Below are 57671 nucleotides of genomic sequence, written 5' to 3' on the forward strand. Positions count from 1 at the left end.
CGAATTGACCGTGATCAGCCTGCCGTCGCAAACGCGTATCCACTGGCCGCGCAGCACGTCTCACCGGAACCCCTTATGACGGCGCGCGACCTGCCCGACCTCGCCCCCCTCGTGGCGGAACTGCTCGCGCGGGCCCCGCGGATGAGCTTCATGCAACTGTGCCGCCTGCTGGAACTGCGCGCACCCGCGACTCTGGGATTCGGCGACGGAAACTCGCCCGCCCACGAGGCGGTAAGGTTTCGGCCATGGCCGCGCATGGGCTTCCCTTCGGCCGAGGTGGTCGCCATCGAACGTGATGAAGATCTGCCGGAGGCACCGCCTTCGGTGCGCACGACCTTCATGGGCCTGTATGGCGTCGACGCGTGTGTGCCGTCGCACATGGTCGACGACCTCGCGCTGCGCGAAGAAGGGCACGAGGCCGTTGCCGCCTTTCTCGATCAGTTCAACCATCGCTCCGTCACCCTGCTCTATCGGGCGTGGAAAAAATACCGGTACCCCGAGAGCTTTCGCGCCGCTGGCGACGACGAGCATTCGCGCAGCCTGCTGTGTCTGGCTGGATTCGCAGACGGCGACAAGCCCAAACGCGCCGGTCTGCCGGGCGTTCGCATGCTCGCGATACTGGGGCTGCTGATCCAGCGCACCCGGACGGCCGAAGGCCTGGCCGGTGCGCTCGCCGTCGCCGCGCCCGGCATCGACGTTCAGGTCGAGGCGTTCTTCCCAAAGACGATCGACGCCGGAACGCCGCGGCCGCTGACATCGACCGCAAGCACGGCCACGCGCGGGCTGGGGGCAGACTATGTGCTTGGCCGCCGCCTGACGTACCGTCATGGCGCGGTGGAGGCACGCTTGCGCCCATGTGGTACAGCACAGATCGACTCACTGTTGCCTGGGACCGCCCGGCATGCCGAGTTGATGGCGATGGTGGCGCTCTACATGGGCACTAAGGCCGATGTCTATGTGCGCCTGATCGTGCCCTCGACGATGGCCCCGAAGCTGCGCATCGGCGTCACAGACACCTCGCACGCACCGCGGCTTGGCTGGACGAGCGTTCTGCCAAGCCGCGCACGCCGCGATATTCGCATCACGCTGGGCGTCCATCGCGCCATTCCGACACCCCAGCCCAATCCCTGTCTTACCGCTATCCCTGCATGAGCCACCGACCAATGCCGATTCTCGCCCGCAAGGCGATTGCCCTGATGCTGTCCTCGCTTCTCCTGTCCGCGTGCGGCGCGTGGCAATCCGTCTCGAATGGAACAGCCGATGCGTTCCGTGCTGTTTTCTACAAGCGGGTAGAGGTCGTCCACGTCGACGTCCGCGCCCGCGATGCGCTCAATCCGGACGACGCAGGACGCGCGACATCGGTAGTAGTGCGCGTGTATCAGTTGAAAGACCGCGAGCGCTTTGACGCGGCGTCCTACGACGACCTGCTCAGGCAGGACCGCAAGGTACTCGCCGGTGCGTTACAAGCGAGCGTTGGCGCCGTCGTGAATCCGGGCGCTTCCATCAGTCTCGCGCAAGCCATTGAAGACGAGACGACGCATGTGGCAGTCGTCGCGTTTTTTCGCAAGCCCGGCGAAACCGGCACATGGAAGCACGTTGTTGCCGCAAACGACCTGGATGCCGACGAGCCGTTGAAGATTCAACTGGTGGACGATCGACTCGATCTACGAGACAGTGGCGCGAAATAATGTCGCGGGCGCATCAGTGATTGACCGAATGCAGGTGGACGGATGGCCGTGTTTGCCGCGCTAGTCGTCAACACGGCGGCGCAAAGCGCCGCCGTTGCCCCGACTCACACCCACGTCGACTCGATATCGACATGCGCCACGCCCGAGCGCGTGCGCGTAACGCCCGGCGGGTCGGTGGGTCGATCATTCGGCGACACCTCGGTCGCTTGCGCCGCCGGCGCACCGCACGACGACACCACGCGTTCCAGTAAGGCCGCGCTCCAGTGCTGGTACAGCAGCAGCAACCGATACGACGTTCGGACTGGCGTCGTGCCCCCACATTGCCACGCCTCCCCCTTCCATCGATATCCCCACGGACTCTCGGCTGGATTCAGGCTCAGATAGCGGTGGCCGTCAACGCATGACGCGTGGCACGGCACGTCGAACGCCTCACAAGTGGCGGCGATGTCGTTCGCCGTCAACGATTCGCCGCACGCCAGTAGGCGCTCACGTAAAGCCTCGCTCGACGCGATGGCCGCCAGCAGCGGGGTGTCACAATGCGTGGAGAGCTGCGTCACACGATCGACGCGATCGAGGACTGTCGCCCGATCGCCGGCCGATACCGTCGCGAGCCGCTCGCAAAGCGATTCCCATCGGCGTGTCAAGTCCTGCGCATCGCGAGTGAAGACCGCATTGCGCGCCCAGGTGCCGAGCAGACTCGTCACCGCGCGACAGGAATCGAGCATGAGCCCGGCCACGCGCAAGATGCCGCGATAACCATTGGTTTCACTCGACTGACTCGACCCGCTCGCGAACCACGACGGCATCCAGAGTCCCAGCCGCGCAGGCGGCACGGCCGTGTTGGCGAATGTGAAGAGCGTGGCGACGTCGCGCGATCGCGTGAGCGTGGCAAGCGCGCCGCGCCACGACGACGGCGCCTCAGGGGGCGGCGCAGGCGGTACCACGCACGCTTCCAGCAGCCGGCATCCCGCGTCCATGCGCTTGAGCACTTCGTCGACGGCATGGTGACGAATCAGCGTCGGCGAACCGAGCGACTGCGTCATGACGCCCTTCGCGCCCTCGAACGCCAGCAACGTCCAGTCGGCCCACGGCACCCCAAACGGGGTGTTGGCGATCGAGGCACCGCGACCGGCGTCCGGCGTACCGTCGTCGCCTGTCGCGCCCTTCTCCTGGTAGAAGCACGCGGCAATGATCGCGAGCAGCGACAGATTGCCCGCGAGCGACAGGGCATCGCGCGCCGCACGAAAGTGCCAACCCCGGTCGCCGGTCGCGGCCACCGTGTTGATCCAACGCGCAATGTCGCGGCACGTCGGGTCGACATCGATAGCGGTGGCGGAAGCGTTGGCGTTGGCATTGACGGCGCGGTTCGCTGCAGCGGTGCCCGTACCCATGGCAGTACCGGAGGCGGTGCCGCAATGCAGGCCCTCGTCGTGAGTGGGCACCAACATCGCTTCAACCTGTGCGGCGTTGCGCGCCAGACGCGCGTCGCGCGCGTGCGCCAGATCGAACTCCTTGCGATAGAAGTGCTGGCACGGCCCGGTCGTCACCCACAATCCCGCCCACGCCTTGGCAAAGGCCTGCGCAAGCGCAGGATCGACGCGACGTGACAGCGCGACCTCATCGCCGCACGCATCGCCCGCCGCGTTGGCCGTCTGCGTCAGACGGGCGCCAATATCGGTTTGCGCGGCGCGGCGCGGCATCGTCGCCTCCGGCGATTCCAAGCGCTCAACGGCCGGCGCCTTGCTCCAGGCCCCTCCCCAACCGCTTGCGCCTGCACACTGCTGGTACCACATCGCTCCCCCCACCTGGTCGCCGCCGGGCACGCCGGCAAACCGTCAACTATAGGGAGATGGCATGACGCATGCCGTGCCCCATGGAGCGAGCACGCGCGCCCATCCCGAATCCAGCCGTTGAACCCTGTCAGTGCCGCGGTGCAACCCTCCCCCAGCGAGTGCCCACTTACGCAGCTTGCACAGGGCAGAGTACAACTCCCCTCTCGCCAAGTGCCAATGCGCCGGGGTAGACTTTCGGACACCTGACGTCAGCGGTCGCTCGCGCATTCCGGCGAGCCCCCCTTCGCTATGATTGCCGCGAAGCCGGTGGGCCGATACCATGCCGGCCAGCTAACGATCCACGACATTTCAACGCACGAACGCGAGCGCGCCCGCCGCGCGCCCCCCTGCCCCTATGGTCGATACCCCATCTCAGACGTCTACCGCGCCCCTCCATGCGCTTCCCCTTGTCCCGCTCGCGCCCCACGAGATCCCCCTGGGCGACGCCCTGCCCTGGGCCATCGTTGATCGCAATGGGGAACCCCTGCTTGCCGCGGGCGATATCGTCCCCACGCAGGCGGGCCGCGACTGGCTGTTCGCGTCGTTCGCCCCGCACCGGATCGCCAATCTCGGTGGAGACGACCTCGCCCCGTCGGAGGTTACCGCGCCCACGGCGGCGGCCCCCGACAATGCGAGCGCCGCCGCCGGCGCGACGCAACCGCAGTACGCGCTCACCGACCTGAATCTGCGCCCCGGCGACTGGCTGCAGATCCAATTGCCGCCGGGCGCCGGGTCGCAGCGGGTGCGCACGCGTGTGATCGGATACGCGCCGAATCAGATGCTGTTCATCACCGCCCCGACGGGCCGCGTCGCGCCGCCGACCCTGAACGTCGGCGAGCGGCTCGAACTCTGGACATTCTCGGGCGAAGACATTTACCACTTCGTCTGTACGGTGGAGCGTGTGAAGCGGCTGCCGTTCGATTACGCCGTGCTCTCGGCGCCGGCACAGATCCGCCGCAAGGTGCTGCGCCGTTCGCAGCGCGTACCCGCCAGGCTGGTCGTATCGGTCGGTGCGGGTGAGGCACGCCACCTTGCCCTGCTGCAAGACGTCAGCGCCGAAGGTGTCTCGCTGCTGGCCGACGCTCCGCTCGGCGCGCCCGGCGACAGCATGCAGCTCGCGTTCCGCGTGCGTGTCGGCGACATCGACATGCCCATCGAAGCCAGTGGCACGATCCGCAGCGTGCAACAAGGCGACGACGGCAGTCATTTGCACGGCGTCGAATTGCCCGTGCTCGACCCGTCGCATTACGTCGCGCTCAAGTGCTACGTCTACGAGCGCCTGCTGGCGCTCGGGGGGGCCTGATGGCGAAGCCGAAGTCTCCCGAGGCCGAGCGTCCGCGCACGCTCGCCAGCCAGACGCTCTTCCGCGGCCTCGATATCGTGGAAGCCGTCGCCGCCGGCATCGACACCGTGCCGGCCCTCTCGGCACACACCGGCATCACAACGTCGACCACACACCGGATCGCGTCGGCGCTCGTACACGCGGGGTATCTGCGTTTTGAGCCGCGTCGCGGCTACCGGCTGGGCAACAAGCTCATCGAACTGGGGTTTCTTGCCTACCGACAAATCGACTTGCCACGCGTCGCACGCCCCACGCTCGAATCGCTCGCGAGCGAGACGCAGGACACTGTGCACCTGGCCGTCGCCGACGGCTGGGAAGTGATGTACCTCGACAAACTTCCGGGACAACGCGCCGTGGAGATCAGCTCGCGCATTGGCGGACGCAAGCCGATCTGCGTGACCGGCGTGGGCAAGGCGCTGTTGCTCGATCAGGACGAAGCGGCTTGGAAGGCGCAGCTTGCTCACTATCGGTCGCAGGCGCCGTCAACGTCGATCGACACGACGGCGTGGCTCGCCCGCATGCACGACTACGCCCGTCTCGGTTACGCCTTCGATCTGGAAGACGACACGCCGCAAATTCGCTGTGTGGCCGCGCCGGTGTATGACGCAAGCCAGCATATCGTGGCCGCCATCAGTGTCTCGAGTACGACCAAGTACATGAGCCGCGAGCGCATGCAGGAACTCGTGCCGCGCGTGAAGCACGCCGCCGCGCAAATCAGTCGCCAGCTCGGCTGGTCCGGTCACGAGGGCTAAGGCTCGTCGATTGAGTTTCTCGTCGATAAAACAACGGCCCTTGCGTGCAAGGGCCGTTGGCGTTACGGCGTGGGAGACGCGGCTCCCCGGGAGATGCCTGGGGTGATGCGCATCTCGGCGCTACGCCGCGCGTCGCTTGAGCAGATCGAGCGCCACGTCGACGATCATGTCCTCCTGACCGCCCACCATGCGACGCTGACCCAGCTCGACCAGGATGTCGACGGTCTTGAGGTCGTAGCGCGCGGCAGCGGCTTCCGCGTGACGCAGGAAGCTCGAATACACGCCGGCGTAGCCAAGCGCCAGCGTCTCGCGATCCACGCGCACCGCGCGATCCTGCAACGGGCGAACGATGTCGTCGGCGGCATCCATCAACGTGTACAGATCGCAGCCGTGGTGCCAACCCAAACGCGATGCCGCGGCGATAAACACTTCCAGCGGCGCGTTGCCCGCGCCCGCGCCCATGCCCGCCAGACTCGCGTCGATGCGATCGCAGCCCTCCTCCACCGCAACGATGGAGTTCGCCACGCCAAGGCTCAGGTTGTGGTGCGCGTGCATGCCGGTGAGCGTCTCGGGCTTGAGCACGTCCTTGAAGGCGCGGAAGCGCTCGCGCACATCATTCATGCCCAACGCCCCGCCCGAATCCACCACATAGATACACGTCGCGCCGTACGACTCCATCAACTTGGCCTGTTCGGCGAGATGCTGCGGCGTGGTCATGTGGCTCATCATCAGAAAGCCGACCGTGTCCATGCCCAGCTCGCGCGCGTAGGCAATGTGTTGGCGCGAGACGTCGGCCTCGGTGCAGTGCGTTGCGATACGCACCACACGCGCCCCTGCGTCGTAGGCTTCGCGCAGATCGTGCACGGTGCCCACGCCCGGCAACAGCAAGGTGGCGACCTTGGCGTGCGTGACCGTCTCGGCCACGGCGGCAATCCATTCGAGATCAGTATGGGCGCCGAAACCGTAATTGAAGCTTGAGCCGGCCAGTCCATCGCCGTGCGCGACTTCGATGGAGTCGACATGCGCGGCGTCGAGCGCGGCGGCAATCGCTTTCACATCGGCAATGCGGTACTGGTGTCGAATGGCGTGGCTGCCGTCGCGCAGCGTCACGTCGGAGATGTAGAGCTTTTTCTGCGTCATGATGAGGTGTGTCTCCTGAGAGCGCGTGCGACCGTCAGGCCGCGAGCGCCAGGCGAGTGGCGGCGATACGGTCGGCGCAGGCCAGCGCGGCGCTGGTCATGATGTCGAGGTTGCCTGCATACGCCGGCAGATAGTGCGCGGCCCCTTCCACTTCGAGGAAGACCGAGGTCTTCAGGCCGGTGAGCTTGCCCAAGCCCGGCACGTTGAGCGGACGCGATGCGTCGAACAACTCGAACTGCACCTGTTGCTTGAGACGATAGCCCGGCACGTAGGCATGCACCTTGTCGACCATCGCCTGAATGCTCGCGGCAATGGCGGCCTGATCCCCCGGCTCGGACAGCACGAACACCGTGTCACGCATGATGAGCGGCGGCTCCGCCGGGTTGAGCACGATGATTGCCTTGCCGCGCGAAGCCCCGCCCAGCACTTCAATCGCTTTCGACGTCGTTTCCGTAAACTCGTCGATGTTGGCGCGCGTGCCCGGCCCCGCCGACTTGCTCGAAATCGACGCGACGATCTCCGCGTAATGCACCTTCGCCACCTGCGAGATGGCCGCGACCATGGGGATCGTCGCCTGACCGCCGCACGTCACCATGTTGATGTTTCGCGCGTCCAGATGCGCGTCGAGGTTGATCGACGGAATCACGTACGGGCCAATGGCGGCCGGCGTCAGATCGATCACTTGCACGCCACGCGCTTGCAGCAGCGCGTTGTGATGCGCATGCGCCTTGGCCGAGGTCGCGTCGAATGCAATGCGAATGTCCTCGAAACCGGGCATTGCCAGCAGGCCGTCGATACCTTCAGCGGTGACCGGCACGCCGAGGCGCTGCGCACGCGCCAGGCCATCCGAGGCCGGATCGATACCGACCATCGCGCCCATTTCCAGATGCTCGCTGTTGCGCATCACCTTGATCATCAGGTCGGTGCCGATGTTGCCCGAGCCGATGATCGCCACTTTCTGTTTGCGTCGTTCCGTCACTGTCGTCTCCTGAACGTATCCGTCCACTGATATGAGCCGCATCGTAATTGCGCGACACTCAAAATGTCAATATGTAAATATTGATCTCATATATTGAGATCAACGAAGCCCGAGCTTATCCACACTTTTTGTTCACAAGCCCGTTGATAACTTGCGGAAAAGCATGGCAAGTGGCTGATTCGACAGGGAAGAATGGGGGCGCGCGAAAGTTGAGCCATGCGTTGGAAAACGCGGCCTGGCGCGGGGTTCGCGGAAGTTCGTTATCCACAGAATTTGTTTGCAAGCCGGTGGACAACTCGCGGATAGCTTTCTCAAGTCCTTGATCGGACAGAGGAAAAGGCTGGCGCGCATTTGCTGCGCGCCGTCGAGCGTCTTGCGATACCCCAATTTCGCATGGCCCACGCGGGCGCACACGGCGAGATGTTATCCACAGAAAATGTTCACAACCCGGTGAATAACACGTCGATATCCACGATAGGTCATTGACGCGAAACGACTTCTTCGCCGAGCGGCAGGTTCGATCAGCCCGTGCTTCGGGCTTGGGCCGTTACGCGAAAAATCGGTCATTCGAACTTTTGCAACGGCGACGAGGTCTAGAAAGATTGGAATGCCGGTCACGAAGCGCGTCAGGGCGACGTCCAAGTTCGCGGCGTGCCGTTTGTCGGCACCCTTCCGACGACCGTGATCGACACGTTTCTCGCAACACGACAAGCTCAACCATGAATACGAACCCCCGACGCACCGGGCGGCTCGCGCCATCGATTCGACTCGCACCGCTTGCCTCGCCCTCAAGAATTTCTCCCTCGTCTGGCCGCCGCACGCTTGTCGCGCTGGGTGCGGCGTTGACGTTGTTGTCACCGCTGGCAGCCCATGCCGACGACGCCCCGAGTGGCATCTCGACGTGGACCGGCGCCATCGTCGATGAAGTGCGCGACGTTGCCACGCAAGGTGCGAGCGATCTCTACGTACCGCTGCATACCCATCACCTGCGCTTCGCCTACACGAGCGAAAAGATCGCCCAGTACAACGAAAACCCGTGGGGACTCGGCTACGGCCGTGTGTTGTCCGACGGCGATAAGGGGTCGCGAATGCTTTACGCCATGGCGTTCAAGGACTCGCATAACGACTGGTCGCCGATGGCCGGCTACGGCCGCATCTGGAACGTCGCCAACGCCGGGCCCGTGCGCTTCGGGCTCGGCTATACGGTCTTTCTGATGTCGCGCTCGGACACGCTCCGCGGCGTGCCCTTCCCCGGCGCGCTGCCCCTCGCCGAAATCGGCGTGGGGCGCGCCTCGGTCTCGACCACCTATGTGCCCGGCGGCAAGGGCAACGGCAACGTGCTGTTCTTCTTCGGTCGTTATACGTTCGGCAAGTCGGGTTGATCGCCAGGCGTTGACCGGCCATTCACGTACACCGTCCCCTCGGCGACGGCAGCCGATTCGGGCGCGGTGCGCAGGCACCATGCCCCGAATCCGGCGATGTAACAGTACGCCACCGCCGGCACGAGGAACGACAACCCGATGCCGATGCCATCCGCCAGTGCCCCCTGCAGATAAGGCAACACCGCGCCGCCAACGATCGCCATGCAGATCAGCCCGCCGCCCTCGCTCACGCGCGCGCCGAGCCCGCCCACCGAGAGTGAGAAAATCGTCGGGAACATGATGGCGTTGCCGAGACCGCAGGCCAGCAACGACCACATCGCGAACGACGCCGGCAGCGCGAGCGACGCGAGAATCAACACCACGTTATAGAGCGCACACAGGCTCAGCAGCCGCCCGGGCGACACCTTGCGCAACAGCCACGCGCCCACGAATCGCCCCGCCATCGCCCCACCCCAATACAGCGCCAGATACCGGCTTGCCTGCCCATGGTCGACGATGCCCGTGCCCGCTTGTGTCAGATAGGCAATCAGGAAGCTGCCGATACTGACTTCCGCGCCAACATAAAGAAACAGCGCCACGATGCCGTAACGCAAGGGACGGTGTGCCAACAGACTGCGCACGTTGCCGAGCACGCTCGGTGGCGACACGCGGCGCGCACGGTGTTCGGGCAGCGTCAGCCGCCAGAGCACCCCGCCGCCGATGGCCAGCACCGCCGCCAGCAGGCCATAGGGGCCGCGCACACTGTCTACGGCGTGGCCGGTTGCGGACTGCGCCTGCGGCGCGAGGATCCAGAGCGCGGCGAGCGGCGGCCCGACGGTGGTGCCCAGCGAATTGAACGCTTGCACCAGCGTGAGGCGGCTCGCCGCCGCCCCGCGCGTGCCCAACGTCTCGACGTAGGCGTTCACCGCGACTTGCAGCAACGTGATACCACTCGCCAACACAAAAAGCGCGGCGAGAAAGCAGGGATAGGACATGAGTGCGGCGGCAGGGAAAAACAGCGCGCAGCCGACGCCGGCCAACCACAACGAACTGGCCAGCGCCCGACGGTAACCGACGCGTGCGGTGTATTGCCCCGCCGGGTACGACACGACGAAATACGCAGCGAAGAAACTCGATTGGATCAGGGCCGCGTCGCGAAAGGTCAGGTCGAACGCGGCCTTGAAGTGAGGCACCAGAATGTCGTTCAGCGACGTAATGAGCCCCATGGCGAAGAAGAGCGTCGCGAGCATGGCAAGCGTGCGATTCGCGGAAGGCATGGGGGCGGTGGGGAATTCGTTGGGCGAGGGAATATCAGGCAGGCCAGGGGCATTCGTGCGATCGACAACCATGCATGTCTCCAGTGGACAACGAGCGGTGTTCTCGTTGAGAGCGGGGGCCGGGGATTAGCAGTCTAGAACGCGTTTTCGATGTCGGGATACGGGCGAAATCTCATAATTGCGCGACACCGGGATGGCATGTGATGCGGCTTCTCATCTCCGAGTCCCCCACGTTTCGCGACTTTCGACGCTTGTCAGCCGACAACTTTTGATCGACTATCCGCGGCATAACGATGGCCGCCACATTCGGAGAAACATCATGCGGGGTTTGGTTTCCTTGAGCGTCGCGACGGGGTGGCTCGTCGCGGGTATATTCGGCTTCGCCGGCCAGGGGTACGCACAGTCCGGCGGCGCGTCGCGTGCGCCGGCCGCCGCGTGTGACTGTGCCCAGGTCGTTGCCGACTGTTCGGCCTCCGTGTCGGTGATTCCGATACGCGCGGTCAACGGCGCCTTCTCCGCCGACGTCATGCTGCAAACGGACGCCCCGTCGTGCGCCAAGGTCGATTACCGGCTAGACGACACACCGTACGTCACGGTGCTGCCCGGCGGCGCCGCAGGCGGCCAGCGCCTCTACGCCACGCGTGCGCTGACGCGCAACAGCGTGTCGCACCTGTCGTGTCATGTGTGCGCGGCGGCATCGGCACCGGTGCCGAACGACGGCCTGTCTCCCGGTATGGCGCGTGTCGACGGCGCCCCCGGCACGTACAGCGCGGCGCCCGCTGGCAGCGCTGGCACAGCTACCGCCGCCTCGACGGCTACTACCGCTACGACTGACACCACGACATCCGCGACCGTCTACACGCCGCCGATGACGTCGGGCACAGCGGCTCAACCGGGCGCAGCCGCCCCGTTGCTCGTGGTGAATCCGTCCGGGCACTGGCGCGGTCTGTGCACGAATGCGCCGCCGTGGTGGAAGCTTTGGGGCTCGCCGATGACGCGTCTGATGGCGCTCGCGCTCAATGGCGCGCAGGTCACCGGTAGCGTCGACGACGTTGAGCCGAACGTTCACACCACGGTGCAGGGCACACTGTCGGGCGACCGCCTGCAACTCGCCGGCAGCTACGGCGCGAAGCACGACATCACGTTCGGCGCGAATGGCACCACGCTGACCGATGCCTGGTGCAACGGCGACGGCCGCTGCGAAACCTGCGAAATGCAGCGTTTTTAAGGCTTTGCGAGCCATCGACGTCGACGGCGGCGCGTGGCATGCGCACCAAAATCGCGCAAAGAATGGGGCCGAAGGCCGCACGAAATTCGAGAGGCAAATTCTCCAACGCGAGGACGGATCGCCACGTTGTCGATGAAACGAAGCGAAATGCGGCGCGCTTCCCCGCTCAGCCTTGTGCGGCAGGCACGCAACATAATTCGCGCACCGCTCGCATAACGCGATTTCTTAGGTAGAATCGTCGGCGCAGCAATACGTATCATTCGGGTGGCCGTTCTACGACGGCACTTTCTTATTCTCATCGATTGGATCGATATGGCAACGGCAAAGAAAGCAGCAGCAAAGAAGGCCCCTGTGGCAAAGAAAGCCCCGGCAGCGAAGAAGGCGCCGGTAGCGAAAAAGGCAGCACCGAAGGCCGCCCCGAAGGCAGCCGTGAAGGCCGCTCCGAAGGCAGCCGCCAACGGGAAGGTGTCGCCGATCAAGGACGCACTCAACAAGACCCAGCTCGCAGCCCACCTCGCCGAGCAATCGGCAGTCGCCGTGAAGGAAGTCAAGGCAGTGCTGGCCGCGCTCGAGAACACCATCGTCAGCTCGCTGCACAAGAAGGGTGTCGGCGAATTCACGCTGCACGGCCTGTTCAAGGTCACGTCGCAACAAATCGCCGCCAAGGCGAAGCGTTTCGGCAAGGACCCGTTCACGGGCCAAGAGCGCTGGTTCCCGGCCAAGCCGGCGTCGGTGCGCGTGAAGGTTCGCCCGCTGAAGAAGGTCAAGGACGCCGCCCAGTAAGTCCAGCGCTCGCGTCGCCGTGGCATCCACGGCAACGTGATTTGCCAGGACCGGGCAAGCAGTGCCTGAACACGGTGCCGAATTTCGGCACCGTTTTTTTCGTCCTCATCTTCCCGTCTCGCGCACGCCGAGACACTGATTTCGTCGTCCTCATCACTGTCGCGACACGGCGCCGCTCGTGCGGGACTCAGGGTTTTCGCTGGGGTTTGTGCGGAGTGGACGCGTCTTGTACCGCCCGCTACCATCGCTCGGGTTAACCGTCAGACGGCCGCGAGACGTTCGCCTCGCACCCCACCTCAGCATTCCGGCAACGCCTTCGCAGCCTCAGGAGACCCAGCATGACTCGCAAGTTATCGCGTCACCCTGCGCAAGTTCGGCATCCCCATTCCTTTACGCATCCGGCCAGCCGGCAAAACGTTCCAGGCACCCCCGACCTTCGCTCGCGTCGCGGCTTTCTCACCGCGCTCGGCGTGGCGGCCATGCCGGCCGGTTTCGTCGGATCGCTCGGCGGCACCCTGGGCGGACTGCTCACGAGCACCCTGACGCTGTTTTCCACGCCTGCCCACGCGCAGACCGTGGCCGACATCAGGAAGAAGGGCACGCTCAATGTTGGCATGCTCATCGACTTTCCGCCGTACGGCACGACGAACGCGCAGATGCAGCCTGACGGCTACGACGCCGACGTGGCAAAACTGCTCGCGAAGGATCTGGGGGTCAAGGTCAACATCATGCCGGTGACGGGACCGAACCGGATTCCCTATCTGCTCAGCGGCAAGGTCGATGTGCTGGTCGCGTCGCTCGCCATCACGCCGGAGCGCGCCAAGCAGGTGCAGTTCTCCAAACCCTACGCCGCCGCGACCATTGTGCTGCTCGGCAAGACCGGCGCGCCCATCAAGTCCGCCGCCGATCTGAAGGGCTTGCGCGTGAGCGTCGCGCGCGCGAGTACCCAGGACATGGCCGTGACGAAGACGGCGCCCGAAGGCACCGAGATCCGTCGATTCGACGATGACGCGTCCGCCATGCAGGCGCTGCTCACCGGGCAGGTCGATGCCATCGGTTGCTCGGTGACGGTCGCGAACGCGATTCGTCAGCGAGCACCGGGCCAGTTCGAGCCGAAATTCAATTTGCTGCAGCAGGCGATGGGCATCGCCTTGCGTCCCAATCAGCCGGAACTGCTCGCGGCGATCAACGACTTCGTCACGCGCAATACAGCCAACGGCGAGCTGAACAAGCGTTATCGCAAGTGGCTCGGCACCGATCTGCCGCAGATGCAATAAGCACCGCCGCCCCGGCGCTGAGCGCGCTGGGGCGCTTGCTTCCCCAGCGATTGTCCGACCGCTTCCGTGCCGACCCCGGCACGGCGCCAACCTGTCGAAATGCGCATTTCGATCCAATCTCCGCACCTCGCGAAACCCTCCCGTAATACTCCGCAATACCGTGCCGTCCCCCGCCCCACGGTCATTCCCCGCCCTTCCGACGTGATCTTCACAAAAATAGCTTTGCTTTAGATGCAATTTAGATATATCGTAAACACGTCTTAACTACATCGATAAGGAGTCGCATCATGCGTGGATCACGTGGCGATTTCATGGGCCGAGGCCCGCTGGACCTGGACAGCATGGAGGTTGGCGACGACCGGCGCGGTGGGCGCCATGGACGGCGCGGCAGTGGCGAGGGATACGGTGACGCCCGCTTCGGACGCGGCGACGAAGGGCGCGGCGAGCGCGGCGGCAGGGGCGGACGTGGTGGCGGCCGCCTCTTCGGTCATGGGGGCTTGCGGCTCGTGCTGCTGCATCTGATTGCGCAGCAACCCCGCCATGGTTACGAACTCATCAAAGCCATCGAAGAGAGCGTGAACGGTACGTACAGCCCGAGCGCGGGTGTGGTCTACCCCACGCTCACGCTGCTCGAAGAAATGGGCTATCTCCGTGTGCAGGAGAACACTGGCGACAGCCAACGGAAGTCATACGAAATCACCGATACCGGCCGCGTCTATCTGGCGGAAAACGAGGTCGCGGTGACGGAACTGCTCGCACGGCTGACGACGCGCCGTGAGCGTTCGGAAGACATGCCGCCGCAGGTCATGCGCGCGCTGCACAACTTCAAATACGCCGTGCATCTGCGCCTGGGCGGCGAGCCGCTCTCGACCGAACAGGCCAACGCATTCGCCGCCATTCTCGACGCGGCGGCGCAACAACTGGAGCGACTTTGATGGGAGATAACGCAGCACCGCCGGTTATCCCCGATCGCACACCGCAGCGCGTGCGCCATGAACTTCGCCTGCGTCGGCTGGAAGTCCGCCATGTCGAACAGCTCACGCCGCACATGCTGCGCGTGACCCTGGGTGGCGACGATCTCGAAGGTTTCACCAGCCCCGGCTTCGACGACCACGTCAAACTGTTCTTCCCCGACCCGGCGACCGGCGAACTGGTGCTCCCGCAGGTCGGCGCGCAAGGGGTCGCCAAGCCCGCGCCCGGCGACGCACCACGACTGATGCGCGATTACACGCCACGCCGGTACGACGCGGCGTCGCAAACCCTGGTGATCGATTTTGCGATGCACGACTCCGGCCCCGCCACGCAGTGGGCGCGCTCGGCTCAACCGGGTGACGGCATCGGTGTGGGCGGTCCACGCGGCTCGCTCGTCATTCCCATGACCTTCGACGGCTATGTCTTGATCGGCGACGACACGGCGCTGCCCGCGATCTCGCGGCGTCTGGCCGAACTGCCGGCGGGCGCGCTGGCGTTCGTCTTCGCGGAAATCGACAGTCCGGCCGACCGCCTGCGCTTCGCCAGCGATGCCGACGTCGTGGTCGAATGGCTCTATCGCGAAGGCACGCCGGCCGGTCAAAGCACCGCACTGATCGACGCGCTCTGCGTGGCCACACTGCCCGCTGGAGACGTGCATGCCTGGGTCGCGGCCGAGGCCGGCGTGGCAAAGGCCTTGCGGCGCCATCTCGTCGACGCTCGCGGGCTCAACCCGAAATGGGTGAAGGCGGCCGCCTATTGGCGACGCGGCGACGCCGCCGTGCACGAGACACTGGACGACTGAGCTCGGGGCCCGCGTGTATGCTTTCTACCCCCCCGCAGACGAGAGAACGCTCCGCACCGATGAATACGCCCCTGCTACCCGATACGAATCTATTTGCCGGCCTGCCGTCGTCTCCCGACTCGACCGCAGCCGAGCAGTTCACTACGCTGCTTGCGCACCACGGGATGCGTGTCGAGCGCATTGTCTCGACCGGGCAGGCCTCTCCCCCAGGCTTCTGGTATGACCAGGCGCAGCACGAATGGGTGGTGCTGCTCTCGGGCGGTGCGGGCTTGGCCTTCGCCGACACGCCCGACCAGACACTCGTACTGAAGCCCGGCGACGCCGTCGCGATTGCCGCGCATCGCCAGCATCGTGTCGCCTGGACGACACCGGGCGAAACCACCGTCTGGCTGGCGATTCACTACGATTGACGACGTCCGCCGCGTTCCCCTTTGGAGAAATTCCCTGCCGTCTTTCGGAATTGCCTGATAGAAATGCCCGGAACAAATTCCGACTATGGAAACGCGTCCCGGGGATGTCGAATCTCGGCACCCGAAGGGCGGTTCACCCAAAAGGGGGTACGACGACATGGAGCAACGCAAACGACACGACGGCTTCGAGCGTTGGGCAGCGGGCGCGACGGCGCGTCAGGCGGCGCGCGATGATGCTCGCTGGCGCGTGTTTCGGGCACCGGAGCAGGCCGACTTTCACGGGTTTGTCGTCTGGTGTTACACGCAGGGTGTGTTTCTCGGTCAGGAATTCGATCGGCGCACCGACACCATCACGCACTGTTACGTGCGCAACGGCGCTTGGGCCGTGCAGTTCGATTCGTATGGGGAGGCGTGTGAGCGCGCCTTCGACATTCATGCGCCAACGCTGATTTTGTACGCACCGGAGCGCAACGGCAGCGTCTTCATCACCAGTACCGAGCAGTAGGCCGCACGGCGCGCCGACGGCTTCGGCAACGGGATGGCACCGGCCGGCGAAACGCCGCCCGGTGCTTTTTTCCGTGCTTGCCCGCCGAACCGCAACCGCAGTCGTGTGTGACGGCCGGGTCAGATCAGGCGTAGTGGCGGATGTCGTCGATCTCGGTCTGACCGAAATCGTCGCGCTCGGTCAGCGCCAGAATGCGCTGCGCCACCGCGTCCGGCGACGACAGCTTGCCGCTGGCCTTGAGGTCCTGAAAACGCGCCAGTGCCGGAAAACTCTCCACGCTGCTGCTGCGAATCGTCTCCTGCATGCCGGTATCGACCACACCGGGCGCGAGCGATACGGCCTGAACGCCGTGCTCGCGATGCTCCGCGTTGACCACCCGTGTGTACATGTCCAGTGCGGCCTTGGTGGCGCAGTACACCGACCAGCCGGCGGTCGGATTGCGGCCTGCGCCCGACGAAATGTTCACGATCTGTCGCTTGGCCGCGAGTCCCTGCGTAGCGGCGAGAAAGCGCGCCGTGAGCAGCATCACGGCGGTGACGTTCAGGGCGAAGGCCGCGCCAATGGCCGCCGGATCCGTGAGGGCCGCGGCATTCGCGACCGGGTGGACCGTGCCCGCGTTATTGATCAGCAGATATCGCGAGGCATCGCGCGGTAGTGCCGCGAAGATGCGTTCGGCGACCTGCGCTGCGGTATTGGCATCGGCCAGATCGACGGCCACTTGTTCAAGCGTCGCGCCTTGCGCGCTGGCCAGCGTCGCAAGGTCGTCGTCCGTGCGACGGGCCAGCGTCACGAGATGGGTGCCGGGGGTGAGCAGACCGCGCGCGAACGCCGCGCCGAGACCACGGGATGCACCGGTCAGAATGGCAATCGTTTGGGACATGGGGAATTGTGCGGTCGTGTTACGCCGCAGCATGAGACGAACAAGCCCGTCATTATCCGCGCATCGTCCCGACCCCGCTATCCCGACGACACGTCGATTTTCCTTCGACCCGACGCCCGCTGCCTGGAATGCGAAATGAGGTATTGCGGAATATAATCACAATCAAAATGCGCCGATAATTGCAGGTATAAAAACGCATTCGACGAGATGCGCGGAACGCGCGCAACGCTTGGCACGCAGGCGCAGTGCAAGCATTGCGCGCGCGTCGGTGTCCTGAATCGCCATGGTTGTCGCGGTCGGTCCAGCGCTTTGCGTGCGCTGCACGGTACTGCCTTATGGGTATATATTTCCCTCTCATGGAAACGATACCGAGAACTATTCCGGCGCCGGGTGTTGCGCCAGCCACAAGCCAAACCGCACACGCCGTGCCACCGCGTCCGCGCCAATACGATGCACGGCTCGCGCGGTGGATGGTCACACCGCTGGCCGACACACGCATCACGCCGAACCACCTCACGACGCTGCGCCTGATCGTCGGCCTCGCCTGCGCATGGGCATTCGCGCAGGGCGGCTATGCGATGGCCAACCTGGGCGCCGTGCTGCTCGTGCTGTCGAACTTCATCGATCATACGGATGGCGAACTGGCGCGCGTCAGCGGCAAGACGAGCCGTCTCGGTCACTTCTACGATCTCGCGTCCGACGCCTTCGTCACGGTGCTGCTGTTTGGCGGTATCGGCATGGGCGTGGCGGCCGGTGCTCCGGGGCAGTATGCAGTGCCTCTGCCGCTGTCTGCCTCGTTGCTCGGCTGGATGGCCGGGGTTGCCGTCGCGCTGATCTTCTTCCTGCGCATGCGCATCGAGGAACGTGTCGGCAAGGCTGGCACGACACAAGCGCGCCTCGGCGGGTTCGAGACGGAAGACGTGCTTTACCTGATGCCGCTCGTCACGCTGTTCGACGGCACGCGCGGCTTCCTGATCGCCGCCGCCATCGGCGCGCCGCTCTTCGCGCTGCTGGTGATCGTCGACTACGTGCGCGCAATGCGCCGCCCGCTGCCGGTGGAGATCAGCGAGGAGATGCAGCCGTCGGCCGCGGCGCCGGCATGCGCTGCGGCGCCGGTCACGCCGCTAGCGCCAGCGGCTTTCGCGGCAGACGCCGAAATCGAACGAGCGCTCGACGCCATCGACGTCGACGCGCTCACGCGCGAATTCAAATCGCAGGACGCCTTCGTCTATCTCGAGACGTTCCTGCCCGATGCCGTCACGCAACCGTTGATCGCCGCCGCCCGCGCGGTGACACCGAACGTGAACCGTAACTACCTGCCCGGTCACAAGCAAGGGGGCAGCGTGAGCCGCCACACGCTCGACGAGCACGCCCCGTTCGTGGCCGAGTTGTACCGCTCGCCGGCGCTGATGCGCTTCCTGGAGCGTCTGGCTGGCGAGAAGCTGCTGCCGTCGCCGCAGGACGACCCGCACGCCTATGCGCTTTACTACTACACGCGCCCTGGCGATCACATCGGCTGGCATTACGACACGTCCTACTACAAGGGCCGCCGCTACACGCTGTTGCTGGGTGTGGTGGATCAATCGAGCTGCCTGCTCGAATACCGTCTTCACACGCGCAACCCCGGCGTGCCGCAAGTCGATGGTGCCGTCGCGTATCCGCCCGGCGCGCTGGTGTTCTTCGACGGAGACAAACTCCATCACCGCATCACACCGCTCGGCGAGAACGAGGAGCGCATCTCGCTCACGTTCGAGTACGTGACCGATCCGCGCATGGGCGCGTGGAAGCGCTTCATCTCGAACATGAAAGACGCGGTCGCCTATTTCGGATTCCGGCAAGTGTTTCGTCAGCTATTGGGACGGACGAAACGCTAAATGAACCGGACTGCCATCGTCTCTCTCACCCTTGGCTTCGCCCTTTTCGTCGCCCTGTTGATCTGGCAGGGCGCGGGATCGGTGATGTCCACGCTGGCCGTCGCCGGCTGGGGTCTCCTGCCTGTCGCGGCGTTTCACCTCGTGCCGCTGCTGCTCGACGCCGCCGCCATCCAGGTGCTGGTCGCCAAATCGTGCTCGCTGCGCCGCGCCACGCTCACCCGCTGGGTGGGCGAGTCGGTCAATAGCCTGTTACCCGCCGGACAGATCGGCGGGCCGATCGCGATGGTGCGCCAGATGAAGCAGCGCGGGATGGCCGGACGCGAAGCCGCAGCGGCCATCACCGTCAGTACGACGCTGCAAGCCGTGGCGCAGATTGTGTTTGCGCTCCTGGGACTGGCCGTTTTCGGCATCAGCGCCACGCACCGCTCCGATGACAGCCTATGGCTGCCGATGTTGCTCGCCACCGCGCTCATCTCCGCTCTGCTCTATGCGTTTTACGCGGCGCAGCGGCGCGGCCTCTTCGGCTGGGCGTTTCGCCTGCTCTCGAAGCTGTCGTCCAAGCGCGACTGGTCGTCGCTGCTCGACCGGGCCGACGCCGTCGACGACATCGTGCAACGCCTGTACGGCCAGCGCCGTGAGGTGCTCGCAAGCTTCTCGCTCAGTCTCGTGGGCTGGATCGTCGGCACCGGGGAGGTCTGGTTGATTCTGCAGTGCATCGGGTACCCGGTCAGCTGGGTCGACGCCCTGCTGCTCGAAAGCCTCGGGCAGGCCATTCGCGGCGCCGCGTTCTTCGTGCCGGGCTCACTCGGCGTGCAGGAAGGCGGGTACCTGCTGCTCGCCCCGCTCGTGGGTCTGCCGGCCGACGCCGCGCTGGCCCTCTCGCTGGCCAAGCGTACGCGCGAGCTGCTGCTCGGCGTGCCCGGCCTCGTCTATCTGCATTTCTCCGAACGCGGCTGGCGCCGCCAGCGGGCCGCGCAAGACAGCGCGTCGCTGCCTGCCGCCACCGATACCGCACCGCTTTAAAGAAGGATATCGACCATGCGGGCCATCATTCTCGCAGCAGGCATGGGCCTGCGTTTGCTCCAGCCGGAAGACAGGCAGTCGCCCAAGTGCCTGCTCGAGTTCGACGGCATGTCGTTGCTGGAGCGCCACTTGCGCATGCTGGCCGCCGCCGGCATCACCGACGTCGTGTTGGCGCTCGGCTTCCATCACGAGCAAGTGAGCGAGGCCATCGAGCGGCTGAACTGGACGCCGCGTCCGCAGATCCGTCTCAATTCCGAGTTTCATCTGGGCAGCGTGCTGACGCTGCACACCGCCGCCGACGCCATGACAGCGGGGGGCGACGTACTCGTCATGGATGCCGACGTGCTCTACGACCAGCGTATCTTCAACGCCCTCATCGCGGGCAAGACGGCAAACCGCCTGCTCATCGACCGCGACTTCGAGGTCGGCGACGAGCCGGTCAAGCTGTGCCTGCGCAACGGCGTGCCGGTCGAGTTGCGCAAGCAGGTCATGGTCGGCCTCGACTACGACACCGTCGGCGAATCGGTCGGCTTCTTCCGGTTCAACGAAGCGACGGCCACGCGCCTTGCGGAAATCACACGCGATTACGTCGAATCGGGTCGCGCCAAGCTGCCGCACGAGGAAGCCGTCCGCGATTTGCTGCTCGAGCGCGGCGCGCAATTCGAAACGGCCGACGTCACGGGCTTCCCCTGGATCGAAATCGACTACCCTGAAGATGTGAAGCGCGCCGCCGACCAGGTGCTGCCACAACTCGAACCGCTCACGATGGTGTCCGAATGAACGCGCCCGACACATTCGCTCCCCCGCCGGTCGCGACCCGTGCGTCGCAACTGCGCGACATGCTGCGCAGCCCGCAGCTCGAATTCCTGATGGAAGCCCACAATGGCCTGTCCGCGCGCATCGTGCGCGAAGCCGGTTTCAAGGGCATCTGGGCGTCCGGACTCGCGATTTCGGCGCAGTTCGGCGTGCGCGACAACAACGAGGCGAGTTGGACGCAGGTGGTCGACAACCTCGAATTCATGGCCGACGCCAGCCAGTTGCCCATCCTGCTCGACGGCGACACCGGCTACGGCAACTTCAACAACATGCGCCGCCTCGTGCGCAAGCTCGAGCAACGCGGCGTGGCCGGCGTGTGCATCGAAGACAAGGTCTTTCCGAAGACCAACAGCTTCATCGGCGGCGAACGCCAGCCACTCGCCGATATCGACGAGTTCTGCGGCAAGATCAAGGCCGGCAAGGACTCGCAGGCCGACGACGACTTCTCCATCGTGGCGCGCGTCGAAGCGCTGATCGCCGGCTGGGGCATGGAAGAAGCCCTGCGCCGCGCCGAGGCCTATCGCCAGGCCGGCGCGGATGCCATCCTGATTCACAGCAAGCTGAGCCGTGCCGACGAGATCGTGCAGTTCGCGCGGGAGTGGGACCGCCGCTGCCCGCTGGTGATCGTGCCGACCAAGTACTACAGCACGCCGACCGACGTGTTCCGCGAAGCGGGCATCAGCGTCGCCATCTGGGCGAATCACCTGATTCGCTCGGCCACGTCGGCCATGCAGGCGGTGGCGGCCGAGATCCACCGCAGCGAGACGCTCGTCAACGTCGAAGACCGCATCGCGACCGTCGACGAGATCTTCCGCCTGCAGGACACCGCCGAATACAGCGAAGCCGAGGACCGCTACCTGTCGGCCGCGAACGCGCCGCGCTCGGCCATCGTGCTGGCCGCGAGCCGCGGCAAGAACCTCGAGAGCGTGACGACCGACCGCCCGAAGGTGATGCTTCCCGTGGCAGGCAAGCCGTTGCTGCGCTGGCTGGTCGACGGCTTCAAGAAGCAGAACGTGAACGACATCACCGTCGTGGGCGGCTATCGCGCCGACGCGATCGACACTGCGGGCATCACGCTCGCGATCAACGAGCGTCACGCCGAGACCGGCGAGCTTGCCTCGCTCGCGCGCGTGGCGAACGCGTTCGCGCACGACACCGTCGTCTCATACGGCGACCTGCTGTTCCGCAGCTACATCGTGCGCGATCTGGTCGAGAGCGAGGCCGACTTCACCGTGGCGGTCGACTCGACGGCAGCGACAACCGCGCATGCGGCCAACGCCAGCGTGCGCGACTTCGCCTATTGCTCCGCCGGCGACGATCGCGGCCTGTTCGGCCAGCGCGTACTGCTGGAGATGATCAGCGCCAACGCTGCGCACGCCGGGCGTGCGCCCAATGGCCGCTGGATCGGCTTGCTGGGGGTGCGAGGCGATGACGCCCGCGCGCGGTTGCTGCGCGTCTTCGCGGCCTTGCAGGCCCGCGCCGACTTCGACGAGCTCGGCATGCCCGACCTGATCAACGCCCTCGTCGCCGACGGCGCCAGGATCGAAGTGCAGTACGTGCACGGCCACTGGCGCGGGGTGAACGACATGGACGAATTCCGCCACGCGGCCGACTTCGCGCATGGCCAGACGCCGTTGGGCGGCACCGCGACGGAGACCCCGCATGATTGAGGCCGGACAGTTCGTCGAAGCCGCACGCCAGCACGGCTTCACGTGGTACACCGGTGTGCCGTGCTCGTTCCTCACGCCGTTCATCAACTACGTGCTGCAGGACCCGACGCTGCACTACCTGTCGGCCGTCAACGAAGGCGATGCGGTCGCCATCGCCGCCGGGGCAACGCTCGGTGAAGGCCATGGCGCTCGCGCGGTCACGATGATGCAGAACTCGGGCCTCGGCAACGCCGTGAGCCCGCTGACCTCGCTCACGTGGACCTTCCGTCTGCCGCAGTTGCTGATCGTGACGTGGCGCGGCCAGCCGGGCATTACCGATGAGCCGCAACACGCGCTCATGGGCCCGATCACGCCCGCGATGCTCGACCTGATGGAAGTCCCCTGGGAGTTGTTCCCGACCGAACCCGAGGCGATTGCACCGGCGCTGGCGCGTGCCGTTCGTCACATGGACGAGACCGGCCGCCCCTATGCGCTCGTGATGCAAAAGGGCAGCGTCGCTCCCTTCCCGCTGCAACCGGCCGAGCGCCCCGCGCGTCCGGCGCAACCCGCCCCGGTATCGCTCATGCGAGACGTCGCGCCGGCCGAGTTGCCCACGCGTCGCGACGCCCTGGCGCGCATCATCGCCCAGACGCCGCTCGAAGGCACCGTCGTGCTTGCGTCGACCGGCTTTTGCGGACGCGAACTTTACGCGCTCGACGACCGCGCCAACCAGCTCTACATGGTCGGGTCGATGGGATGCGTGACGACATTGGCCCTGGGCCTGGCGTTGTCGCGCCCCGACCTGCGCGTGGTTGCGCTCGACGGCGACGGCGCCGCGCTGATGCGCATGGGCGCGTTCGCGACGTTGGGCGCTTACGGCCCGTCGAATCTCGTGCATCTGCTGCTCGACAACGCGTCGCACGACTCGACCGGAGCGCAGGCCACGGTCTCGCCGACGGTCTCGTTCGCGGGCATCGCGGCGGCCAGCGGCTATGCGCTCGCACTCGAAGGCGACACGCTGGACGTCATCGAAGCCTTGTTCGACGCCCCCGCCGCCCGCCTGAATGACGGCCCGCGCTTCGCTTGTCTGAGCACGCGTCCGGGAACGCCTGACGGGCTGCCACGCCCGAAAGTCACGCCCGAAGCGGTCAAGTCGCGCTTGATGGACCACATTGCACGACGCGCGCAGGCTTCGGCCTGAGCGTCCCCCTTTCAAAAAACTGCCGAGGAACCTTCGCCATGCTTTTACTGAATCCGGGCCCCGTTACGCTGACCGAGCGTGTCCGCAAGAGCTTGCTGCAACCCGATCTGTGCCACCGCGAGCCCGAATTCTTCGACCTTCAGGACGAAGCGCGCGCGCGTCTCACCGCCGTGTATGGCCTCGATCCGGCCGTGTGGACGCCGGTGCTGATGACCGGCTCGGGCACCGCCGCCGTCGAGAGCATGACGGCAGGCCTCGTGCCGGAAGGCGGCCGCCTGCTGATCGTCGAGAACGGCGTGTACGGCGAGCGCATCTCTCAGATCGCGAAGCAATACCGCATCGATCACGACGTCATCCATTTCGAATGGATGCAAGCGCCCGACCTGGCGCAGATCGTCGACAAGCTCGACACCGCGGGCGATCGTCCGTACACCCACGTGGCGATCATCCACCATGAGACGACGACGGGCCGCCTGAACGATCTGACCGGTCTCGCCGGTGCGTGCCGTGAGCGCGGCATCGGCCTGCTGGTCGACGGCGTGAGCAGCTTTGCCGCCGAACCCCTCGACTTCAACGATTCCGGTATCGTGGCCGTGGCCGCCACCGCGAACAAGTGCGTGCATGGCGTGCCGGGCGTGTCGTTCGTGATGGTGCGCAAGGACGCCCTCGCCAAGGCCGCGAGCCGCACGTATTACCTCGACATCGCGCGCCTGGCCAAGCTTCAGGCCGAGCGCAACACGCCGTTTACGCCGTCGGTGCATGCCTATTACGCGCTCGTGGAAGCGCTGCGCGAACTCGACGACGCCGGGGGGTGGCAAGCACGTCACGCCCATTACGGCGCGCTCGCCGAGCAGGTGCGCGCCGGTCTGGCCGCGCTGGGCATCGACAGCGCACTGCCGCCGGGCGAGTCGTCCGTGGTGCTGCGGGCCTACAAGCTGCCCGCCGGGGTCGACTATCCGCGTCTGCACGACTGGCTCAAGGCCGATGGCTTTGTGATCTACGCGGGCCAAGGCGGCCTGTCGAAGGAATTGTTCCGCATCTCGACGATGGGCAACCTCACGGCCGCCGACATCGACCGCCTGCTGGCGTCCTTCGCCCGGCTGGTGAAGTGAGCGCGGGAACGAACCTTTGACCATGACCGAATTGCTCGCCAGCGTCTCCTCCCCTGCCGACCTGCGTGCGCTCTCACGCGCCGACTTGCGCCGTGTGGCCGACGAATTGCGTGCCTGCGTGCTTGATAACGTCTCGCGCACCGGCGGCCACCTGTCGTCGAACCTGGGCACGGTCGAACTGACGATCGCGCTGCACTATGTCTTCGACACACCCAACGACCGCATCGTGTGGGACGTGGGACACCAGACCTATCCGCACAAAATCCTCACCGGTCGCCGTGGGGCGATGCCAACGCTGCGGCAATGGCACGGACTGTCGGGCTTTCCGAAGCGCGACGAATCACCTTACGACACGTTCGGCACGGCACATTCGAGCACGTCGATTTCGGCGGCACTCGGCATGGCGCTGGCCAGCCGCGTCAAGGGCGAGAAGCGTCACGCCATTGCCGTGATCGGCGACGGCGCGATGACGGCGGGCGAAGCGTTCGAGGCCCTGAACAATGCGGGCGTCCACGACGACCTGCCCTTCCTCGTCGTGCTCAACGACAACGACATGTCGATCTCGCCCCCGGTCGGCGCGCTCAATCAGTACCTCACGCGGCTGATGTCCGGGCAGTTCTACTCGGCGGGCAAGGAAAGCGTGCGGCAGTTGCTGCGCAACGCGCCCGCGCCGATGCGCGAGCTGGCCCACAAGCTCGAAGAGCACGCCAAGGCCCTCGTGTCCCCCACGGGCACGATGTTCGAGGAGTTCGGCTTCAATTACCTGGGCCCCATCGACGGCCACGATCTCGACGCGCTGATTCCCGCGCTCGAGAACATCAAGGCACTCAGGGGGCCGCAGTTCCTGCACGTCGTCACGCGCAAGGGACGCGGCTACAAGCTCGCCGAGGCCGATCCCGTTCTCTATCACGGCCCCGGCAAGTTCAATCCGAGCGAAGGCATTCGCCCGGCCGCACCGGGCGCCGCGTCGGCGAAGACCTATACGCAGGTCTTTGGCGAATGGCTGTGCGATGCGGCGGCCGCCGACCCGCGTGTCATCGGGATCACACCGGCCATGCGCGAAGGCTCCGGCCTCGTCGCGTTCGAGCAGCGCTTCCCCGAGCGCTACTACGACGTCGGCATCGCCGAGCAACATGCGGTGACCTTCGCCGGGGGATTGGCGACCGAAGGGCTCAAGCCCGTCGTGGCTATCTATTCGACGTTCCTGCAACGCGCCTACGACCAGTTGATCCACGATGTGGCCTTGCAGAACCTGCCGGTCGTCTTCGCGATCGATCGCGGCGGCCTGGTCGGCGCGGATGGCGCCACCCATGCGGGCGCCTACGACATCGCCTATCTGCGCTGCATCCCCAACATGGTGGTGATGGCCCCGGCGGACGAGAACGAATGCCGTCAGATGTTGCAGACGGCACTCGGGATCAACGGCCCCAGCGCCGTGCGTTATCCGCGTGGCACCGGTCCCGGCGTAACGATCGATTCGGGCTTGTCGACGCTGCCCGTGGGCCGGGCTCAGATACGGCGTCGAAGCGCCGCCCCGGCGGGCCGTCGCGTGGCGATGCTGGCGTTCGGCTCGATGGTCGCACCGGCGGAACAGGTCGCCCACGAGTTCGACGCGAGTGTCGTCAACATGCGCTTCGTCAAGCCGCTCGACGACGCGACGCTGCTCGACATGGCGCGCACGCACGACCTCGTCGTCACCCTCGAAGAGGGCGCGGTGATGGGCGGTGCGGGCACGGCCTGTGTCGAGGCGCTCAATGCCAATGGCGTGCAAGTCCCGCTGCTGCAACTGGGCTTGCCGGACACCTACATCGATCAGGGCACGCCCGCGCAACAACTCGCGTCGGTCGGGCTCGACGCCCCGGGCATCGCGGCATCGATTCGCCGGGCGCTGGCCGAGCGTCTCGGCGGCAAGGTTGAGGCGGTGCCCTCGACGACGTGAGTACGGCGGTTTATCCCGCTCGATTCAGCGCATCCAAAGCGACAAACGGCACCTTTCGGTGCCGTTTTGCCTTGCGTCGCTGCCGTCAGGTTGTTGGCGGCGGCGCCGGCTTCTTGCGCGGCTTGCCCATGAGCACCGGCTGGAAGAACACGGCGCCGATCAGCGTGCAGACGAGCGAGAGCGCCAGCAGCTTGCCCATGCTCGACGTGCCCGGGTGATGCGACAGCCACAGGCTGCCGAAGGCGATGCCCGTGGTCGCGGCCGACAGCACGATCGCCTGCGTCAGACCCGATGCGAGCAGCCGAGTCTGCCCGTGACGCCACGCGATCACGTAGTAGATCTTGAACGCCACGCCCACGCCCAGCAGCAATGGCAGCGCGATGATGTTCGCAAAGTTCAGCGGCAGGCCGATCAACACGCTGAGTTCGAGCGTGACGCCCGCCGAGACCAGCAGCGGCACCAGCGTGCGCAGCACGTCGCCAAAGTTGCGCAGCGCCAGCCATAGCAGCAAGGTGATCGAAAGCAACGCCAGCGCCCCCGCCTCGATGAACGCGCGAATGATCGTGTCGGCCGAGCGCAGGATCGAGATCGGTCCCCCTACGGCGTCCGGGGTGGTCGCCAGCACGGCGGCACTGAACTTGCGCAGCATGGCGTCGTCGCTCGGATCCGCGCCCTTCTCCACGCGCGGCGAGATGTTCACGAGCGCGCGCCCATCGGCCGCCACCCATTGCGAGGCGATGTCCTCGGGCAGCGACTCGCGCGTCACGGCATGCGGCTGCAGGGCATCGCGCAACTGACCGAGCGCGAGCTTCAACGGCTCGGCGATCGCCCGATCCGCGCGATCGCGTGTCGCGGCGTCGGCCGCAGCGAGCTTGCGCAACGCGGCGGCCAGGCGCTGCGCCGGCTTTGCGCCGTCGCCCGGATGATCGAGCGCGGCGTCCTCCAACTGACCGGCGGCCGTCTTGAGCGCCGACACGCGCGCCGCATCGGCCACCGGTGCCAGCGGCGTTTGTGAAAGCACCGGCAGCAACGATTCGGCCGCCGTGCCGATCAACGCAAGCTTGGCGGGCTGCTCTGCCGGCAGGAACGTCGTGAGCGTGACCACGCGACCGACTTCCGGCACGGCGCGCAGCTTCGCGGCGTCGGCGTCAGCGGCGGCGAGCGTCGGGGCGAGCAATTGCACGTCGTTGACTCCGGCCTCCGGCGAATTGGCCAGATCCCTCAGCGTCGCCATCGACTCCGTGTTCGGATCCTTCAGATGCAACGGGTTGAAGTCGAAGTGCAAATGGGCGAGCAGCGGCAGGCCCGCGACCACCAGGGCGAGCGTGCCGTACAGCAACGGCTTGCGGTGCTTCTCGGTGAATTCGTCGACCGGACCGAGACTGCGAAAGCCCGGCGGACTCGGTTCGCCCTTCGGCTTGAACACACTGATGAGCGCCGGCAACAAGGTGATGGCCGACGGGAATGCCACACACAGGATGCCCACGCCGGCGATCAATCCGAGTTCGGACACGCCGCGATAATCGGTCGGCAGGAACGAGAAGAAACTCGCGGCCGTGGCGGCGGCGGCCAGCGACAGCGGCATCGCAATGGCCCGGCCCGCACCCGTGAGCGCGCCGTGGAGCGCTTCGTCGCCCGACGCGCCGGGCTGATGGTCCAGGCGATGGCGCTCCTCGCGATAGCGCACGCCGAACTGAATGCCGAAGTCCACCCCAATGCCGACGAACAGAACCGCGAACGCGACCGAAATCATGTTGAGCGCGCCGACCATCATCAGACCGAGCGCGAATGTGACCGCCAGCCCCGCGAGCAGCGTGATGAACACCGCGAGAATCATCTTGCCCGAGCGCACCGCCAGCCACAGCACGACCAGCACGGCGAGCAGCGTGACGACCGCGTTCGGACCGGCGTCCTGACGCACGGAGGCGAACTCCTCGTCGGACAGCGGGCGCGGGCCCGTCAAACGCACCGTCGCGCCATAGCGCTCACCCAGCTTCAGGTCGGCCACCGCCTCGCGAATGCGCGTCGCGGCATTCGCCCCGGCTTCGAGGGCCGCGTAGTCCACCTTCGGCTGCACCTGGACGTAGCTGCGGGCCACGGTGTCGGGCGCGACGAGCGCTCGCCACGACATGGCCGCCGGACGTCCGGCAAGCACCGCCTCGGTCGTCTCGGCCGCATCCCCGAGCAGGTTCGCCATCTCCGGCAGCTTGACTTGCCCGGTGAGAAGCGGCGTTTGCAGCGTGACCGACAGCAGGTTCGACAAACCGGTCAGGCTCGGGTCCTGCGCCAGACGGTTGAGCAGGGGCTTGGCGTCATCCAGCTTGCCCGTGAGCGACTTCACGTCGTCGAGCGGCGCGAAGAGCAGCGCGTTGTGCGCAAAGAACGCCCCCGAGCCGGGACGGCTCACCGCCCGGAACACGTCGGTCTCGGTCACCAGCTTCGCGGCCAGCTCGGCGGCGGCCCGGTCGGCGAACTCGGCGGCCGGGGCCTGCACTACGGCCAAGGTGAGGTCTGTCTTCTGCGGGAAAGCGCGATCGATGGCACGACCGCGCTCGGCGGCGGGCGTATTCAGATCGATCAGGCCCGAGATATCGGTGTTGATCGCGAAGTGCTTGGCGACGTACACGCAACTCGCCATCACGAGCAGGAGCGAAGCGAAAATGACCAGGTACGCGTGCTTCGCCGAAAAACGGACGATGCGCACGACGAGCGACGTCAGCATGTAACGGTTCCGGAAGAGAGTAGAGGTCTCCCTGCCCCGGCCGCCGCGCTCTAAAAAGTCACGAAACGCGATGTATCAAGCGATACCGGGGAACCAATCGCGGACGAAGTCCGTCGATCAGCTCATGGAAGACAAGGAAACGGTGAATTTACGAAATCGCAGCAGTATACAAGGCCGCGTGAACTACACTACGGCCAACCCGATTGAAACCCACGAAGACGGTATGAATAAATTTCTGGTGACGGCGCTCTCGGCCGTCGCATTCAGCGGTATCGGCGTCGCTTCCGGCGCCTGGGCCCAGGCGAGCAGCAACAATCCGAACGACATGGTGAAGACGGCGGTCGAGACCGTCGTCAAGGCGGCCAAGGCCGACGCGGCGGCCCGCGACGGCGATGTCGCCGCCACCGCGCGTGTTGTGGCCCGCGACTTCCTGCCCTATACCGATTTCCATCGGACCACGCGTTACGCCGTCGGCTCGAAGGCGTTCGATGCGGCCACGCCGGCGCAGCAGCAGCAGGTCTTCGAGCAGTTCCAGCAGTTGCTCGTGAACACCTTCGCGCTGCAACTCTCGCAGGTGCGCGGCAGCCAGATCTCGTTCAAGTTCACGCCGGCCAAACTCACGGCGAACAGCAGCGACGTGGTGGTGGGCGCCTCGGTCAGCGGCAACGGCGACAATCTGTCGGTGGCCTATCGTCTGGCCAAGACGGACAAGGGGTGGAAGATCTACGACATCAACATGATGGGCGAGAACGTGGCCAACGCATGGCTCATCCAGTTGTATCAACCGCAATTCAAGGCGCGCATCGCCCAGGGCGGCATCGACGGCCTGATCACCTACTTGCGCGACAAGAACGCGCGTTTCGGCAAGTAAAATCAAAGGCTTGACGGCACCTGCCGCATCCGGTGCCGGCGGGCCCAGGGTGTCCGTGGCGACTTGGCAGCACCTTCGGCGCAAATCCGATCCAGATAAGCGCCGATTCGTCAACATTTACGAAATATGCACTGACGTCTCTCGACTCGGGAGTGGTCAGCAGCATTTGGCGGCGGCGGTTACAATCGTCGCTTGTCAAACGACCGGACGGCGGTCCCCCCAAGGGTGCGCGCGAATTGCCACTGGCACTGGCGCCGCGGGCGCCATGAGGCCATGGCGATCAGGACATGCAACCTCGATGGGAACCGTCATCCCGGCCGACCTGAGCCGGAGAGCTGAATGCAAGTCTTCCTTGCCCAACCCCGCGGTTTTTGTGCGGGTGTCATACGTGCCATCGAGATCGTGGAACGCGCCCTGGAAAAATACGGCGCCCCGGTCTACGTGCGCCATGAGATCGTCCACAACAAGCATGTGGTCGATTCGCTCAAGGCCAAGGGCGCGCGCTTCATCGACGAGCTGTCCGAAGCCCCCGCGGGCGCGGTCACTATTTTCAGTGCCCATGGCGTGGCGCGCGTCGTTGAACAGGAAGCACAGACGCGCGGCCTGCGAGTGCTCAATGCCACCTGCCCGCTCGTGACCAAGGTGCACCTGCAAGGCAAGAATTACGTGTCCGCCGGGCGTGACGTCATTTTGATCGGCCACGCCGGGCACCCGGAAGTCGAGGGCACGATGGGCCAGATCGACGGCCCCGTGCATCTTGTGCAGACCGAGCGCGATGTCGACGCGCTGCCGCTGGCCGTCGACACCCCGGTCTCGTATGTGACGCAGACCACGCTGTCGGTCGACGAGACTCGCGGTATCATTGCGGCGCTGCAAGGTCGCTTTACCGATATCGTCGGTCCGGACACCAAGGACATCTGTTACGCCACGCAAAACCGCCAGACGGCCGTGCGCGAGCTGTGCGAGCGTGTGGACGTGCTGCTCGTGGTGGGTGCGACAAACAGCTCGAACTCGAACCGCCTGCGCGAAATCGGCGCCGAAATGGGGCTGCCGAGCTATCTCGTGGCCGACGGCACCGAGGTCGATCCGGCATGGGTGCGCGGCCAGGCCCGCATCGGCATCACCGCTGGGGCGTCGGCGCCCGAACGCATGGTCGAAGACGTGATCGACGCGCTGCGTCGCATCGACACCGTCGAAGTGACTCTCATGGACGGCATCGAGGAAACCATCCAGTTTCGCCTGCCGTCGGAACTGACCAAAGACGAGCCGGTCGCCGCGCATCACGCGCTGGCCGGCTAACGCAATACGAACAGGAGCCGAACGTGGCCATCCCCTTCCTGCAACAGGCGTATGTTGGCGCCTATCTGATGAAGCAACGCTTCAAGGGCAACAAGCGCTACCCGCTGGTGCTGATGCTCGAACCGTTGTTCCGCTGCAATCTCGCCTGCTCGGGCTGTGGCAAGATCGACTATCCGGACCCCATTCTGAACCAGCGCGTCTCGCTCAAGGATTCGCTCGACGCCGTGGATGAATGCGGCGCGCCGGTGGTCTCGATTGCCGGTGGCGAACCGCTGCTGCACAAGGAAATGCCGGAGATCGTCAAGGGCATCATCGCGCGCAAGAAGTTTGTCTATCTGTGCACGAACGCGCTGCTGCTCGAGAAGAAGATTGACGACTACCAGCCGAGCCCGTTCTTCGTTTGGTCGATTCACCTCGACGGCGACCGTGAAATGCACGACGCCGCCGTGTCGCAGGATGGCGTGTACGAACGCGCCGTGGCCGCCATCAAGCTGGCCAAGTCGCGCGGCTTCCGCGTGAACATCAACTGCACGCTGTTCAACAACGCCGACCCGGAAAAGGTGGCCAAGTTCTTCGATTCCACGAAGGAAATGGGCCTCGACGGCATTACCGTGTCGCCGGGCTATGCCTACGAGCGCGCCCCGGACCAGCAGCACTTCCTGAACCGCTCGAAGACCAAGCAACTGTTCCGCGACATTCTCAAGCGCGGCAACGGCGGCAAGAACTGGACGTTCAGCCAGTCGAGCCTGTTCCTCGATTTCCTCGCCGGCAACCGTTCGTACCATTGCACGCCGTGGGGCAACCCGACGCGCACCGTGTTCGGCTGGCAGCGTCCGTGCTACCTGCTTGGCGAAGGCTATGCCAAGACGTACACGGAACTGATGGATACCACCGACTGGGACAAGTACGGCGTGGGCAACTACGAGAAGTGCGCCGACTGCATGGTGCACAGCGGTTTCGAAGCCACGGCCGTGAACGAGACGCTCTCGCACCCGTTGCGCGCGCTGGGCGTGGCGCTCAAGGGGGTACGCACGGACGGCGCGATGGCCGATGATGTTTCGTTCGCCAAGCAGCGCCCGGCCGAGTTCGTCTTCTCGAAGCACGTCGAGATCAAGCTCGACGAGTTGCGCCGGGCCAAGGCCTAAATGCCGTCGCGTGTCCTGGTCACCGGCGCCTCCGGGTTCGTCGGGTCTGCGGTAGCACGCGCGGCGCTGGCGCGCGGTCACGAGGTTCGCCTGCTGGTGCGCGGCACCAGTCCACGCGCGAACCTCGCCGATCTTCCTGTCGAGGTCGTGGAGGGCGATATGCGCGACGCGGCGTCGATGCAGCGCGCGCTTGCCGGCGTGGATGCCCTGCTCCACGTGGCCGCCGACTATCGTCTCTGGGCGAAAGACCCCAACGACATCATGCGGGCCAATATCGACGGCACGCGCACGGTGATGGAAGCCGCGCTGCGCGCGGGCGTCGGGCGCGTGGTCTACACCAGCAGCGTTGCCACGCTACGCGTGCATGACGCCGTTGGCCCCGTCGACGAAACCTCCCCGAACGACGAAGCCACGACCATCGGCGTATACAAGCGCAGCAAGGTCGCCGCCGAGCGTCTGGTCGAGCGAATGATCGCCCACGACGGTCTGCCCGCCGTGATCGTCAATCCGTCTACGCCCATCGGACCACGCGACATCAAACCCACGCCGACGGGACGCATCATCGTCGAGGCTGCGCAGGGCAAGATCCCCGCGTTCGTCGATACCGGGCTTAACCTCGTGCACGTCGACGACTGCGCCGAAGGCCATCTGCTCGCCCTGGAGCACGGCCGCATCGGTGAGCGCTACATTCTTGGCGGCGACGACGTGCCACTGCGCGACATGCTCGCGGGCATCGCCGACATGGTGGGGCGCCGCGCCCCGAAGATCGCGCTGCCGCGCTGGCCGCTCTATCCGCTCGCGATGGCGGCGCAAGGCGTTGCGCGCTTTACCGGCAAGGAGCCGTTCGTCACGGTCGATGGCTTGAAGATGTCGCGGTATCAGATGTACTTCTCGTCGGAGAAGGCGAAACGCGACCTCGGCTACAGCGCCCGTCCCTACGCCGCGGGCCTGCAGGACGCGCTCGCCTGGTTTGGCTCCGCCGGATATCTGACATGACCGTTCTGGCCTGGATCGCCGCGCTTTCGCTGGGCATCTGGATCTACCTGCTCAGCTCACAAGGCGGCTTCTGGCGTGCGCGCGAGCGCGACGATCTGGATGAAGACCGTCTGCCTGTGCCCGATGTCTGGCCAGCGGTGGCGGTGATCATTCCCGCGCGCAACGAGGCGGAATCGATCGGACAGGTCGTGGCATCGCTGTGCCGCCAGGACTATGCCGGGCGGCTGCGCATCGTGGTCGTCGACGACCAGAGCAGCGACGGCACAGCCGATCTCGCGCGCGAAGCCGCCGCGCGGGCGGCAGCCGACGGCTTCACGCGCCGCGTGGATGTACTCAGCGGCCAGCCCCTGCCCGGCGGCTGGACCGGCAAGCTGTGGGCCGTGAGCCAAGGGGTCGCGTTCGCGAGCGATCCGGGCACGAACGACGATGGCGTCGCCCCCGACTACCTCCTGCACACCGACGCCGACATTGCCCACCTCCCCGAGAACGTACGGCGTCTGGTCACGCGTGCGGTGAGCGATGACCGCGTGCTCGTCTCGCTGATGGCGAAGCTGCGCTGCACCGCCTGGTTCGAGCGCACACTGATTCCAGCGTTCGTGCTGTTCTTCCAGATGCTTTACCCGTTCGCGTGGGTCAACGATCCGAAGAAACGCATGGCTGCGGCCGCGGGCGGATGCATGTTGATCCATCGCGCCTCGCTCGAAGCCGGTGGCGGCATCGAAGCCATTCGCGACGAGATCATCGACGACTGCGCGATGGGACGCCTGCTCAAGCGGCAAGGCGCGATCTGGCTGGGGTTGACCGAGCGCGCCCTGAGCGTGCGTCCGTACGATAACCTCGGCGAGATTCGCAAGATGGTGTCGCGCACGGCCTACGCGCAGTTGCAGTATTCGCCGGTGTTGCTTGCGGGCACCCTCGTCTCGCTGCTGCTTACGTTCATCGTGCCGCCGGTCATGACGATCTTTGCCACGGGCATCGCCCAATGGCTCGGCCTCTTTGCGTGGATAGCGATGACGCTGGCCTACGTGCCGATGTTGCGCTTCTACCGGCAGCCGTCGAGCTTCGGCCCGTTGCTGCCGCTCGTCGCTGCGCTCTATACCGTCTTCACGTTCGACTCGGCGCTACAGCACTGGCGCGGTCGCGGTGGCATGTGGAAGGGACGCGCTCAAGCACGCGGCCAGCAATCGTCGGACGCTTGAACCGGCACACGTAATGGCGTGTGCCAGAAGGCAAAAATGCCAGCCCGTCTGCAACGACGCGCTGGCATTTTTATTGATTGCCGTCTTGATGAGGCGCGCAAGAAACGACGCGGCGATCAGATCCCCGCGGCCACCGCGCCGAAGCCATCGCCCAGTGTGAGGGCGATGACCTCGCGTCCATGGCGCATGGCCTGTTTGGCACGGCTCGCGTCTTTCCCGACACTCAGCAGCGAGGGCAATTGAAGCGGATTGACGGCGAGCGAGCGCAGCACGCCGAGGATATCGGTGGAGCCGTCGCTGCGAAGTCCGGCGAGCGCCGCCGGGGGGAGCGATCGCTCCGCCGGGTCGATCACCACGCGGGCGGCGACGAACGGTAGTCCGTGCGCCTGTGCCACGCGTGCGACGATGTGCGACTCCATGTCGGCCGCCGCCGCCCCGCTCTCGCGCCACAGTGCGGCCTTGTCGTCGGCCCTGACGACGGGGGCCGTCACCCCGGCCAGATCGGCGTGCAAGGCGTCGGGCATCGCACGACGCAGCGCATCGGCCCAGCGCACGCACGACACATACGCGTGCGCCTGCTGCGGCATATCCAATACCCTATGCGCAATCACCCATCGACCGGGCGCCACGCCGGGCCTCAAACCGCCCGCCGTGCCAAAGCTCACCAGCCCGCGCGCGCCGTCGCGTGCCATTGCGGCCTGCAGGTCTGACGCGAGCGTATTGTTTTGCGCGCAGACCACGACCACTCCGTCGCCGCGCGCGATGCGCGCTTCGAAAGGCATGCCGGTCACCACGATGATGGGCGGGGTCATGGCGGGCGCGATCACATCCCGCACGGCACCGGGCAGTCGTTGCGCACCGTCAGGTTGCGGTATCGCGCGAGTGCCCACAGCGGGAAGAACTTGCGATAGCCGTGATAGCGCAGATAGAACACGCGCGGGAAGCCCGTCGCCGTGTACAGGGCTTCGTCCCACAGCCCTTCATCGTTCTGCGTACTCAGCAGATAATCGACACCGCGCTTGACCGCCGGGTCGTCGGCCTTGCCCGCCGCCATCAGGCCGAGCAGCGCCCACGCCGTTTGCGACGCCGTGCTCGGTGCCGCTTCGTAGCCCTGGTAGTCGAGCTTGTAGCTCTCGCCATCCTCGCCCCATCCGCCGTCGGCGTTCTGGATCGAGAGCAGCCACTGCGCCGCGCGCGCCATGGCCGGATGCGCCGGCGACACCCCCGCCGCCTGCAGGCCGCACATCGCCGACCACGTGCCGTACACGAAATTCATACCCCAGCGGCCGTACCAACTGCCATCGGCTTCCTGATCGTCGAGAATGTATTTCAACGCCAGATCGGCCGAGGCCTTGCGCTCCGGCGATGGCGGCAATTGCGCGAGCATCGACAGGCATCGCGCGGAGACGTCCACCGTCGGCGGATCGAGCAAGGCGCCATGGTCCGAGAACGGGATGCTGTTCAGATACAGATGCGTGTTCTCGGGCTCGAATGCGCCCCAGCCGCCGTTGCCGCTCTGCATGCCGATGACCCACTCCGTGCCGCGATCGATCGCGTGACGCATCGGCCGCGGGCTCGCGTCGACCGTGTCGTTCTCGAAGGCGCCCACGAGTTTCTCGTAGCGATCCATCGCCATGGCGACCACGGCGGTGTCGTCGACATCCGGGTAGTGCGGATTCGCGAACTGGAAGGCCCAACCGCCCGGACGCACGTTCGGGCGGCGCGAAATCCAGTCGCCGCGCACGTCCAGGATCTGCAGCGGAATGAGCCACTTGAGCCCCTTGCCCGCCTGCTCGATGGCGCGCTTGTCGCCGGTTTCGAGCAGCGCGTGCGCGGCCAGCGCGGTGTCCCACACCGGCGACAGGCACGGCTGCACATAAGTCTCGTGATCGGCGGGCGTCACCAGCTTCTCGACCGACCGGCGGGCCATCGCGCGGCTCGGATGCGCTTCGGGATAGCCAAGCGCGTCGTACATCATGACCGCGTTGGCCATGGCCGGATAAATCGCACCGAGGCCGTCTTCGCCGTTCAGGCGTTCCTCGACGAACGCGACGGCACGCTGGATCGACTTCTCTCGCAGTTTTTTCGGAAAGAACGGATCGAGGGCTCGCAGCACATGATCGACGCCCGAAAAGCACGTGAACCAGAAGCGGCTCTGGTGCGGTGCGCGCCTGGGCGGACCCACGTCTTTGGGACTGCCGATAAACAGCTCGTCGATGCCGACACCCTTGGGATTACGGGCGCGCGGGCGCTTGGCTTGCAGCACAAGCAACGGCACGATCACCGTGCGCGCCCAGTACGACACCTTCGACAGATGGAAGGGGAACCACTGCGGCAACAGCATGATCTCGACGGGCATCATCGGCACGGCCTTCCACTCCAGCACGCCGTACAGCGCCAGCAAGATGCGCGTAAAGACGTTCGAGTTCTGCGCGCCGCCGCGCGAGAGGATGGCCTCGCGGGCGCGCACCATGTGCGGGGCGTCAATGGGATCGCCGATCATCTTGAGCGCGAAATACGCCTTCACGCTCGCGCTCATGTCGAACTTACCCTGGTGGAACAGCGGCCAGCCGCCGTGCTCGCCCTGGATGCGGCGCAGATAGACGGCGATCTTCGCTTCGAGTTCGGCGTCGACCGGCTCGGCCAGATGGTGACGCAGCAGCACGTATTCCGCCGGAATCGTGGCGTCGGCTTCCAGTTCGAAGAGCCAATGACCGTCGTCTTGTTGCAGGTCGAGCAATGCTGCGATCGAGCGGTCGATACCCGTCTCGAGCGTCTGCGTTGCCATTGCCGTGCTCACCTTCTGGGCAAGCTCGGTATGCAGTTTGAGGTCCACGGCCGTGGCAGTGGCCGTGCGTCGCGCTTCCTTTTCGGAAGCATCGCGTATCGTGTCCATGGCATTCTTGCCTACTCAAAGGCGTGTGATCGGCGCGGCGTACGCGCCGGTTAAACAGTGTCATTGACGATAGGTGCCGGGTTCTGTCGCCCGGCTCATGCGCGAGACGGTTCGACAAGCCTCAGGCGGGGTGCAGCACGTCGGCCGCCCGGTTGCCGCTGCGCAGCGCGCCTTCGATGGTCGCGGGCAGGCCGGTGGCCGTCCAGTCTCCGGCGAGCGCGAGATTGCGCCAGCGCGTGCGCGCGCCGGGGCGACGCTTGTCCTGCGCCGGCGTTGCCGCAAACGTGGCGCGCTTCTCGCGCACCAATTGCCACACCGGCATTGGCGTGGCGGGTACCTGACAGGCGCGCGCGACCTCGTCCCAGATGCGCAGCGCGAGCGCTTCCCGCGATTCGTCGAGCAAATGGTCCGCCCCGCTGATCGTCACCGACAACCGGCCGTCGAACGCGAAGATCCAGTCGCTCACGCCGTTCACCACGCCGATCATCGGCGGGCAGCCCGGCGGGGGCGACACCTGGAAATGGGCGTTGACGATGGCCCGGTATTCGTCGGGCGTCGTCAGGTCCGGCACCAGCCCAGCCGCCACGTTCGGCGGCACCGCCAGCACGACGGCATCGTCCGCCGCCAACGCCTGCGGTCCGTCGCCAAAATCGATCGACGCCACTCGACTGTCGTCCGGCGCAAATCCCAACGCCCGCACGCGGTGCTGCATCATCACATGCGCGCCGTTCGCTTCCAGGAATGCCAGCGCGGGCGTGACGAACGATACGTCCAGGCCCTCGCTCGCGATCAGCGGATGACAGGCCTTGCCGCCCGCCGCGAGCGTCTCGCGAATGACGGCGGCCGCCATTTGTGCCGAGCCTTCGGCCGGATCGGCGTTGAGCACGGCGAGGAATAGCGGGTGAATCAAACGCTGATAGAGCGCGGGCGGGCAACGCATCGCGTCGGTCATGGTCGCGTCGGGTCCAGCGCGCAGCAGCGGCGCGAGCGACAGATAGTCCGACCACTTCGTGCCCGGTACGCGGGCGTTGCTGTCGAATATCCACCATGGCAGGCGCCCTTCCGACAGACGCACCGTCCAGCGCTCGTCGCTCGTCAGATCGACGAACGCGAATTCCGCACGATCGGGGCCGGTCAATGTGTGTTCGGAGCCGATGGTGCGCGTAAATTCGCGCATCGTTGTATTGCCCGAGAGCACCAGGTGATTGCCGTTGTCGATCACCGCGTTCAACTGCCGGTCGAAGTAGGACCGGCAGCGTCCGCCCGCCTGCGGTGCCGCCTCATGCAGCACGACCGGCACGCCACGCTTCACGAGCCTTACCGCGGCGGCCAGGCCTGCCAGACCGGCACCGATAACGTGAGCCGTGCCCGACATCAGAACGCCATCTGCCGCAGCAGCATCAGCATGAGACGCCAGCGCGGCACACGCACGCGCTCGCGAGGCACGGCGAAGCCGCGCGCAATGAGCTTGTCGAGGATCGCGCCGTAGGCTTTGGCCATCACAGCGGGCGCAATCACCACGCGGCGCGGGTAAGGCGCCATGATCGCGCGCGCCTTTGCATAATGTTCTCGGGCCTGCGCCACCAGGGGCGCACAGGCGCGGTCGAGCTGGGCGGCAACGACGTTCTGCGGCGTGACGCCCACGATGCCGGCCTCGGCCAGCGTCTCGCGCGGCAGATAGACGCGGCCGATGCCCGCGTCTTCGTCGATGTCGCGCAGGATGTTCGTTAGTTGGAGGGCGCGGCCGAGGTGATAGGACAGATCGATACCGTCCTGCTCGGGCATGCCGAACACCTTGACCGACAGACGACCGACGGCGCTCGCCACGCGATCGCAATACAGATCGAGCGTGGGCAGGTCGGGCGCGACGATGGGGCCGCAGGCATCCATTTCCATGCCGTCGATCACGGCGAGAAAGTCGTCGTGCTTCAGGCCGAACTGCTTGACCACGCGGGCAAGGTTCGCGAGCGACGGCGCCGGGCGTCCGTCGTACAGATCGGCCAGATCGCGTCGCCACGCGGCCAGACGCGCCATGCGGCTCGCCGACGTGTCATCGCCGTCGTCGGCAATGTCGTCTACGGCGCGGCAAAAGGCATAAATCTCGAACATGCCTTCGCGCTGCGCGGGCGGCAGAATGCGCATGGCAGCGTAAAAACTGCTGCCCGACGCCACGCGTGCACTGCTTGGCTCAGGCGACATTTCGATTGGTTCGGCGACGCTCACGAGGCTCCTCGTCGTGCAGGGGAACGGGGTGACACCACGGAAAAAACTCTGGGGATTCTTGCAAGGAGGGAAGTATACCGGGGATTGGCGCGACTTTCCCGCCAGGATTCGGAACGATAGCATAGAATCTCGGGGCCCTCAGCGCCGCCGCGTTGCCCCATTTGCCCACCCGCCTGATGACTTCCGACGCCAAGATCGAGCATTACGAGAACTTCCCGGTCGCCAGTATCCTGCTGCCGCGCGAGATGCGCGCGCCGGTCGGCGTGATCTACAACTTCGCGCGCACGGCCGACGACATTGCCGACGAGGGCGATGCGCCCGACGCCGAGCGTCACGCCGGCCTCGCGGCGTACCAGGCGGAACTCGACAAGATCGCCGCCGGACAGCCCACGTCGCCCGACAAGCCGCTCTTTGCGGCCCTCGCGCGTGTCATTGCCGAGCATCGGCTCCCGGTCCAGCCGTTCTCCGACCTGCTGAGCGCGTTCGATCAGGACATCGACGTCAAGCGATACGCGACATTCGCCGACCTGCGCGACTACACGCGCCGCTCGGCCGACCCGGTCGGGCGCATCATGCTCGCCCTTTTCAAGCTCGACACGCCCGAGAACATCGCCTGCTCGGACGACATCTGCTCGGCCCTGCAACTCATCAACTTCTGGCAGGACGTGGAAGTCGACTGGCGCAAGGCGCGCGTGTACCTGCCGCAGGACGACATGGCCCGGTTCGGGGTGACCGATGCCGACATCGGCGCGCAGGCGTTCGACGAGCGCTGGCGCGCGCTCATGCGCTACGAAGTCGACTTCGCACGGCGGATGATGCTGCGCGGCGCGCCGCTCGCCAACCGTGTGCCGGGCCGCTTCGGCCTGGAACTATGTTGCGTGGTGCATGGTGGATTGCGCATCCTCGACCGGATTGAAGCCGTCAACTACGACGTCTTCCGTCATCGTCCGCAACTGGGAAAGGCCGACGGGCTGCGCGTGTTCCTGCGTGGCCTCGGCATGAAACTGAGCGGCACGCCGCCCAAAGCCCGCGCGGACTAGCGTCTGCTCACAAGCGGCCACACGCGGGGCCAGCGGCTGCGACGTCATGCCGCAGGCTCCACACCGTCTGAGTGCGCCCGCGCTTGACCCATCGCAAGACCCGTTCGCGGGGCAGGTGCCAGACTGCCCTTTTCGCGTGGGCGCGCCGTCACACGGCGCCATCGCCCGCGCGAGCCCACCTCGATGGACGGAACTGACATGAACGAGCAATGGTTGACGCTGGCCGGCCGCCGGCTGGTGCCGGTAGTGCAAGGCGGCATGGGCATCGGCATCTCCGCGCACCGGCTCGCCGGCACGGTGGCACGGCACAACGGCATGGGGACGATCGCGAGTATCGATCTGCGCCACCATCATCCTGACCTGCTCGCCGAAGTCGACGGCCTTCACACCCCCGAGGGCAAGAAGGCGGCCATCGAGGCGGTCAACCTGATTGCACTGGACCGCGAGATCCACGCCGCCAAGGCGATTGCCGACGGTCACGGACTGGTGGCGGTCAACGTCATGAAGGCGGTGAGCGCACACGCATCGCTGGTACGACAGGCGTGCGAGAGCGGCGCCGATGCCATCGTCATGGGTGCCGGATTGCCGCTCGACCTGCCGGAACTCACGGCGTCTCATCCAGGCGTCGCGCTCATCCCGATTCTGTCGGACTCGCGCGGCGTCAGCCTCGTGTTGCGCAAGTGGATGAAGAAGGGCCGCCTGCCGGACGCCATCGTCATCGAGCATCCAGCACATGCCGGCGGGCATCTCGGCGCGTCACGCATCGAGGAGCTGGGTGACGCACGCTTCTCGTTCGATCGTGTGCTCGCGGAGTGCCGGGAAATCTATGCGACGCTCGGCATCGAATGGTCCCGTGTACCGCTGATCGTGGCCGGCGGGATCCACCGTCACGAGCAGGTTCGGCACTGGCTGGCGCAAGGCGCGGCGGGCGTACAGTTGGGCACGGCGTTTGCCGTGACCGAGGAATCGGACGCGCATCCGGCGTTCAAGGCGGTGTTGGCGAGCGCACGGCCGGAAGACATTGCCGAGTTCACCAGCGTGGCCGGGCTGCCTGCGCGTGCAGTGCTGACGCCGTGGCTGAGGAAGTACCTCTCGCGTGAGACCGCCCTGCAAGCGAAGGCGAAGGTGCGGGAGTGTCTGGAGGGATTCGACTGCCTGCAGGCCTGCGGGCTGCGCGACGGCGTGGCGCGCATCGGGCAGTTCTGCATCGATCTGAAACTCGCCCAGGCGGTGCGTGGCGATGTGGCGCGCGGACTCTTCTTCCGTGGCCGCGACCCGTTGCCCTTCGGCGAGCGCATTCGCCCCGTGGGCGATCTCATGCGTTATCTGCTGACGGGCGAGCGGCCGGAGGACGGCGACACGGCTGCGGTCGCATAGCCGTGCTCACTTGGCCGGCGCCGCCGGTGCGGGCGGCGCGCTGGCTGCGGCATCCTCCCCCCCGCTCGGTTGGCTGGCCCCCCCGGCATCGTCCGCACTGACGGGTGCGGCGCGTGCCGCGATACGCCGGTCGAAGAACGCGGCGAGCGCCGGGTCGTTCACCTTGAGATCGAACTGACGGTCATCCACCGCCGAGAAATAGCCGTCGCACAGATCCGCTTTCGCGCTCTCGGTCGGCTGATCGTCGATGCTGCGGGAATAGACGACAAACTGGCGCTCGACAAGCATCGGCAACTGGGTGCGCAGCAAGTCGTCGAAGCGCGCGCGCGCTTCGGGATCGGTATAGGTGGATTGCAATTCGGCACGCACGCGCCGGCCCTCGGCGAGATAGTCGCGGTGCCGCGTCTGCCACGCGCGCAATGCCGCATTCCCGTGCGTTCGGGTGGCCGCGCCATAGAGGCCGCACTTCTGCACGAGCCGCGCGAGCACCTCGCCGACACCTTCGGGGGACGCGATCGCCGCCCCCATCAACTCGGCATCGTTCTTGTACTGCGGCGGCTGCGCCAGCGCCGCGGCCGCGTACACGCCTACCGCACTCACGATCGCGCAGGCGAACAGACGTCGCCAACCGTTGCCAAATGGCTTCATTGCCGGATTGTCGGGATGGCGGGCTCGAACGGCCCCGCTCTCGGAGATATCGCATCGGCCACGACGTCGATGCTGGCATCTTAGCCGAATTGACGTCCCGAGGTGACCGCCCGGGACGCTAGAACGACTCGCCCGCCACCGGCCCGCCCACTCCGTATTTCGCGCGCGGGCGCAGCATGAAGGCCTGCGTGCGTTGCTCCATCACGTGCGCCACCCATCCCGCCGAGCGGCCGACGATCCAAAGCGCCGTCGACGTGCCGTCAGGCAACCCCAGCGCCCGCGCGAGCGTCACCAGGCCCGGCGCCAGACCGGGATGCGCATTCAGTTCGCTGCGCATGCGCTGGAGAAAGTCGAGCGTCATGCGCGTGTTCGCGCGCGACGTCGCATCGAGACCGTTGTCCCCCGTCTCGTCGATGAGTTCGCCCGCGATCTGCATCATCAGATCGGCCCGCGCATCGCCGCCGGGATACAGCGGATGATTGAAGCCAAACAGGCTCGCGCCATACTCGCGCACCCGGTCCACCCGCGTGTCGAGCGCGTCGAACGGCTCGCACAGCAACAGCGTCTCGATCTTTTCGGTGCTGGTACCCGTGGAAAAGCCGATGTGCGAGCCGATGGCCGCAGCCACACAACTGAACAAGTCCGCGTTTGTCGACGCCGCGACGCGCGCCGAGAAGGTGGCCGGCGCCAGCTCGTTATCGGCCAGCAGCACGAGTGCTGCGTTCATCGCGCGCAGCCGCGCGGGCGTCGCGACACGGCCCGCGGCGCGCAGGATGTGTCCGGCAACATTCTCGCCGTCGGCGCGCGCCACGAACCGCTGCTGCGGTCCAAGAAAACCGACGCACCCGGCCATGCCATGCAACATCATTCGCGCCGCCTGCACCGCCGCGCCGTCGGCCAACTCGCGCGGACCTCGCCCGTGCATCGCCAGCGCGAAGGGCACCATCCCCAGCAAGTTGCCGATATCCGCGCTCGCCACTTCGCCGTCATAGGTCGACAGGAACCGCAGCACGTCGGGCGGCGTGTCCTGCCTCGGCCACTCGGCAATGCTGTCCTGCCAGATGCCGGTCATCAGCAGATGCACCACCGATTCGAACGAGGCCCCGCCGCTGGCGAGATCGATCGCCAGCCGGTTCCGATATCGCGGCCCGTGCGGCGTGATCTGCGTGATGGCCGAATGCAGCACCGGATCGCCGAAGCGCATCGTCGATTCGGCCACCGCGCCCGTCGGCGCCCGTCCGCGCTTGCGTGTGGCCAGACGCTCGACATCGCGACGCAGATACAGGCTCTTGCGGCCGTCCTCGTGCGGCCGCGCCCGGATCAACCCCCGGCTAACATAGGCATAGAGCGTGGCTGGCTTGATGTCGAGCATGGCCAGCACTTCCTCGCGTGTCATCAGGTCGGTCGGCTGCGTCATCGTGTGTCTCGGAGAACCTCGCCGCCGTCATCCTGGCAGGCGTTCGTTCACAGTGGGGAGTCGAAATTGCGACACATGATGCCACAGGTATATTGACTTTAAAAATCAATATTGATAAACAAAAAACCGCCCAGTAAAGTCAGCTCCGGACCCCACGACAAAGACACTGCGGACCCAGCCTTCGCCGGCGTACGACAGGTCGCCCATTCGGACGGAGACACGGCATGACCCATGACATCCCTTCCCGGCAGCCAGAACGCATCGACGTGCGCGACACGCTGCAATCGGCCCCGCTGGGCGCGTTTCATTACTGGCTCGCCACGCTGCTGGCGCTGATCCTGCTGTTCGATGGCTTCGATCTCTACAACGCGGCCTATATCGTCCATGACGTGAGCGCGCTCTGGCATTTGTCGCCGAGCCAGATCGGCGTGCTGCTGTCATGCGGGCTGGCGGGATTCGCCGCCGGTTCCGCCATCTCGGGCTTGTTCAGCGACCGCATCGGACGGCGCCGCGTGCTGCTCACCGGCATCTGGCTCTCCGGGTTCATGAGCCTCGCCATCGCCCTGTTCGCGCACGACCTGAGCACCTTCATCGGCCTTCGCTTCGTGATGGGGATCTCGCTGGGCCTGCTGATGCCGGTCGCCGTCACCTACATCAACGAGATCGCCCCCAAACGCAGCGCCAATGTCTTCACCATCGTGTGCTTCACCTGCGGCTGGATCGGTGGCGCGACGGCGTCCGGCTTCATCGCCGCATGGCTGATCCCGCAACACGGCTGGCAGAGCATGTATTACGCGGGCGGCCTGTCCGTCTTGCTCGCGCTCGCGTTGCAGTTCGCGCTGCCCGAGTCGATATCGTTCCTCGCCAGCCGGGGACGCCAGGATGCCGTGCGTGCGCAACTCAAGCGCCTGTGGCCGGCACGCGCGGCGGACTTCGAACATGCGACATTCATGTCCCCCGACGCCGGCGTCAAAGCGGGCTCGGTGGCTGCGCTCTTCTCCCACGGATTCCGCCGCCAGACGCTTTGCTTCTGGGCAATGGGCGCGTTGTCGCTGTTCTCGTCGTACGGCCTGTCGGGCTGGCTGCCGACGATCATGCTCAAACGCGGCGAAACCCTGTCGACGAGCTTTGCCTATGGCTCGCTGCTGGTCTTCGCGTCGGCGTTCGGGAGCCTGATCTGCGGCGTGGTTGCCGACCGCATCGGCAATCGCCGTCTGGCGATGTCGCTCGCCTGGCTGTGCGGCGCGGGGGCGATCGCGGTGCTGGCCACGGCCGCCGGCGGCAGCGTGACGTTCGCGGGCATCGTGGTCGCCGGCATGTTCGTGATCGGCACGCAGACGGTCCTCAACAACCTCGTGGCGGTGAGCTATCCGACCGAGATTCGCAGCACCGCCGTCGGCCTGTTCCTCGGCATCGCCCGCGTCGGTGCGATGTGCGGCCCGGCCATCGCCGGGATCCTGCAACAGGCCACCGGCGGCGCCGGAACGATGTTCGCCGTGCTGGGCGCCGCGCTCGTGACCGCCGCCGTGCTGGTGTTTCTCGTGGCACGCCCCGAAACGCTGCCCAAGGCCCCCGCCTTCAGTCATTGAAGTCACTGAAGTCACCGCATCCCCGCGCGCGCCCGGGCGTCGGCCCGGCGCTCGCCCGCACGGTATCGGAACACCTCATGTCCAAGCTCACCCTCTCGCTCGCCGTCAACGACTACGACCACGTGCGCGACCTGCTAAGCGGCCGGATCGCCGTGGAAGGTATCGACCTGGTGCCCTCGGTGCTGCCGGTCGAAGAGATTTTCTATCGCACCACGCACTTCCAGGAGTGGGATCTCTCGGAGATGTCGCTCGCCAAATACGCCTCGTTGCGCTCGCAGGGCGACGACCGCCTGATCGGCTTGCCGATTTTTCCGTCGCGCGTGTTCCGGCTGTCGTCGCTTTATGTGCGCAACGACGCCAGCGTGACGTCGCCCGGTGATTTGTGCGGCAAGCGGATCGGCGTGCCGGAGTGGGCACAAACGGCATCGGTGTATTCGCGCGGATGGCTCACGCACGATCAAGGCGTGGCGCTCGCGGACGTCGAGTGGGTGCAAGGCGGCATCAATCAGGCGGGACGGCGCGAGAAGGTCGCCGTGCGCGTGCCGGACGGTGTGCGTTATCGCCCATCGCCCGACAAGTCGCTCACGGCGCTGCTGCTCGACAGCGAGATCGACGCGATTCTCAGTGCGCGTCCGCCCGCGCCGCCGCCGGGCCGAGAGCGGGACATCGTGCGGTTGCTGACGGACGTCGAGACCGCCGAGCGCACCTATTTCGAGCGGACCGGCATCTTTCCGATCATGCATGTGATCGTGATGCGGCACGACATCTTTGCGGCGCATCGCTGGATCGCGGGCAACTTGCTCAACGCCTTCACGCAGGCGAAAGACGCCAGCATCGCCCGTCTCGAAGACATCACCTGTTCGCACTTTCCGCTGCCGTGGATGAGTCAGCGTGCCGCCCAGGCCCGCACGATGTTCGGCGGCGACCCTTGGCCCTATGGCGTCGCGCCCAATCGCGTCACGCTCGATGCCTTCCTGCGCTTTGCCTACGAGCAAGGGGTCTGCCATCGCCTGATGCAAGCCGACGATCTGTTTCCTCCGGAGATGGCCGCCGCAGTGCGCGTGTGACATTCGCGCACGACACCGGCCACAACGGGTTTTCTCAATCTTCTTTGGTAATTCTTCTGTCACGATCATGACGCAAACGACTTCCCCCTACACCCCCGCCATCGTCGAACACGATCGCCAATCGATGGCGCAATGGCGCGAAGACCTCGCCGCCGCCAACCACGTCCTCGCGCATCACGACGTGCTCGACGGCTTCGGTCACGTGAGCGTTCGCGACCCGCGCAACCCGGCACATTTCCTGATCGCGCAGTCGATGGCGCCCGAACTGGTGACCCCGGACGACATTCTCACGCTCGACTTCGATTGCCAGCCGGTGGACGGCGACACGCGCAAGCGCTATCTGGAAACGTGGATTCACAGCGAGATCTATCGCGCCCGTCCGGACGTTAGGGCGATCGTGCACAGCCATTCGCCATCGGTGATTCCGTTTGCGGCATCGTCGGTCCGTCTGCGCCCGGTCTATCACATGGCAGGCTTTCTCGGCAGCGGCGCACCGGTATTCGACATCCGCCACTGCTTCGGCTGCACCGACATGCTCGTGCGCAACGGTGAACAAGGCAAGGCGCTCGCGACATCGCTGGGCGATGCCGACGTCGCCCTCATGCGCGGACACGGCTTCGTGGCGACGGGCCCGTCGCTGCCCGCGGCGGTGTATCGCGCCATCTACACGGAGTTGAACGCGGGCATGCAGTCCCAGGCGATCGCCCTCGGCGGCGAAGTGACGTATCTCGACGCCGAAGAAGGCAAGCGCTCGAACGCCACGAACCTCGGTGTGATCGAGCGCCCCTGGACGCTGTGGAAGCGTCAGGTGGCGGTATTGCGTGGCGATGGGATGGCTTGAAGGCGAGGCGCTGTAGGACGGTATACGGCAGCGCGAAATCGCGGCCGGACATCACCATGGCACCTTACGGCCGAGGTAGTCGACATAATGCAGTCCGGCGCGCCCCTCGTGCGCCGTGATGGTGTCGATCAGGTGGGGGATGCTCTCGTCGATGCTCAGACGCGCGTCCGCCCCGCCCATGTCCGTGCGCACCCAGCCGGGGGCCGTCAGCAGCAACGTGCGCGTGTCGTCGCCATGCCGCGCCGCGAAGCTGCGCATCAACATGTTGAGCGCCGCCTTGCTGGCCCGGTAGACCTCGTAGTGGCCGTTCGTGTTGTTCGTGACGCTGCCCTGTCCCGAGGACATCACCCCCAGCGTGCCGCCGGGAGGCACAAGCGACTCGAACGTCTCGATCACCCGCATTGGGCTCAGCGCGTTCGTCACCATAACGCGCACGAACTCCTCGGTCGACACGTCGGCAATCGTCTCACGGTCGTCGTTCTTCACCCCGGCGTTCACGAAGAGCAAATCGACACGGCGCCCCGCCAATCGCTCGCGCAATGCGGTGACTTGCGCCGGTATCGCGATATCGACCGTTTCGACCTCCAGCGCACCGCCGACGGCTGCGCCCAAGCTATCAACCAACGCATCGAGCGCGCCAGACGACCCTTGCCGAGCCGTGGCGATGACATGCCAGCCGCGCCTGAGATACGCCTGCGCCATTGCGAAGCCCAGACCGCGCGATGCGCCGAACAGCAAGACAGTTTTTTGCGGGGAAACTTGGGAGATTGTTTCGTTCTGCATGCGTCGTTCCTCGTATCCAACGTCGCCCGCACGTCCGCGACGGAATGCCGGGAGGCGGTACGACGTGTGCTGTGAGGGACTATAGGTCGATGCAAGACATGGCGGAAGACGCAGCCGTTGCACTGATAACATGCGCGTAACGCCACATCTCGTTCCGTCGCCCCCATGACCGACCCCGATCTGAACCTGCTAATAGCGCTGGATGCCCTGCTCGCCGAAGTCAGCGTGGCAAGTGCCGCACGCCGGTTGGGGCTGAGCGCATCGGCGATGAGCCGTACGCTGAGCCGCTTGCGCGACACCACGGGCGATCCGCTGCTGGTTCGCGCCGGTCGCCGCATGGTGCTCACGCCGCACGCCGAGCAATTGCGCACGCGCAGCCGAGGCGCCGTCGACGAGGCTCGCCTACTGCTCGCGCCCGCCACATCATCGCCTGACTTCGCCACACTGCGCCGCACCTTCACGCTTCGCGCCAACGATGGCTTCGTCGACGCCTTCGGCGCGTCGTTGATTGCCGCGCTCACACAGGCGGCCCCGTTCGTGAGCCTGCGCTTTCTGTCCAAGGCGGAAAAGACCGCGATGCCGTTGCGAGGCGGGGAGGCCGATCTGGAAATCGGCGTGCTGGGGGACATCGGCGGGGCGAGCAACATGGGCCCGGAAATTCGCCTGCAGACGCTGTTCCGCGATCACTTCGTGGGCGTGGTGCGTTCGGGCCATCCGCTCGTCGCGCACGGCGCGCCGGACGCCGAGCGATACGTTGCGTTCGGGCATGTCGTGGCATCGCGGCACGGCGCCGGGCGGGGGCCTGTCGATGTCGCGCTTGACGCGCTGGGTCTGCACCGCGATATTGTCGCGGTGGTGCCAAGCTTTCCGGCGGCGTTGTCCGTGGCGCAGGCGTCCGACTTGATCGCGCTGGTGCCTGCGTCACTCATGAGGCAACGCGCCGCACAGCGGGTCGCAACCGCACCCGCGTCGGTCCACGTGTTCGACCTGCCTGTGACGACCGGACAGATTGCCGTGTCGTTGATGTGGCATCCCCGAATGGACGCGGACCCCGTTCATCGCTGGCTTCGACAACATGTGCTGTCGGTGTGCCGCCCGGACGATGCCGCATCACGATAATCGAAAGCGGTAAGACGGCGCCTATCGTGAGGTGGTCGCCCCACATTGCACCTGCCCCGACACCGGATCTCGCTTGCAAGCGGTGGGCCCCTGCTCGTTGAAGTAGACCGCACCCTGCGCGTTGGTGGACGCGCCCGGATATCGACCCTGAGGCGCGCGCTGCGGATCCGTCAGCGACTTCATCTGCATATCGCTCATTGCCGCCGACTCACGCTGGCGCTGCACCTGCCGCTCGCCGTCCGCCATGCCCTGCTTGAACCGTGCGCCAACGCCGCCTTCCCTGTCATGTGTCGACGCAGGCGGCGTAAGCCCCACGCCGGGCTGACCACCCGGCGCGGCCTGATTCGACTGGCGGATGCTGTTCAGATCGCCACTCTGCAAGTAGGACTGAGCGGCCGCGCCACCGGCCACCGATATTCCTGCGGTGGCCAGGCAGGCGATCAGCAACGTTCTGGCTGACATGTTTCGAATTCCCCCGTGAAGTGCGACATGGATCACCTTTTTTCGGGGCACAGTGTAGCGCCAATCGCAATCCGCTTCGACATCCGAAGTTCGCGCGACAACCTACACCTCACGGCATGACCGGCGGGTGATACGTCAATGTCTGCGCGAGCAGCCACAGCATGACGATGACCACGGGGAAGTGCACCAACAACTGCGTGAACGTGTATCCGACAATGTCGCGCGCACGCAGACCTAGCACCCCCAGCAGCGGGAGCATCCAAAACGGATTGATCAGATTCGGCAGCGCTTCGGCTGCGTTGTACACGGTCACCGCCCACCCCAGGTGCACATGCAGGTCGTTGGCTGCCTGCATCACATACGGGGCCTCGATGATCCACTTGCCGCCGCCCGACGGCACGAAGAAGCCCAGTACCGCCGAATACACGCCCATCACCCCCGGGAAAGACGTCTGTGACGAGATCGCCACGAAGAAGCTCGACAGGTGGTGCGAAAGCGTCGCCCCATCGATGCCCGGCGCTTTGGTCAGCAGGTAGGCAATGCCGCCGTAGAGCGGGAACTGGATCAGCACGCCCGCCACGGACGGCACCGACTTCGCGATCGCATCGAGAAACCGGCGGGGACGCCAGTTCAGCAACATGCCCAACATCAGGAACACGAAGTTGTAAGTGTTCAGATTGGAGATCGCCAGCAGCGGATCCTTTGTCGTGAACTCATGTCCGATCCAGAGCACGCCCAGCGCCACGATCAGCACCGTGACTACCGGGCTGTATTCAAGCCAATCCCCTGGGCGTTGCGCACGCACGTAAGGCTTTGCCATATCGTCGAGCGACACACCGAGGTCGGCCGCGATGGTTGCGCGGTCGTCGCGCGGTGCCGAGTAGTAAGCCAGCGCCACCGACACCACCGTCAGCACGGCGGCAATCGCCATCGATTGCGGCAGGAAGATGGTGTCGGCGAACGGAATGACGCCGGTGATCTCGACCAGCGCCTTCGGCAAGCTTGCCGGGTTGGCCTGCAACTGCGCCGCCGACGAACTCAGGCCGAGCGCCCACGTCGCCCCCATGCCCAGATACGCCGCGGCGCCCCCCGCACGGTAGTCCATGCGAATGTCGTCGCGGCGCGCAATCGCGCGCACCAGCAGGCCGGCGAAGACCAGGCTGATGGCCCAGTTGAACAGCGAGAGCACGATACTCACCAATGCCACATACGCCACCGCGCTACGACCGCTGCGCGGCAGCGTGGCCATCTTGCGGATGAGCAACGCCGCGGGCGGCGAGACGGCCACCACATAGCCCGAGATCGCCACGATGGCCATCTGCATCGTGAACGGGATCAGGCTCCAGAAACCGTCGCCAAAGGCCACGCCCACTTTGACCGCCGGCACACCGATGGCGAGCGCGCCGCCTGCGCATACGATGACGGCAAGCGCCGCGAAAAGATAGGCGTCCGGAAACCAGCGCTCGGACCAACGCGTGACCGCCGCCGCCAGACGTTCCAGAAGTCCGCCGTCCTGCGGCGTCTCCGACATGCTCGAAAGTGAATTTCCCGGTTTCATTGCCTGTGTTCCCATAGGTTTGTCATGATCGGCACCGCCGCACCTCGCGATGCTCGCCCCGTGCCCTGCCCTGCGACAGCGACCTTTCATCGCCGCCGTCGTCCATTGCCCGCTGCCTGCGTCGCGTCAAGCGTGTTGAGTCGCCTGCCAGACGAGCGTGGCGGCCGCGAGATCTTCCAGCGCTGTCCCTACGGCCTTGAATACCGTGCGCTCACCCTCGCCGTTACGACATCCGCGTCCTGCGCGACACAGGTCGGCCAGCGTGCCGCGCACGTCCGACGCGGTGAACACGCCTCGCGACATCGGTCCGAGCAACTCCCCCGATTTGGCCAGCGCTTCGTCGGTGTCCACATATAACGAGGCGCCGGCAAAGCAGGCATCGTCGGCTTCGCGCATCTGCGGCGTAAAGCTGCCAATCAGATCCAGATGGACGCCCGGCGCCAACCAGTCGCCCTGCACGACGGGCTCGGTCGCCAGCGTTGCGCAGGTGACGATGTCCGCGCCCTCAACGGCCGACTTCGCGGTATGGCACACGACCGCGTCGAAACCTTGCGCATGCAGGCGCTCGACCAGACGCCCGGCCGCCTGCGCATCGCGATCCCACACGCTCACACGTGTGATGGGGCGCACCGCGCGATAGGCCAGCGGCACGAGCGCCCCCACGCGGCCCGCGCCGAGCAGCGCGAGATGCGACGCATCGTCTCGCGCCAGATACGAGGCAGCCAGCGCAGAGGCCGCCGCCGTGCGTCGCGACGTGATCTCGTTGCCGTCCATCTGCGCCAGCGGCACGCCCGTCGTGGCGTCATAGAGCAGATAGGTCGAATGCAGACCCGGCACGCCGCGCTGCGCATTGGCCGGTGCGATGTTGACGGTCTTGATGCCGAGATATCCACCGGGCTGCCACGCGGGCATGATGAGCACGGTCATCGCATCGCGCGTACCCGATTCCGGGATGACGTGCGTGTGGCGCAGCGGCACTTCGCATCCGGTGACGAACAGGCTGCGAAGCGCGTCGAGCAACGGGCCGAAAGCCAATGCCTCGCGAGTGGCGTCGGCGTCGATGAATTTCATGAGTACAGCTCCTCGTCGAGGTGGAAATGAGATGTCAGGCGTCGAGCACGATGGCTTCGCGCGGCACGGCCTGACAGGCCAGACACATGCCGGGCTCGTCGAGCGCCACGTCGCCCAGGTGCTCGACCTCGCCGGCCAGCACGCGCACCGCACAACTCTCGCATTGCCCGACACGGCAACCGCTTGGCAGTGCCAGCCCCAGCGACTCGGCAAACGACAACAGGCTGCCGTGCGACGGCATCCAGACAGCCTCGCGGCCCGAGCGAGCGAACGTAACGGGCCACGCGGCCCCGGCGTCCACACGCGGCGCGCTCGGCGAACGGAACGCCTCCTTGAACATGTCGAACGCGGGTACGCCACGCGCCGCCAACCCCGCCATCACGGCCGTCATCATGGGCGCCGGACCGCACACGTAGAAGCGTGCGCGTCGCTTGATCAGGTCGTCGGACACCACGGCCGCAGACAGCCGCTCTGCCGAGGCGTAGTCGCGACCGAGAACATCCGCCTCGCGCGGCGCGTCGTAGTAGTTGAAGACGCGCACGTTGGGCAGGCGCTGCGCAAGCGCCGCCAGCCGATCCCGGAAGGCGTGCGTGGCGCCATTGCGGTTGGCGTAATGCAGCCAGACGTCGGGCAGCGGCAAGGGCGCGCGCTCGGCCTGCTCCGCCAGCGATTCCAGATAGCAGAGGAACGGCGTGATACCAATGCCGCCGGCGAAACACACCACCGGCTGGCGGCTGCGCAGCGGCATGACGAAGCGCCCGGACGGGGCGCCCAGTTCGATCACGTCGCCCACGCGAGCGCCGGTGTTCAGCCAACTCGAGACCAGGCCGTCAAACGGTGTGCCCTCGGACGTGCGCCCCTGCTGATGACGCACGGCAATGCGATAGCCGCGACGGTCGCGCTCGCTGGAGGGCCCGGTGAGCGAGTACGCGCGTGTTACGGGCTGCCCTTGCCCGGGAATCGATACGCGCACGGTAACGTGCTGCCCCGGCAGATAGTCGGGTAGCCCCACGTCGTCGAGCGGATCGAGCGCGATGGCGCACACCCCCTCGGCCGCGGCATCGAGCGCGGCAATGCGAAAGCGCGCCATGCCGTCCCATGGGCGGCGGGCCGGATCGCTCGCCGGATCGCGCGCAACGTCGCATCGAAACGAGCGCAACGGCGATGCACCGCTGATCGGATCGATGTCCTGCGTCGTCACCAGTGCGTTGAAGTTGCTCGACGCATCGCCCGCCATCGCGAAACCGTCACGTCCCACGCTGTCGCAAGCCTGCCACCAGCCGTATTCGGCAAGCAGCACGTCGAGGCCCAATCCGGTATCGAACGCCGCGCGAAAGCGCGCGACCCCGGCCGGCGTCGTCACGCGCACCCAATCGCCTTCGGCGATGTGCTTGCGCGCCGCCAGCGTCGGATGCAGATGCACCACGGGATCGGGGGCGCGCATGCGCAGGCTCGCGAGTCCGCGATGCTGACTGTGGCAGTAGTAGCCGTTCTTGGTCGAACCGAGCACCAGCGGGAAGCGTTGCGCCTCGTCCTCGCGCACGGCACGGGGCACCACGTGCACCGGTATCGGCGGATATCCGTGACGCAGCAGATGCTCGGAATACAGCTCGACACGTCGGGTTTCGGTGGCGAAGCCGCGCACATCGCCGGCCTCGGTGCGCGCGTATTTGCGCTCATATTGCGGCTGCGGACGCGAAATGCCCTCGGGATGCGCGCGCAACGTCTGCACGTCGAGCCCGAGCGGGGCGAGTTGATGATTCCAGCCGGCATCGAGACTGCCGCCGAAGAAGGCGTCGCCCATGCCCAGGCGCACTGCGAGATCGAACACGATGTCGTTGTCGCTGCGCGACTCACCGCGCGGCGACACCATGCGCTGGCGAAGTTGGATCAGTGCGTCGGCGCGATCGTCGATCTCGAAACCGGCGCGCAAGCCTTCGCGTTCCCACGGCGTGTTCACCGGCAGCACGATATCGGCGAAACGCGCCGACGGCGTTTCGAACAGATCGCAATGGACGTGAAACTCGAGCGCTTCGAGCGCCTCGCGCGCCATCGCATAATCCGCCTGCGACGCCAGCACGTTGGTACCGAAGCAGAACAGCGCGCGCACACGATAGGGCGTGCCATCGAGAATCGCGCGGTAGGTATCGCGCGCGGTCACCCAGCCGCGCGCAGGCGGTCCCAGCGGACGCGCGTCGAGGCCCAGCGCCCTGGCCTGCTGCTCGGGGCTCAAAAGATCGTGCTGACTGACGGCATTCAACGGTTGACGCGTCATCACGCGATTACCCCCGCGTCTGTCGAAGCTGCCGGTCAGTGCGTACAAGACCGCGATGGCGCGCTCGATTTGCGTCGCGTTCGCGTGCTGCGCGACACCCGACCATGCGTGATAAGCGACGCGCTGTGCCCCGGTGAAGAGGTCGGCGGCGGCGTCGAGCTGCGCAGGAGAAACGCCGCAGAGTGCGCTTACGGTCGCCGCGTCGTAAGCGGCCAGCCCCGCGCAGAGATGATCGAACACCGGCCGGCAGGCAATGCGCGATCCGTCGCCGGACATCACCGCAAACTCGCCGCGCAGGGCGGCTTGGTTCGCCGCGTCGCGGCTCAGCGCATGAGTCGTCTCGTACGGCTGCGGTGCCGCCGCCGCTTCGTTCCAGATCACGAAGGCTTCCGGCGACACGCCGACGTGCGTCGCAGCCACATCGCGTACGCGCAGGAAGTGCCCGTTGTCGTTGCGCACGAGCAGCGGCGCATTGGTCCACCGGCGCACGAACATCTCGTCATAGCGCCCACTGTCGATCAGACGACGGGCGAGACCGAGCGCCAGCGCCGCATCGGTGCCGGGCCGCACGGGCAGCCAGGCATCGGCATCGGCGGCAAGCGGTGTCTTGCGCGGGTCGACGACGAGCAACTTGGCGCCACGCGCTCGCCCTCGCCCGATCGCGTTCGCCTGGCTCAACCACGTACTCGTGGGGTTGTGGCCCCAGACCATGATGACGTCTGCCTGCGCGTAATCGGCGGTCGGCATGCCGCACCCGAACGTGAACGCGTGCGCGAAATCCTTGTGCCAGTTGCAGATTTCCGTCGCGTAGATCGTGTTCGGGCTACCGAACACCCGGATGAAGCGCTCGATCCAGTCGATGCTGTCTGATAGCGGCGTGCCGCTTGGGGTCGTCACGCCAAACGCGACGGCATGCGCACCGCTCTCGCGACGGATGTCGCCCAGGCGCGCAGCGATTTCGGTGAGCGCTTCGTCCCACGAGATGGGCGTCCAACCCGGGTCGTCCGCCCCCTTCGGCGTGGTGCGGCGCAGCGGCGTAGTCAACCGGTCGGGGTGATGCACCAGCTCCGGCGCCGCCTTGCCCTTGCGGCACATCGCGGCGCCATTCGGATGCGACGGATCGGGTTCGACCGCGATCAGCGCATCGTTTTCCACGCGAGCCAGCGTGCCGCAGCGGGAGCGGCACAACGTGCAGAACCCGGGCTTGACCTCCTGAACCATGTCTCATGCGTCTCTATAGGAATCGATGTTCCGATGCTATACAGCCGTCACTTTTATTACTAATATAAAAAATATAGTTTGCAATATTGATTTTTTAAATGAAACCAACCCTGCGTCAGATCGAGTATTTCGTGGCGGTGGCCGAGACAGGACAGGTGATGCGCGCAGCCGAGCGATGCAGCGCGTCGCAGTCGTCGCTGACGATTGCCTTGCAGAATCTGGAGGTGATCGTCGGCACACCCCTTTTCATACGGCACGCGAAGGGGCTGCGGCCGACCGAGGCCGGCGAGCGATTTCTGCGTCACGCCTACCGTATCCTCAACGCCACCGACGACGCACTGCAAGAGGCCCGCACGCTTCCAGACGATGCGGGTGGCCGTCTGCGACTGGCCGTCACCGAAACGATTTCGGCGTATCTGCTGCCTTCGGTGGCCAGCACCTTGTCCAAGCGCTTCCCGAACGTCGAACTCACGTTGATCGAGGGCGACCGCCGCGAACTGGAAGCGGCCGTGCTGGCGGGCGAGGTCGACCTGGCGTTGCTGCTAGTGTCGAACGTCGTGGCTGACGGACTCGTCTCGCACACGTTGCTGCGCTCGACGCGCCGGCTGTGGACCAGCCCCGGACATCCGCTGCTAGACAAACCAAGCGTCACGCTCGACGATGTGCGCGGACAGCGCTTCCTGTTGCTTGATATGGATGAACACGTGCAGACGGTCGAGCGCTACTGGCACGCCGCGCAGGTCGAACCGGTCGTGCACTTCCGGACTCGATCGATCGAGGCAATTCGTAGCCTCGTGGCGCAGGGCTATGGGGTATCGATTCTCTCGGACCTCGTCTATCGCCCCTGGTCGATCGACGGTGGGCGAATCCTGCGACGGGATCTGAGCACGGGCGTGCCGTCGATGGATGTGGGACTCGTATGGGCGCAGCGGCGTCCGCCTGAGGGATTGACCGAGCGCATCGTCAGCGCGTTGCGCTCGCTGATCCGCGAAATCAACGATCGCGGACAC

Annotated in this window: 49 protein-coding genes and 1 pseudogene (2 of these 50 cut by a window edge); 33 read left to right on the forward strand and 17 right to left on the reverse strand. The window is 65.9% G+C overall.

The genetic code is table 11. The features are described from left to right. The 3 genes in view from tssF to tssJ are tightly spaced (each overlapping or abutting the next) and all read left to right on the forward strand, a layout consistent with a single transcriptional unit that may run on beyond the window. Window positions 1-79 carry the final stretch of a type VI secretion system baseplate subunit TssF gene (gene tssF / locus PCE31106_RS14665; RefSeq protein WP_150563753.1) on the forward strand. Its footprint begins 1736 nt before the window's first position, so the window shows 79 of its 1815 coding nt (coding positions 1737-1815); the start codon falls outside the window, past its left edge; the stop codon is at window positions 77-79. Further along, window positions 76-1152: a type VI secretion system baseplate subunit TssG gene (tssG, locus tag PCE31106_RS14670; protein WP_150563754.1), complete on the forward strand. Its 1077-nt coding sequence runs from the start codon at window positions 76-78 to the stop codon at window positions 1150-1152. The genes tssF and tssG overlap by 4 nt, the downstream gene beginning before the upstream one ends. Further along, entirely contained in the window at window positions 1149-1688 is a 540-nt protein-coding gene (gene tssJ / locus PCE31106_RS14675; RefSeq protein ID WP_150563755.1) for a type VI secretion system lipoprotein TssJ, read from the forward strand. Before tssG ends, tssJ begins: the two co-directional genes overlap by 4 nt. A 104-nt stretch (window positions 1689-1792) precedes the next feature. Here tssJ and PCE31106_RS14680 read toward each other — a convergent pair whose 3' ends face one another. Then, window positions 1793-3388, reverse strand: a complete 1596-nt coding sequence (locus PCE31106_RS14680) for a hypothetical protein (protein WP_150563756.1) — start codon at window positions 3386-3388, stop codon at window positions 1793-1795. A 487-nt stretch (window positions 3389-3875) separates the two neighbouring features. Here PCE31106_RS14680 and PCE31106_RS14685 point away from each other — a divergent pair, with 487 nt between their 5' ends. Continuing rightward, window positions 3876-4823 carry a flagellar brake protein gene (locus tag PCE31106_RS14685; protein WP_150563757.1) on the forward strand — a complete coding sequence of 316 codons (948 nt, stop codon included), beginning with the start codon at window positions 3876-3878 and terminating at the stop codon, window positions 4821-4823. After that, window positions 4823-5614 (forward strand): IclR family transcriptional regulator, encoded by a 792-nt coding sequence (locus PCE31106_RS14690; RefSeq protein WP_150563758.1) that lies wholly within the window; start codon window positions 4823-4825, stop codon window positions 5612-5614. Before PCE31106_RS14685 ends, PCE31106_RS14690 begins: the two co-directional genes overlap by 1 nt. A 120-nt stretch (window positions 5615-5734) precedes the next feature. Here the strand turns inward: PCE31106_RS14690 and dmpG are convergent, their stop codons facing one another. Both dmpG and PCE31106_RS14700 read right to left on the reverse strand, forming a co-directional pair. Next, a complete protein-coding gene (dmpG, locus tag PCE31106_RS14695; protein WP_017233734.1) occupies window positions 5735-6754 on the reverse strand; it encodes a 4-hydroxy-2-oxovalerate aldolase in 1020 nt (339 codons plus the stop codon). 34 nt (window positions 6755-6788) lie between these two features. Next, entirely contained in the window at window positions 6789-7733 is a 945-nt protein-coding gene (locus tag PCE31106_RS14700; RefSeq protein ID WP_017233735.1) for an acetaldehyde dehydrogenase (acetylating), read from the reverse strand. A 719-nt stretch (window positions 7734-8452) separates the two neighbouring features. Between PCE31106_RS14700 and pagP the strand changes: the two genes are divergently transcribed. Then, window positions 8453-9115: a lipid IV(A) palmitoyltransferase PagP gene (gene pagP / locus PCE31106_RS14705; protein WP_150563759.1), complete on the forward strand. Its 663-nt coding sequence runs from the start codon at window positions 8453-8455 to the stop codon at window positions 9113-9115. Here pagP and PCE31106_RS14710 read toward each other — a convergent pair. Continuing rightward, window positions 9091-10443 (reverse strand): sugar MFS transporter, encoded by a 1353-nt coding sequence (locus PCE31106_RS14710; RefSeq protein WP_254441064.1) that lies wholly within the window; start codon window positions 10441-10443, stop codon window positions 9091-9093. The genes pagP and PCE31106_RS14710 overlap by 25 nt on opposite strands. Before the next feature lie 247 nt (window positions 10444-10690). Here PCE31106_RS14710 and PCE31106_RS14715 point away from each other — a divergent pair, with 247 nt between their 5' ends. The 7 genes from PCE31106_RS14715 (at window position 10691) to PCE31106_RS14745 (ending at window position 16348) form a co-directional block, all read left to right on the forward strand. Next, window positions 10691-11599: a hypothetical protein gene (locus PCE31106_RS14715; protein WP_150563760.1), complete on the forward strand. Its 909-nt coding sequence runs from the start codon at window positions 10691-10693 to the stop codon at window positions 11597-11599. 312 nt (window positions 11600-11911) lie between these two features. Then, window positions 11912-12382, forward strand: coding sequence for an HU family DNA-binding protein (locus tag PCE31106_RS14720; RefSeq protein WP_017233739.1), 471 nt, complete (start codon window positions 11912-11914; stop codon window positions 12380-12382). A 479-nt stretch (window positions 12383-12861) separates the two neighbouring features. Continuing rightward, entirely contained in the window at window positions 12862-13659 is a 798-nt protein-coding gene (locus PCE31106_RS14725) for a transporter substrate-binding domain-containing protein (protein WP_150563828.1), read from the forward strand. A 287-nt stretch (window positions 13660-13946) separates the two neighbouring features. Beyond that, entirely contained in the window at window positions 13947-14594 is a 648-nt protein-coding gene (locus tag PCE31106_RS14730; protein ID WP_150551914.1) for a PadR family transcriptional regulator, read from the forward strand. Beyond that, window positions 14594-15433 (forward strand): siderophore-interacting protein, encoded by an 840-nt coding sequence (locus tag PCE31106_RS14735; protein WP_150563761.1) that lies wholly within the window; start codon window positions 14594-14596, stop codon window positions 15431-15433. The genes PCE31106_RS14730 and PCE31106_RS14735 overlap by 1 nt, the downstream gene beginning before the upstream one ends. Window positions 15434-15492: 59 nt before the next feature. After that, on the forward strand, window positions 15493-15843 hold the full coding sequence (locus PCE31106_RS14740; protein WP_017233743.1) for a cupin domain-containing protein: 351 nt from the start codon (window positions 15493-15495) through the stop codon (window positions 15841-15843). A 157-nt stretch (window positions 15844-16000) separates the two neighbouring features. Beyond that, window positions 16001-16348, forward strand: coding sequence for a hypothetical protein (locus PCE31106_RS14745; RefSeq protein ID WP_017233744.1), 348 nt, complete (start codon window positions 16001-16003; stop codon window positions 16346-16348). A 124-nt stretch (window positions 16349-16472) separates the two neighbouring features. On the opposite strand, the gene PCE31106_RS14750 is transcribed toward PCE31106_RS14745, so the two are convergent. Continuing rightward, the gene (locus PCE31106_RS14750) at window positions 16473-17228 is read right to left on the reverse strand and encodes an SDR family oxidoreductase (RefSeq protein ID WP_150563762.1); all 756 of its coding nucleotides are present in this window, start codon (window positions 17226-17228) and stop codon (window positions 16473-16475) included. Between the two features lie 470 nt (window positions 17229-17698). On the opposite strand from PCE31106_RS14750, the pseudogene PCE31106_RS24545 reads away from it, so the two are divergent. The 8 genes and pseudogenes from PCE31106_RS24545 to dxs form a co-directional block, all read left to right on the forward strand. Continuing rightward, window positions 17699-18301, forward strand: a pseudogene (locus tag PCE31106_RS24545) (CDP-alcohol phosphatidyltransferase family protein); the annotation flags it as partial. Next, window positions 18290-19102, forward strand: a complete 813-nt coding sequence (locus PCE31106_RS14760; RefSeq protein WP_437343820.1) for a HalD/BesD family halogenase — start codon at window positions 18290-18292, stop codon at window positions 19100-19102. The pseudogene PCE31106_RS24545 and the gene PCE31106_RS14760, both read left to right, overlap by 12 nt. Continuing rightward, complete coding sequence (locus tag PCE31106_RS14765; protein WP_150563763.1) at window positions 19103-20125, forward strand: flippase-like domain-containing protein; 1023 nt, start codon at window positions 19103-19105, stop codon at window positions 20123-20125. Between the two features lie 15 nt (window positions 20126-20140). After that, on the forward strand, window positions 20141-20905 hold the full coding sequence (locus PCE31106_RS14770) for a phosphocholine cytidylyltransferase family protein (protein ID WP_150563764.1): 765 nt from the start codon (window positions 20141-20143) through the stop codon (window positions 20903-20905). Then, window positions 20902-22611: a phosphoenolpyruvate mutase gene (aepX, locus tag PCE31106_RS14775; RefSeq protein WP_150563765.1), complete on the forward strand. Its 1710-nt coding sequence runs from the start codon at window positions 20902-20904 to the stop codon at window positions 22609-22611. The genes PCE31106_RS14770 and aepX overlap by 4 nt, the downstream gene beginning before the upstream one ends. Further along, window positions 22604-23791 carry a phosphonopyruvate decarboxylase gene (gene aepY, locus PCE31106_RS14780; RefSeq protein ID WP_150563766.1) on the forward strand — a complete coding sequence of 396 codons (1188 nt, stop codon included), beginning with the start codon at window positions 22604-22606 and terminating at the stop codon, window positions 23789-23791. Before aepX ends, aepY begins: the two co-directional genes overlap by 8 nt. A gap of 38 nt (window positions 23792-23829) precedes the next feature. Further along, window positions 23830-24903, forward strand: a complete 1074-nt coding sequence (locus PCE31106_RS14785; protein WP_150563767.1) for a 2-aminoethylphosphonate aminotransferase — start codon at window positions 23830-23832, stop codon at window positions 24901-24903. Window positions 24904-24925: 22 nt separating this feature from the next. Then, on the forward strand, window positions 24926-26842 hold the full coding sequence (gene dxs, locus PCE31106_RS14790; RefSeq protein WP_150563768.1) for a 1-deoxy-D-xylulose-5-phosphate synthase: 1917 nt from the start codon (window positions 24926-24928) through the stop codon (window positions 26840-26842). 85 nt (window positions 26843-26927) lie between these two features. On the opposite strand, the gene hpnN is transcribed toward dxs, so the two are convergent. Continuing rightward, entirely contained in the window at window positions 26928-29564 is a 2637-nt protein-coding gene (gene hpnN / locus PCE31106_RS14795) for a hopanoid transporter HpnN (protein ID WP_150563769.1), read from the reverse strand. Window positions 29565-29787: 223 nt separating this feature from the next. Between hpnN and PCE31106_RS14800 the strand changes: the two genes are divergently transcribed. The 5 genes from PCE31106_RS14800 (at window position 29788) to PCE31106_RS14820 (ending at window position 35074) form a co-directional block, all read left to right on the forward strand. Beyond that, complete coding sequence (locus PCE31106_RS14800; protein WP_150563770.1) at window positions 29788-30435, forward strand: MlaC/ttg2D family ABC transporter substrate-binding protein; 648 nt, start codon at window positions 29788-29790, stop codon at window positions 30433-30435. Between the two features lie 339 nt (window positions 30436-30774). Beyond that, complete coding sequence (gene ispH, locus PCE31106_RS14805) at window positions 30775-31734, forward strand: 4-hydroxy-3-methylbut-2-enyl diphosphate reductase (RefSeq protein WP_017235476.1); 960 nt, start codon at window positions 30775-30777, stop codon at window positions 31732-31734. A 23-nt stretch (window positions 31735-31757) separates the two neighbouring features. Further along, window positions 31758-32879 (forward strand): adenosyl-hopene transferase HpnH, encoded by a 1122-nt coding sequence (hpnH, locus tag PCE31106_RS14810; protein ID WP_130025324.1) that lies wholly within the window; start codon window positions 31758-31760, stop codon window positions 32877-32879. After that, entirely contained in the window at window positions 32880-33875 is a 996-nt protein-coding gene (gene hpnA / locus PCE31106_RS14815) for a hopanoid-associated sugar epimerase (RefSeq protein WP_150563771.1), read from the forward strand. Then, complete coding sequence (locus tag PCE31106_RS14820; RefSeq protein ID WP_150563772.1) at window positions 33872-35074, forward strand: glycosyltransferase; 1203 nt, start codon at window positions 33872-33874, stop codon at window positions 35072-35074. The genes hpnA and PCE31106_RS14820 overlap by 4 nt, the downstream gene beginning before the upstream one ends. Window positions 35075-35190: 116 nt before the next feature. Here the strand turns inward: PCE31106_RS14820 and PCE31106_RS14825 are convergent, their stop codons facing one another. From PCE31106_RS14825 to hpnD, 4 genes are all read right to left on the reverse strand, one after another. Then, a complete protein-coding gene (locus PCE31106_RS14825; protein WP_150563773.1) occupies window positions 35191-35886 on the reverse strand; it encodes a phosphorylase in 696 nt (231 codons plus the stop codon). Between the two features lie 11 nt (window positions 35887-35897). Further along, complete coding sequence (gene shc / locus PCE31106_RS14830; protein ID WP_174975208.1) at window positions 35898-37862, reverse strand: squalene--hopene cyclase; 1965 nt, start codon at window positions 37860-37862, stop codon at window positions 35898-35900. Between the two features lie 229 nt (window positions 37863-38091). Further along, a complete protein-coding gene (gene hpnE / locus PCE31106_RS14835) occupies window positions 38092-39345 on the reverse strand; it encodes a hydroxysqualene dehydroxylase HpnE (protein WP_150563775.1) in 1254 nt (417 codons plus the stop codon). Beyond that, a complete protein-coding gene (gene hpnD, locus PCE31106_RS14840; protein ID WP_150563776.1) occupies window positions 39345-40193 on the reverse strand; it encodes a presqualene diphosphate synthase HpnD in 849 nt (282 codons plus the stop codon). The genes hpnE and hpnD overlap by 1 nt, the downstream gene beginning before the upstream one ends. Before the next feature lie 176 nt (window positions 40194-40369). Here hpnD and hpnC point away from each other — a divergent pair, with 176 nt between their 5' ends. Together hpnC and PCE31106_RS14850 are read left to right on the forward strand one after the other, a co-directional pair. Continuing rightward, entirely contained in the window at window positions 40370-41233 is an 864-nt protein-coding gene (hpnC, locus tag PCE31106_RS14845) for a squalene synthase HpnC (RefSeq protein ID WP_150563777.1), read from the forward strand. A 198-nt stretch (window positions 41234-41431) separates the two neighbouring features. Next, window positions 41432-42610, forward strand: a complete 1179-nt coding sequence (locus PCE31106_RS14850; protein WP_150563778.1) for an NAD(P)H-dependent flavin oxidoreductase — start codon at window positions 41432-41434, stop codon at window positions 42608-42610. Window positions 42611-42616: 6 nt separating this feature from the next. On the opposite strand, the gene PCE31106_RS14855 is transcribed toward PCE31106_RS14850, so the two are convergent. Then, on the reverse strand, window positions 42617-43258 hold the full coding sequence (locus PCE31106_RS14855; protein ID WP_150563779.1) for a hypothetical protein: 642 nt from the start codon (window positions 43256-43258) through the stop codon (window positions 42617-42619). 118 nt (window positions 43259-43376) lie between these two features. Continuing rightward, window positions 43377-44675 carry a citrate synthase gene (locus tag PCE31106_RS14860; protein ID WP_254441066.1) on the reverse strand — a complete coding sequence of 433 codons (1299 nt, stop codon included), beginning with the start codon at window positions 44673-44675 and terminating at the stop codon, window positions 43377-43379. Between the two features lie 224 nt (window positions 44676-44899). Here PCE31106_RS14860 and PCE31106_RS14865 point away from each other — a divergent pair, with 224 nt between their 5' ends. The 3 genes from PCE31106_RS14865 to PCE31106_RS14875 all read left to right on the forward strand — a co-directional run bounded on the left by PCE31106_RS14865 (window position 44900) and on the right by PCE31106_RS14875 (window position 48172). After that, window positions 44900-46264, forward strand: coding sequence for an MFS transporter (locus PCE31106_RS14865; protein ID WP_150563780.1), 1365 nt, complete (start codon window positions 44900-44902; stop codon window positions 46262-46264). Window positions 46265-46341: 77 nt separating this feature from the next. After that, window positions 46342-47331 (forward strand): 4,5-dihydroxyphthalate decarboxylase, encoded by a 990-nt coding sequence (locus tag PCE31106_RS14870; RefSeq protein ID WP_150563781.1) that lies wholly within the window; start codon window positions 46342-46344, stop codon window positions 47329-47331. A 67-nt stretch (window positions 47332-47398) separates the two neighbouring features. Then, window positions 47399-48172, forward strand: a complete 774-nt coding sequence (locus PCE31106_RS14875) for a class II aldolase/adducin family protein (protein ID WP_254441068.1) — start codon at window positions 47399-47401, stop codon at window positions 48170-48172. A gap of 51 nt (window positions 48173-48223) precedes the next feature. On the opposite strand, the gene PCE31106_RS14880 is transcribed toward PCE31106_RS14875, so the two are convergent. Then, entirely contained in the window at window positions 48224-48955 is a 732-nt protein-coding gene (locus PCE31106_RS14880) for an SDR family NAD(P)-dependent oxidoreductase (RefSeq protein WP_150563782.1), read from the reverse strand. A gap of 165 nt (window positions 48956-49120) precedes the next feature. Here PCE31106_RS14880 and PCE31106_RS14885 point away from each other — a divergent pair, with 165 nt between their 5' ends. Next, complete coding sequence (locus PCE31106_RS14885) at window positions 49121-50074, forward strand: LysR family transcriptional regulator (RefSeq protein ID WP_150563783.1); 954 nt, start codon at window positions 49121-49123, stop codon at window positions 50072-50074. Between the two features lie 21 nt (window positions 50075-50095). On the opposite strand, the gene PCE31106_RS14890 is transcribed toward PCE31106_RS14885, so the two are convergent. The 4 genes from PCE31106_RS14890 to PCE31106_RS14905 all read right to left on the reverse strand — a co-directional run bounded on the left by PCE31106_RS14890 (window position 50096) and on the right by PCE31106_RS14905 (window position 56661). Beyond that, window positions 50096-50536, reverse strand: coding sequence for a hypothetical protein (locus PCE31106_RS14890; protein ID WP_150563784.1), 441 nt, complete (start codon window positions 50534-50536; stop codon window positions 50096-50098). A gap of 109 nt (window positions 50537-50645) precedes the next feature. After that, complete coding sequence (locus PCE31106_RS14895; RefSeq protein WP_254441070.1) at window positions 50646-52094, reverse strand: short-chain fatty acid transporter; 1449 nt, start codon at window positions 52092-52094, stop codon at window positions 50646-50648. Between the two features lie 126 nt (window positions 52095-52220). Beyond that, window positions 52221-53165, reverse strand: coding sequence for a bifunctional Delta(1)-pyrroline-2-carboxylate/Delta(1)-piperideine-2-carboxylate reductase (gene lhpI, locus PCE31106_RS14900; RefSeq protein ID WP_150563785.1), 945 nt, complete (start codon window positions 53163-53165; stop codon window positions 52221-52223). 34 nt (window positions 53166-53199) lie between these two features. Continuing rightward, the gene (locus tag PCE31106_RS14905) at window positions 53200-56661 is read right to left on the reverse strand and encodes a molybdopterin-dependent oxidoreductase (protein WP_150563786.1); all 3462 of its coding nucleotides are present in this window, start codon (window positions 56659-56661) and stop codon (window positions 53200-53202) included. A gap of 98 nt (window positions 56662-56759) precedes the next feature. On the opposite strand from PCE31106_RS14905, the gene PCE31106_RS14910 reads away from it, so the two are divergent. Next, on the forward strand, window positions 56760-57671 hold the 5' portion of the coding sequence (locus tag PCE31106_RS14910; RefSeq protein ID WP_150563787.1) for a LysR family transcriptional regulator. It continues 15 nt past the right edge of the window; 912 of the gene's 927 nt are visible here — the first part of the coding sequence; it begins with the start codon at window positions 56760-56762; its stop codon lies beyond the right edge, outside the window.

The sequence above is a fragment of the Pandoraea cepalis genome, assembly GCF_902459665.1.
GTDB classification, from domain to species: domain Bacteria; phylum Pseudomonadota; class Gammaproteobacteria; order Burkholderiales; family Burkholderiaceae; genus Pandoraea; species Pandoraea cepalis.

Excerpts from the sequence above, each read along its gene's own strand:
- tssG (WP_150563754.1), top strand. The coding sequence starts at position 76 with ATGACGGCGCGCGACCTGCCCGACCTCGCCCCCCTCGTGGCGGAACTG.
- tssJ (WP_150563755.1), top strand. The coding sequence starts at position 1,149 with ATGAGCCACCGACCAATGCCGATTCTCGCCCGCAAGGCGATTGCCCTG.
- PCE31106_RS14680 (WP_150563756.1), bottom strand. The coding sequence starts at position 3,388 with ATGCCGCGCCGCGCCGCGCAAACCGATATTGGCGCCCGTCTGACGCAG.
- PCE31106_RS14685 (WP_150563757.1), top strand. The coding sequence starts at position 3,876 with ATGGTCGATACCCCATCTCAGACGTCTACCGCGCCCCTCCATGCGCTT.
- PCE31106_RS14690 (WP_150563758.1), top strand. The coding sequence starts at position 4,823 with ATGGCGAAGCCGAAGTCTCCCGAGGCCGAGCGTCCGCGCACGCTCGCC.
- dmpG (WP_017233734.1), bottom strand. The coding sequence starts at position 6,754 with ATGACGCAGAAAAAGCTCTACATCTCCGACGTGACGCTGCGCGACGGC.
- pagP (WP_150563759.1), top strand. The coding sequence starts at position 8,453 with ATGAATACGAACCCCCGACGCACCGGGCGGCTCGCGCCATCGATTCGA.
- PCE31106_RS14710 (WP_254441064.1), bottom strand. The coding sequence starts at position 10,443 with ATGGTTGTCGATCGCACGAATGCCCCTGGCCTGCCTGATATTCCCTCG.
- PCE31106_RS14715 (WP_150563760.1), top strand. The coding sequence starts at position 10,691 with ATGCGGGGTTTGGTTTCCTTGAGCGTCGCGACGGGGTGGCTCGTCGCG.
- PCE31106_RS14720 (WP_017233739.1), top strand. The coding sequence starts at position 11,912 with ATGGCAACGGCAAAGAAAGCAGCAGCAAAGAAGGCCCCTGTGGCAAAG.
- PCE31106_RS14725 (WP_150563828.1), top strand. The coding sequence starts at position 12,862 with ATGCCGGCCGGTTTCGTCGGATCGCTCGGCGGCACCCTGGGCGGACTG.
- PCE31106_RS14730 (WP_150551914.1), top strand. The coding sequence starts at position 13,947 with ATGCGTGGATCACGTGGCGATTTCATGGGCCGAGGCCCGCTGGACCTG.
- PCE31106_RS14735 (WP_150563761.1), top strand. The coding sequence starts at position 14,594 with ATGGGAGATAACGCAGCACCGCCGGTTATCCCCGATCGCACACCGCAG.
- PCE31106_RS14740 (WP_017233743.1), top strand. The coding sequence starts at position 15,493 with ATGAATACGCCCCTGCTACCCGATACGAATCTATTTGCCGGCCTGCCG.
- PCE31106_RS14745 (WP_017233744.1), top strand. The coding sequence starts at position 16,001 with ATGGAGCAACGCAAACGACACGACGGCTTCGAGCGTTGGGCAGCGGGC.
- PCE31106_RS14750 (WP_150563762.1), bottom strand. The coding sequence starts at position 17,228 with ATGTCCCAAACGATTGCCATTCTGACCGGTGCATCCCGTGGTCTCGGC.
- PCE31106_RS14765 (WP_150563763.1), top strand. The coding sequence starts at position 19,103 with ATGAACCGGACTGCCATCGTCTCTCTCACCCTTGGCTTCGCCCTTTTC.
- PCE31106_RS14770 (WP_150563764.1), top strand. The coding sequence starts at position 20,141 with ATGCGGGCCATCATTCTCGCAGCAGGCATGGGCCTGCGTTTGCTCCAG.
- aepX (WP_150563765.1), top strand. The coding sequence starts at position 20,902 with ATGAACGCGCCCGACACATTCGCTCCCCCGCCGGTCGCGACCCGTGCG.
- aepY (WP_150563766.1), top strand. The coding sequence starts at position 22,604 with ATGATTGAGGCCGGACAGTTCGTCGAAGCCGCACGCCAGCACGGCTTC.
- PCE31106_RS14785 (WP_150563767.1), top strand. The coding sequence starts at position 23,830 with ATGCTTTTACTGAATCCGGGCCCCGTTACGCTGACCGAGCGTGTCCGC.
- dxs (WP_150563768.1), top strand. The coding sequence starts at position 24,926 with ATGACCGAATTGCTCGCCAGCGTCTCCTCCCCTGCCGACCTGCGTGCG.
- hpnN (WP_150563769.1), bottom strand. The coding sequence starts at position 29,564 with ATGCTGACGTCGCTCGTCGTGCGCATCGTCCGTTTTTCGGCGAAGCAC.
- PCE31106_RS14800 (WP_150563770.1), top strand. The coding sequence starts at position 29,788 with ATGAATAAATTTCTGGTGACGGCGCTCTCGGCCGTCGCATTCAGCGGT.
- ispH (WP_017235476.1), top strand. The coding sequence starts at position 30,775 with ATGCAAGTCTTCCTTGCCCAACCCCGCGGTTTTTGTGCGGGTGTCATA.
- hpnA (WP_150563771.1), top strand. The coding sequence starts at position 32,880 with ATGCCGTCGCGTGTCCTGGTCACCGGCGCCTCCGGGTTCGTCGGGTCT.
- PCE31106_RS14820 (WP_150563772.1), top strand. The coding sequence starts at position 33,872 with ATGACCGTTCTGGCCTGGATCGCCGCGCTTTCGCTGGGCATCTGGATC.
- PCE31106_RS14825 (WP_150563773.1), bottom strand. The coding sequence starts at position 35,886 with ATGACCCCGCCCATCATCGTGGTGACCGGCATGCCTTTCGAAGCGCGC.
- shc (WP_174975208.1), bottom strand. The coding sequence starts at position 37,862 with ATGGCAACGCAGACGCTCGAGACGGGTATCGACCGCTCGATCGCAGCA.
- hpnE (WP_150563775.1), bottom strand. The coding sequence starts at position 39,345 with ATGTCGGGCACGGCTCACGTTATCGGTGCCGGTCTGGCAGGCCTGGCC.
- hpnC (WP_150563777.1), top strand. The coding sequence starts at position 40,370 with ATGACTTCCGACGCCAAGATCGAGCATTACGAGAACTTCCCGGTCGCC.
- PCE31106_RS14850 (WP_150563778.1), top strand. The coding sequence starts at position 41,432 with ATGAACGAGCAATGGTTGACGCTGGCCGGCCGCCGGCTGGTGCCGGTA.
- PCE31106_RS14855 (WP_150563779.1), bottom strand. The coding sequence starts at position 43,258 with ATGAAGCCATTTGGCAACGGTTGGCGACGTCTGTTCGCCTGCGCGATC.
- PCE31106_RS14860 (WP_254441066.1), bottom strand. The coding sequence starts at position 44,675 with ATGACGCAGCCGACCGACCTGATGACACGCGAGGAAGTGCTGGCCATG.
- PCE31106_RS14865 (WP_150563780.1), top strand. The coding sequence starts at position 44,900 with ATGACCCATGACATCCCTTCCCGGCAGCCAGAACGCATCGACGTGCGC.
- PCE31106_RS14870 (WP_150563781.1), top strand. The coding sequence starts at position 46,342 with ATGTCCAAGCTCACCCTCTCGCTCGCCGTCAACGACTACGACCACGTG.
- PCE31106_RS14875 (WP_254441068.1), top strand. The coding sequence starts at position 47,399 with ATGACGCAAACGACTTCCCCCTACACCCCCGCCATCGTCGAACACGAT.
- PCE31106_RS14880 (WP_150563782.1), bottom strand. The coding sequence starts at position 48,955 with ATGCAGAACGAAACAATCTCCCAAGTTTCCCCGCAAAAAACTGTCTTG.
- PCE31106_RS14885 (WP_150563783.1), top strand. The coding sequence starts at position 49,121 with ATGACCGACCCCGATCTGAACCTGCTAATAGCGCTGGATGCCCTGCTC.
- PCE31106_RS14890 (WP_150563784.1), bottom strand. The coding sequence starts at position 50,536 with ATGTCAGCCAGAACGTTGCTGATCGCCTGCCTGGCCACCGCAGGAATA.
- PCE31106_RS14895 (WP_254441070.1), bottom strand. The coding sequence starts at position 52,094 with ATGAAACCGGGAAATTCACTTTCGAGCATGTCGGAGACGCCGCAGGAC.
- lhpI (WP_150563785.1), bottom strand. The coding sequence starts at position 53,165 with ATGAAATTCATCGACGCCGACGCCACTCGCGAGGCATTGGCTTTCGGC.
- PCE31106_RS14905 (WP_150563786.1), bottom strand. The coding sequence starts at position 56,661 with ATGGTTCAGGAGGTCAAGCCCGGGTTCTGCACGTTGTGCCGCTCCCGC.